This is a genomic window from Streptomyces sp. NPDC043876 (genome assembly GCF_056435825.1).
Window position 1 is genome coordinate 169745 of the sequence record NZ_JBWKDV010000004.1, and the last position, 52891, is coordinate 222635.

Sequence of the window (52891 nt, forward strand, 5' to 3'; positions counted from 1 at the left end):
CTGCGCACGGGCGACGGTCAGCCGCGCGCGGTCGAGCAGGCCGGCGGCGGCCGGACTCATCTCCCGGCTCCGCATGAGGGTCCATTCGGGTCCGGCCACCTCCCGCGTGTAGGCCTTGAGCTGCTCGCGGGCCGACCGGCGCACGGCCGGTGACAGTTCGCCGGCATGCGCGTAGGCGGCCTCCAGGCTCCGCGCCTCCTGGTAGGTGTGGTCGGTGGCGGCATTGCGCTGCTGCCAGGAACTGGCCACCAGGAAGGCGGCCGTCAGTACGAACAGCGCGAGCGTCGCACTGCCCACGAACCCCAGTGCGGGGGCCTCCAGGTGGGCCTTCTTGGATGCCTCGCTGCGGGACAGGGCCCAGGTCAGACCGCATGCCGCCGCGGCGCCCAGGAGCGCGTACAGGATTCCCGTGCCGAACATGCCCTCAGTCACCTTCCCCTTCGTCCTGCCGTTTCGATGTGCGGGAGGTGGAGCTCATCGCGGCGAGAAGGGCGGGGAACAGCACGATCAAGAGGGTGATGAACGCCCAGTCGAGGCTGTCCGCCAGCGGTTCGCGGCGCGGTGGGGGTCCTACGTCGGACAGGGCCGTGCCGGGGGGCCGACGGGCGGCCGGGGCGGAAGGGGGCGGCGCGGTCGGTGGGGTGGCGGGTGGGGTGACGGGCCCGGTGCCAGAGGGGGTGGTGGGGCCGGTGGGTGGTTCAGCGGCCGCCGGGGCGGCCGGTGGGAGAGCCGGGGGGGCGGCCCCGGCCGGTGTGCCCGGCCCCGCCGCCAGGAATTGCGTCCCGGGAGCCGCGGCGACGCCCGGTGCGAAGGGCACGCCCGCCGCAGCGGCTGCGGCGCCGGGGGCGACACCGGCCGCGGCACCCGCAGCCGCGCCGGGCGCGTTCCCCGGCGGCTGGGCGAGGGCGCCGCGCGGTGGGGCGCCGGGGGCGGGCACGCTGCCGGGGCCCGGGCGCGCTGCTCCCCGGGGAGGGGTGGTACGGCCGGACGGGCCGCGGGGCGGGCTGGTGCCCGGGGCGGTGCCGCGGGGCGGGGAACCACCGGGGGGCCGTGGACTCCCTGGCGGTGGAACGGGCGCGGCCGGACGGGGCGCCGCGGGCGGAGGGGGCGGAGGGGGCGGAGCGGGTACGGAGTACGCGGCGGACGCCTCGGCGGTGAGGGCGAGCGGGGGCAGCATCGACCCCGTCGGGGAGACGGCCCGGTCCGGGGTCGTCCCGGACGCGACCGCGACGGACTCGTACCGGCCGGGCCGGGCCGGCGCGGTGGCCCAGCACTCGACCCCCGCCCCGGCGGGCAGTCGGCGGGGCAGGCCCGGCCCCGTGGAACACGTCAGCGGCCCGGCGGTCAGCAGGAGCGGGTCCCGCAGGCGCACGTCTTCGAGGTCGGCGGGGCCCGCGTAGGCCAGACGGTAGGAGAGACGTTTCTGCGAGGCGGATCGCAGGAGGGTCAGCGTCGAGGCGTGGGCGTCGTACCCCGCGGGGGCGGAGGCCCGGGGAGAGTGGTACCCCTCCCAGGCCGGAACACCGGTCGCCGCGACCCGGACGGTATGACGCCCAGCCAGGGCGGGAAGCGTCGCACGGCAGGTCATCGTGCCCAGGGGCGCCAAGGAGGTGCTCGGGCACCGCGCGGTTCCACCGACGAGCTGCGGGTCCCGCACCTCTACGTTCTCCAGGCCGTATTCCGCGAGGTTCCGCAGGTGGTAGAGGCGGAGCAGTTGCTGTCCGGACCGGACCTGGACCCCGGGAGCCGGCACGCCGTTCGTCGAGACCGCCAGTCTGAGCGCGTCCCCGTCCCCGCCTCCGGCGGGCGCCGAACCGAGCAGGCACGCGCAGATGCCCAGCCACGCCGATACCCGCGCGGTGCCGGACAGCTTGTGAGGGAGTCCCATGGCGCCAGTATGTGATCCGAAGATCCATCCGGGGACGCGCCGCGCGGGTTCCGGGGGCCGGTCGGGGGACCGGCCGCCCCGGCCACGGGCCCCGACCGAGGCCCGCGGCCGTGGTGCGCCGCGGGTCCCCTTCCTCAGAATCCGGTGCGGGACTCGGTCTCGGAGTAGAGGTGGAAGACCTGGGCCAGGCCGACGACGCGCAGCACCCGGAGCGTGTCGGCGGGGACGCCTTCGAGCGTGATCCGGGCGTCCGCGGCGAGGGCGTGGTTGCGGGCGGCGATCAGGGCGCTGATGCCGCTGGAATCGCAGAATTCCATGCGGGTGAGGTCCAGTACGAGGCATTGCCCCGGCGTGAGGGGGAGCGCGGCGGTGAGCTCGCGCAGCTCGGCGGCGGTGTCGAAGTCGAGTTCGCCGATGACCCCTACGACCGGGCCGGCCGGTGTGTTCCGGACGGTGATGTCCAGTGGGCTCATGTCTGCTTCCCGGTCGTAGGGCTGGCGGTGGAGGCGCCCAGGGCGAGGAGGGCGGTGTCGTCGTCGAGGCCTTCGCCGAACTGGTCCAGCAAGCCGGTCAGTGCCTTCATCAGGGCGGCGGGCGACTCGCCGGCATGGTCGGCGGCGAACCGGCACAGGGCCTCGTCCCCGTAGAGAGCCGAACGGCTCCTGCCGGTGCGGGCTTCGGTGAGGCCGTCGGTGTACAGGAGGAGGGTGTCGCCCGGCTCCAGGGTGGTGGTGGCGGAGGTGAAGGGCGCGTCGGGCAGGATGCCCACGAGGAGTCCGCCGGGGGTGGGCAGGAAGTCGGCGCAGCCCTCGGCGCGGCGCAGGACCAGGGCCGGCGGGTGGCCGCCGGAGGCGAGGTGCACGCTGACGCGGCCGGTGGCGGGGTCGGGTTCGAGGATGCCGAGGATGGCGGTGCAGTAGCGGGGGTCGCCGCTGCTGTAGCGCTCGTGCAGGACCCGGTTGAGGGTGGACAGGGCGGAGACGGGATCCGGATCGTGCAGGGCGGCGGCCCGCAGGGTGTAGCGGGTCAGGGAGGTGACCGCCGCGGCCTGGGATCCCTTCCCGCACACGTCGCCCAGGAAGAAGGCGAAGCGCGTGCTGTCGATGCGGAAGACGTCGTAGAAGTCGCCGCCGAGCCGGTCGGGCGACGCCGTGCGGTAGTGGGCGGCCAGGTCCAGGCCGGGGACGTCCGGGAGGGAGTCGGGCAGCAGGGAGGACTGGAGCGCGGCGAGGGCGTCCTGGAGCCGGGCCCGGTCCTGCTCGGCGCGGTGGCGCGCCTCTTCTGCGGCTTGCCGGGCGCGCAGGAGTTCCTCTTCGTAGGCGCGGCGGTCGCGGGAGTCGAAGAGCGTGGTGCGGATCAGCAGCGGGTCGCCGGTGGTCCCGTACTTGACCTTGGAGGAGGCCAGCACCGGCATCCGGGCACCGTCGGCCTGCTTGACCTCCAGGGCGATGCCCCCTATCTCGCCCTGCATGCGCAGCAGCGGGGCGAGGTGCGTCTCGTAGTAGAGCTTGCCGCCCACGCTGAGCAGGTCGGTGAAGCGCAGGCGGCCCACCACCGCCTCGCGCTCCAGGCCGAGCCAGTCCAGCAGGGTGGCGTTGATCTTGGCGATGGTGCCGTCCATCAGGGTCGAAAGGTAGCCGCACGGGGCGCTCTCGTACAGCTCCTCGGCACTGTCCTCCAGGAGCGCGGCGAACACCGCCGCGTCCGTCGTCTTCCCGTCATCGGCTTCGTGGGGGTCGGGGAGCTGCCCGGTGCGGCACATCACCGCAGGCCCGCGAGGAAGCCGGTGACCGCCTGGTTCGTCGCTTCGGGCGCGGACAGGTGCGGGCAGTGGCCGGTCGCGTCGAGCGTGACCAGCGTCGAGCCGGGGATCGCCCGGTGGACGAAGGCGCCGACCTCGCGCGGGGCGATGGCGTCCTGGGTGCACTCCAGCACCAGCGTGGGCACGCTCACACTCTTCAAGTCGTCCCGGGAATCGGACAGGAACGTGGTCCGGGCGAAGACGCGGGCCATGTCCGGGTCGGTGGCGCAGAAGCTGTTCGTCAGCTCCTCGCCGAGCTCGGGGCGCTCCGGGTTCCCCATGATCACCGGCGCCATCGCCCCCGACCAGCCCAGGTAGTTCGACTCCAGCGAATCGAGCAGCTCGTCGATGTCCTCGGCACTGAACCCGCCCCGGTACCCCTCGTCGTCGATGTAGCGGGGAGAGGGGGCGAGCATCACCAGCGCGCCGATGCGCTCCGGGGCGATGCCGGCGGCCAGCACGCCGACCATCGCGGAGACGGAGTGGCCCACGAACACGGCGTCGCGCAGGTCGAGGGCTTCGCAGACCTCCACGACGTCCGAGGCGTAGCCGTCCAGTCTGGAGTAGCGCTCCGCGCTGAAGGCGGTCAGGTCCGAGCGGCCGGAGCCCACGTAGTCGAACAGCACCACCCGGTGGTCCGCGGCGAGTGCGGGCACGGTGAACCGCCACATGTTCTGGTCGCAGCCGAACCCGTGAGCCAGCACCACCGGCCGTCCCTGCGGGTTGCCGGTGACGGTGACGTTGTTCCTGCGCTCGATATCCATGTCCGTCAGTCTCTCAAGCCTCGTCCGCCTCCTCGACCCGGCATCGTCCCACTGCGCGCGGGCTGCCGCGCGCCGGACTGCTCAGCCGAGGAAGTCGACGCGGTCGATGAGGCCTTCGCGCACACGGTAGGCCACCAGGACGCGGACCGGCTCGGCGGCGAGGCCGTGGGCGACTTCGTGGTCGACCACCCAGTCGCCTTCGCCGAGCCGCCCCACGATCTCCGCCCGGCAGCGGCCTTCGGCGAACTGTCCGGCGTACCGCTCGCGCAGCGCCTGCCGGCCCCGCAGTCGGCTGCCGTCGGCCCGGCGGATCGTGACGTCCTCGGCATAGGTGGCGACGAACGCGTCGATGTCGTGGCTGTTGTAGGCGGCGAGCTGCTGCTCGACCACGTCGCGCGGTGCGGTCATGTGCTCGATCATGTCTTCCTTCGTGGAGGGGCGACCTGCCCGGGCTGGTGAAGGGGCAACTTGTCCCAAGCGATCTTGTTCCGCAATTCTGGGTCCAGCCGCGGGAACACCCTGCGATATCGCACGATCGCGCCACCAGGAGGCCCCTCGATGAACGAACCAACCGGCCGGTGAGCGTGACGGGCGCCGATGTGACCGTGGACGAGCTGGACCTCGCCCTGGTGAACGCGATGCAGCTGCGGCCCCGGGCCCCTTGGTCACTGCTCGGCCGGACCCTCGGCATCAGCCCGGTCACCGCCGCCCGCCGGTGGCGACGGCTCTCGGAGGCCGGGATCGCCTGGGTGACCGCCTACGGGCTGCCGCACCCGGAGGACCGCGGCTGCGTCGCCCACCTGGACCTCGACTGCGCTCCCGACCGGCTCCGGCGGATCGCCGCCGACCTGGCCGAAGACCCGCACGTGATGAGCATCGAACACGTCTCCCAGGGCTGCGACCTGGCCGTCACCGCGGCCTTCACCGACCTGTCGATGGTCTCGCGGTACACCGCCGAACGGCTGGGACGGCTCCCGGGGGTCACCGGCGTGCGCGTCCACCTGTCGACCGCCTTCTACGCCGAGGGCATCCGCTGGCGACTGGACTCGCTGGATCCCGCCCAGCGCGGGGGACTCCACGCCGATCACGCCAGGGGTCACGGGACGCCCTCCGCGGTACGGGCCGACATCCGGGAGGAGGACCGGGAGTTGCTCATCAGGCTGGGCGTCGACGGCCGCCTCGACCAAGCCGAGCTGGCCGCCGCCACCGGGCTGAGCCCTTCCACGCTGCGCCGGCGCCTCAACCGGCTGGGCGCCTGCGACGCGATCCGGTTCCGCTGCGAGATCGCGGCCCGCGACGCCGGGCGACCGGTCCTGGCCACCTTCCGGGCCGACCTTCCCCCGGACCGGCTCGACGAGGTCGGCCCCCAGCTCGCCCGGCTTCCCGAGGTCCGGTTGTGCGTTGCCGTCACCGGCCCGCACAACCTCGTCCTCTCCGTCTGGCAGCGCTCCCTCGCCGACGTGCAGCGACTGGAAGCCGCACTCGCCCGCAGGTTCCCCGACCTGCGGGTGGCGGAGCGCCGCGTGTCCCTGCGCACGGTGAAACGGATGGGCCGGATCCTCGACGCGGACGGGCGCGCGATCCGCGCCGTGCCGATGGACATCTGGCGGGACCCGGTGCCGGTTCCGTGACGGTCGAGCCGACCGCAGTATCGACCGCCCTTCGTCCCGGGCGCCCGTAGGCTCGGGCCGTGCACGAAAACGAGATCAAACTCAAAGCCATCGCAGCGCTCACCGCCCTGCGCGCGGACGTCGGCGAGGGTTTCGCCTCCGAACTCCTCGCCGAGGTCACCCCGAGCCACTTCCTGGTGCCGGCGGAAGGCGACCCGGAAGACATCGGCAGCGCCGTACTCACGCAGCTTTCCGCGCCCCTGAGCGCCCTGGTCAACGGCTTCATCGCCGCCTTTGCCGCGGTCGCCGCCGCGTACGACGAAACAGGCGCGGAACCGGGCACGGACGAGATCCTCCAGGAACTCGCGCTCCGTCTCGCCCGGGAGGACGGCGAGCAGTCGCTCTGACCACGAGCCGGCCGGCTCCCCCGGGCGCGGGCCCCGCGTGGTCACGTGCGGACGCGTGTGCTTCCCCGGTCAGCGGCGGCCGGCGGCCAGCATGACGAGGAACTGGCCGCCGCCCGGCTGGACCTCGGCGGTCACCGGCAGCCCGGGGACCAGCCGGGAGAAGCGGTCCACCAGCCAGTCCGCCGCCTCCTGGGCGTCCTTCTTGGTCGGGCACCGGCCCACCATCTCGCGGCCCCCCTTGCGCTCCAGCCGCTCGGCGACGGTGATCAGCGGCGCGGGTTCGACCACGTACAGGCGCTCGGGCCAGGCGATGACCACCTTGACCGCGCCCTTGCGGGTGTTGCAGCCGCGGTGCGCGAGCCGCTCGGGGACCTTCGCCTTCCGGTCGGCGGTCCGGCTGTCCACGCTGGGGCCCCGCGGGTCGTTCACCGACTCGTGGGGGTCGACCGGCTCGTCACAGACCCAGCACTGCCAGCCGTCGCGCTCGGCCACATCATCAAGGAGACTCATCCGAGAAAAGTAGCCTGCCCGGCCGCCACCCGCGTACGAGGGCCCCGGCACGCTCTCGCCGTCCGACGGCCCGGTCGTCCCGTGCGGACCGGGCTCGGCGGGGCGCGACGTCCTAGAGTGCATGTATGGACCGCGAAGACGAGGGCGATGGTGCGCTGTTCTCTCTGGAGGACCTGCCGGCGGGAGCCGACGGCTACGGCGCCCCGCGGTCCCGCCCGCTCATCGGCCCCTCGTTCCGCGACTCCCCCGCCGCACGCCGGATGCTCTCGGTACGCGAGATCCACGCCGAACCCGCGGCCGCGGCCTCGCCCCGCGGGCGGCAGGTCCTCGCGCGGTTCCCGGACGCCCGGGTGGTCGACGTGGACTCGCACTGGCGCATTCCGCAGCTGCACGGGAACGAGGGCAACCTCGACCGGTGGGTCCGCATCAAGAGCGAGGTCCTGGTCCTGGGCGAGAAGAAGACCCTCACCACGCGGCCGAACGGCAGATCGGCCGACTGGATCGCCCCGGGCTCCGCGAACGGCTGCGCGATGGCGTGCGCCTACTGCTACGTTCCCCGCCGCAAGGGGTACGCCAATCCGATCACGGTGTTCACCAACATCGAGCAGATCATCGCCCACCTCGGTCGGCACATCGCGCGGCAAGGACCCAAGCGCGAGGCCAACCAGTGCGACCCCACCGCCTGGGTCTACGACATCGGTGAGAACAACGACTGCTCGGTCGACGCCCTCATCTGCGAGAACACGGCCGACCTGGTGCACGCGTTCGCCCGTTGGCCCACGGCCAAGGCTTCCTTCGCCACCAAGTTCGTCAACCCCGATCTGCTCCTGCTCGACCCCCGCGCCCGCACCCGGGTGCGCTTCTCCGTGATGCCGCCGCAGGACTCCCGGGTGCTGGACATCCGTACCAGCCCCGTGGAGCAGCGCATCGCGGCGGCCGCCGACTTCCTGGAAGCGGGCTACGAGGTGCACTTCAACCTCTCGCCCGTCGTCATCCGGCCCGGGTGGGAGCACGACTGGGCGGAACTGCTGCGCCACATGGACGACGTGCTGCCCCGCGCCGTGAAGGAGCAGGCGGCGGCAGAGGTGATCATGCTGACGCACAACAAGGAGCTGCACGACCTGAACCTGGCCTGGCACCCGCGAGCCGAGGACATGCTGTGGCGCCCCGAGCTCCAGCAGGCCAAACGCTCCGAGAACGGCAGCTGGAACGTCCGCTACCGCAACGCCGACAAGGCCGCCGCCGTCGAGACCGTCGGCCGCCTTGTCGCCTCCCGCGCCCCGTGGCTGCGGATCCGCTACGCCTTCTGATCACTCGGGATGCCGGAGGGACGCAGGACCATGAGGGGGCCTTCCGCGGTCGCCACCAGCGCGAACGGGAACCGGTCGAGGTCGAGGCACAGTGCGGTGTCATCGGGATGGACTCCCTGGCGCCTCCCGTCCGCCAGTTCGGCCGCCGCGCGCGACTGGGCGGCTCGGCGGAGGAACTGCGCCGCGCCCGTCCCCGACTCGGTCGCCCCGGTCCCGGTCATCCCGGTCCCGGTCACCCTGCGGGCGATGTATTGCGCACACGCCAGATCCTCGTCGGCCCGCCCGTCCTCGCCGGTGATCACGAAGGTGACGTCGTCACCGCCGTGCGTCCGCAGAAGTTGAGCCGTGGCCTCGGCCACCACGAAGCTCGCGCACAGCACCAGTGACGCCTCCTTGACCGCGAGGGCGCCGACCGTCCCCGCAGTGGTCTTCTGCACGAGGGTCCGACCGCGGAGGTCAGCGGAGCGCAACATGCCCGGCGAGTTGACGAAGTCGAACCCGGGGGCGGGCGGCCCGTCTTTCAGCGCCACCCAATCCGGGTGCCGGGAGGTGAGTTCCAGGGCTTCGTCCAGCGACTCGGCAAGAACGATCTTCTCTGCACCCCGTGCGAAGGCCCAGGCGGCCACGGTGAAGCAGCGCATGACGTCCACCACGACCGCCACGGAAGGGACGTCGGCCAGATCGGGGATACCGAGGAAACGAGTCTTCATGCCGGTCATGATCGCGCACGGGATCTTGGGGCGGAACGGCTGTCTGACGATGCGCGGTGGACGTTGCACGAAGCGCTCGCGGACAAGTCAAGACATCGACCGCTCGCGTCAGCAGTGGCGGGGGGAACGGTCTTACGCGACGGTCGGGGCGGTCACCTGGTCCTCCGCTGGGAAGCCGAACTCTTGGCACGTTGATTGAAACTTCTTGCAGCACCTAAAGCGAGTCTGAGCAGGCACTTGGGCGCACGTATCGACAACGTCTGAAAAATCCTTCACCTACTTGCGCAAGGTGGGAGGCCTCATGAGGATGGGGTCGCGTCAGGGCCTGACACCCCTTTCCACTCTCACCGAAAGGACGTTCCCCATGGACCGCAATCACCCTCGAACCCGCCTGCGCCTGGGTTTCGCGGCCGTACTCGCCCTGCTCCTCGGGGCGCTCATGGCTCCGCCTGCGCTGGCCGCCCCGACCGCGGCCGCAGCCGTAGCCGTGCGGGAAAGTTCCGTCGTGGCCACGTTCAACGTCGCCACCTACACGCAGTGGGGCCAGCAGGTCTACCTGACGGGCAACAGTCCGGAACTCGGGTCGTGGAACCCGGACAAGGCGGTACCGCTGTCCTCGGCGACCTACCCGACCTGGTCGGCGACCGTGGTCCTGCCGGCCAATGCCCACGTGGAGTACAAGTACATCATCAAGGCCGTCAACGCTCCGGTCATATGGGAGAACGGCCCCAACCGCACCACGGTCACCCCGCCGACGGGGGCCTACGTCACCCATGAGGCCTTCCGGAACTGACCACCGCAGCGAGGGCCGGGCGGACGCCGCCCGGCCCTCCAGGCCCCCTGACAACGGAAACAGAACGCGATCTCTAAGGCTCTGATCGATCCCGCCTGTCGGACAGCCGTTGCGGGCGTTGACGACCCCACCCAGACTGGGCGGACCCCACCACCACAGATCAGCAGGTGCCGCCATGGGCCAACACGTACACGTCCGCCTCAGGGACGGCATGGACATATCAGCGACCGGCGAGCTGGTGGAGACCTACCACTGCCGGTGCGGGAGCACCTGGACCGAGACGTACCGGGTCGAGGGCCGGGAGCCGGACGCACTGCCGGGTACCTGAGGCGTCCGAAGCGCCCGACCCGATCGTCCGTGAGCATTCCCTCGTCCAGGTCCACGTCGCACTGCTCCGCGTTTGCCGCGCCCGGCAGGGTGGTGCGGTAGGAGAACTTGCCCGTCCTACGGGAAAGGACTGACACGCATCCGGCTCGTCCGGCAGGCGGGTCGCGTCCGAAGCCAGTACGAGCGGGCCGCGACGGTCAGGGCGATGCCATAAACGGCGAAGGCGGCCATCCCGATCCAGCCGACCAGCAGCGCGTCGCCCGCGGAGTGGAAGTCACCTCGCCGCATCGTCACGACGCCGGCCGCGACCAGTGCCAGATACCCGACGCCCACAACGCCGTACGGCGCGAGCGTGGCAGCGCCGAGCAGAGCCGGGGCGAGCGGGAGCCAGCGAGGCACCCGTCGGCCGCGCAGGAACAGAGTCCAGCGCGGGAAGACCTGACCCCACGGCCGGACCAGTCCCCAGAGCAGGAAGACGCCGAGCGCGGCCAGCAGCGCGGTGGGGTCCAGACCCCAGGACTCCAGGGTGAGGAAGATCCCCGAGGCGCCGTTCCGCTCCGAGACCGCGAGCATCTCCTCGCCGGTGATCCCCGCGAACGTGCCGCCGGACGCCCAGACCAGCTTCATCGCCGCGTACGGGACGAAGGCCAGGGTCCCCGCCCAGGGGGCACGTCGGACGAGCCGCGATGCAGCGGCCGACGCTCGTACGGCAGCGCCGGAGGACAGGCGGCCGGACCGGGCCGTGGCCGCGAGCAGGACCGCCCCGACCGCCGCCAGGGCCTTGTTCGCAGCGGACGCCCGGCTGTCCACGCCCTGACCGAGCATCAACGTGATCACATCCATCAGCAGGCCGAAGGCGGTGATTGCGGCAAGCCCGCAGCCCACCCAGAGCAGCACCCGTAACGCCGGCCGCAGCCCGTACCGCACCACCGCGGCGCCGACCAGCGTCACCAGCGCGCCCACCGCCATGACCACCCACCCCGTCCCGGAGGCCCTCGAACCGCCGCCGGGGTGGAGCAAGGAGGTCAGGGCGGTCCCCCTCAGCGCGCACGCCAGACCGAAACCGGCATACAGCACCCCCCACAGCGCCGTTGCCCGGGCCACCCAACACGGCCACCGCTGCCACCACGCGCTCCAGAGCGCCTGCACCGTCCGTTCACCACTGGTCATGCTCTGAACGTCGCACCGACCGCGGCGCGACGGCGTCAGCCACCGGAGTGATCCCCCTCCCCCGGCCGGGTGAGGGAGAAGCGCGTGCGATCGAGAGCTGCGGTTCGTTTCATAATCCGGCTGTGGACATATCCGATGAGGGACAGCCGCTCGATCCCGCCTGGCATGAGATCAACAACAACGTGTGCGGGGGCCTGGCAGGCGCCCCGAGTGCTTCGTTCGTGGCTGAGCGGTTCATCGGGGCAGGCTGGAGTTCCAGGTCGGCGTCGTGGGAGTCGTATGAGGTCGAGACCGGCTGGTGCCGCATCGAGGTGGAGCCGACCTCGGGCGACACGCTCCTGTACGGAGTCGTCGATCCCCAACGGTTCGAAGACCTGGCCGCACTGCTGACCCGGTTCGGCCTGCGGTTCAGTGTTGAGCTTTATGACCTGGAGGGGGAACTGCTGAGGGAGATCGAAGCTGAAACTCCGCCAGAACCTCAGGACGCAGCACCCGCTCGTCGGCCGTACAGCCGGCTACTGACTCCGCTGAGGCTGTGGTCGCGGCGAGGCGGTGGGCCTCGGTTCAGGGCCGAATGATGTGCTCATGTGGACCCGTGTCAGCGCGGCCGGTCACCGAACCGCGTACGGTCCTCCGGCTGGGCCTCACATCCGAGCCGACGGGCTGCGGGGCGCGCCCGGCGGAGGCCCTCCCGCAGGGAGGGCGGGAGGGACGCCCGGGCCGGCCGTGGCCGGTGCCCCACACCGTAGGGCCGGGGGCCGCCTCTGCGGAAGGCATATGCCAGGACTCTAAGCTAAGGGGACTGGCAGCCCGGAGGTCCGTGAGACGCCTCGGTCGGCTGCCCCGTCTTGCCCCCGGGCGGTGTGCCGCCGGGGCTCCCGGGCCGCCCGCGCCCGGACGGGTGCATGCGCCGCGCGGCGATGGGCCGGGCTCGCGGTGGGTAGGACCCTTGCATGGACACGCTTGCGGCCGGCGGCCGGCACCTGCGCGAGCGGCTCGGCTCCGCGCTGTTCAGCCGGGTCGCCGGACCGTCGGGCCCCGACAACCGCGCCCGGATCCACGGTGCGCCGGGGCCGCGCTGGTTCGGCCCCGACCGGCCCATCCGCCGGGTGCACGGCGATGCGTCGATGTTCATCGGGGGCCTGAGCGCGCTCCTGTTCCAGTCCTTGCACCCGCTCGCCATGGCCGCCGTCGCGGCGCACTCCGGATTCCGCGGGGACCCGTGGGGCCGGCTGCAACGCACCAGCACGTTCCTGGCCGTCACCACCTACGGCGCCGCGCAGGACGCACAGGACGCCGTCGACCGGGTCCGGGCGGTGCACGAACGGATACGGGGCGCCACCGCCGCGGGCGAGCCGTACCGGGCCGGCGATCCGCATTTGCTGGGCTGGGTGCACGCGGCCGAGGTCGACAGCTTCCTTCGGGCGCACCAGCGCTTCGGCGCGCGGCCCCTGGACGCGGCGGGCTGCGACGCCTACGTCGAGGACACCGCGCGGGTGGCGGCGGCGCTCGGCGTGGTGGACCCGCCCCGTGACCGGGAGGCGCTGGCGGCCGTGCTCGCCGGGTACCGGCCGGAGCTGCGGATCACGCCCGAGGCCCTCGACGCGGCCCGCTTCATCCTCCGCGAGCCGCCGCTCCCCCGGGCCGCCCGGGCCCCGTACGCCCTGCTCGCCGCGAACGCGGTGGCCCTGCTCCCGCCGTGGGCTCCCCCGCTCCTCGGCTTGCGCGCCGCGACGGGCCCGCGGGAGACCTGCGTACGCCTGTCGGGGCACGCCCTGACGCGGACGATCCGGTGGGCGATGACCCCGCCGCCCGCACCGGCCCACTAGCGGGTGTCTGTCGGGTCTGCATCGCGACGGCGCGGAGATGCACCAGACCCCCTGAGCCGGTCCCGCTTCGACGGCCGTCGGGAGGTCAGGCCAGGGACGCACCGAGGGCTGCGGCCCGGGCTCGTTCGCCGCGTTCTTCGATCAGGCGCCGGAAGCCGGTCACGGCGTAGCGGCCGCCGGTGGCGGGGCCCGGTCCGGGGATGCCGGCGGCGCCGGCCATGAGCTTGGCGGGCTGCGTCTGCCATCCGACGACCAGGACGCGCAGGCCCAGGCATTCCGCTCGCCGGTGCAGGTCCAGCAGCAGGAGCAGCCCGGATGTGTCCATGAACGGCACCCGGTGCAGGTCGACCATGAGCACGGTGACGGTGATGCCGTCGGCCGCGTCCGTGATGACGCCGCTGCCGCCGAGGTCGGTAGTGGCACCAGTGACCAGGCCCGCGATGGGGCCGGTGAGGGCGTCGCCCGGGCGGTCAGCCAGGGCCGCGTGCATGACAGGCGCGGCTGCCATGTCCAGGTCTCCGCTGAAGCTGACGAGCAGGGTGGTGCCGCGGCGCTCGGCCTCGGCGGTGAACGCGGGAATCAACAAGGGCCCTTTCCTCACGTGCCGACCGGGTTCCCGGCCGGAGCGTGCCCATCCTGGCGCGGCAGGGGGCCTCGGCCCGGTGCGGCACGCCATGCAGGCCGGAGGCACCCCGTGACGGGGCCGCCTGTGGCCCATCCACTCCCCCCGCCCCCGGCCGGCGCCGCTGTCGGGCATGATGCGGGACGGGCGCCGCGGGGGGCGCCCCGCGGAACACCGGCGCGGGGGGACGTACGTATGGAGTGGGGAACGCTGGTCGCCACACTGGGCGGTGGTGTGATCGCGATAGCGGGCACGGTGCTGGCGGACCGCTTGCGCACCCGCCAGGAGCACCGCCGCGCGCTTCAGGCGCGCCGTCGGGACGTCTACACGGAGTTCATCGCGGCGGCGGGAGCGGCCCACACCGAACTGCGCCACCTCGCGCAGAACGGCGCCGGGACGACCGGCTTGGAGGAAGCGAGCCGCCTGGCGCTGACGGACGCGCGCGTATACGAAGTGCGCGAACGCCTCTTCCTCGACGCCAGCGCCCGGGTCGCGGGCGCCGGCCAGACCATGTTCGAGCGCCTGCGCGCCCTCCGGAAGGCGGTCGCCGCGGGCGCCGGGATCTCGGCCCCCGCGTTCCACGACGTCTACCACCCCTACCTGGACGCCGTCTGGGCCTACCGCGAGGCGGTTCGCGCGGAGTTGGAGGGCCGCGCCCTGAGCCCGTCCGACTTCGGCTGGTCCGTGTGGGACGGCCGCGAGCGCTGCGCACACTGCGCGGGACGCGGGACGGAAACGGCGCCCGGGTCGCCGGGGACGCCCGGGACGCCCGGGGGGCACTGACCCGTCTCTGCTTCGGCCCTTCCCCCCTCCCGCCCGAGCCGGAAGCGGCCCGCCGGTCGGCCCGGGGGCTGAGGTCCGTACGTCGGTCAAGAAATCGCGGAGTCCGAGGGAACGTTTTGCCCGCGCCGCTCCTCCTCATGCCGACCGGAAATCCACCGCCGCACAGGAGGACCCATGCCGTACCGGCTCCCCACCCCCACCGCCGCGCCCACCGGGGCCGCCGCACTCGTCGCCTCGGTGCTCACCGCGGACGCCGCGCTGCACTTGTACTGGACAACGGGTGCCACCTGGCCCGCGGCCGACGACAGGAGCCTCTCCGCGGCGGTTCTGGGCACGGACGTGCCGTTCACACCACCGATCCTGCTTCCCCTCGTCGCCCTGCTCCTCACCGGCGCCGCCTTCGTCCTCGCCCACTCCCGCCGGCCCCGGCACCCGCTCCTGCGACTGGGCACGCTGGCCGTGGCCGCCGGTCTCGCGCTGCGCGCCCTGGCAGGCGTCTACTGGCTGTTCACGAAGGAGACCGGCACCGCCTTCCACTGGCTCAACCTCATCCTCTACACCCCCCTGTGCGCCGTCCTGGCCGTCGCCGCCCTGCGCGTCGCGCGCTGGAAGGACGCGGCCCGTGCCCGATGAACGATCCGACCAACGATCCGATGGCCGGACGGTCCGCCTCGTACGGGCCGCCCAGCGCGGCGACACCCTCGCCATGGCCGAACTCCTCGATGTCCTCGCCCCGTACGTGGGCCGCGTCTGCGCGCCCATCGCCCTGGGCCACGGCGCGGACGCCGCGCAGGAGACGCTCGTAGCGGTCTTCACGTCGCTGCGCACCCTCAAGGACCCGGCGGCACTGCACGGCTGGGTCCGCTCGATCGCCGTGCGGGAGGCGATCCGTACCGCGCACCGAGCCGCCCGCACCGTACCCGTCGATCTCAGCGCGCTGCCCGCCCGCGGAGATCCCCAGCTCTCCGCTGACATCACGGACGTACTGGAACGGCTCTCCCCCGAACACCGCGCGGTGCTGATGCTGCGTGACGTCGAGGGCCTGGACGAGCGCACCGCGGCCGCCCTGCTCGGCGTGCGCACGGGCACTGTCAAATCGCGGCTGCACCGGGCCCGCGACACCTTCCGGAAGGCGTGGACGTCATGAACGAGCTCTGGCCCAGCACCGATCCCGACCCCGTGCGCCGCCTGCGCGCCTTGGCGGCGGGGGTGCGCGGGGCGCATGTGACCGAGGCCTACGTCGACGCTCCCTTCGCGCGGGTCTGGGAGCTGCTGGGCGACCTGGAGGGCGGCTTCGGGCAGGTGGTGCCCGACATGGAGCGGTTGCGCGTCGTCGCTCGGCACGGCGAGCGCGTGGAGGCGGAGGTGCGCAGCAGGTACGGGATGAGGGCACGGCTGCGCGGGGTGCAGCGGCCCGGCTGGTGCTGGCTGCAGAGCCGGTTCCTGCTGGTCGGCGTGGCGGCGGCGCCGGAAGGTGGCGGCACGCGGGTGGCGTTCACGGGCGGGGTGCGGCTGCCGACCCGTGCCGCGCTGGTTCCCGTGGGCGTACGGCGTGAGGGGGGCCGGAGCGTGCGGCGTCTCGCGTCGTTGCTGTGACCGGGCGCGCCCGGCAGCCGGCGCTCACTCGTCGAGGGCGGCATCCGAGGGCTCGTACCAGAGGCTTGCCATCGGGGATCGCGTGGTCCAGCCCAGCGAGGAGTACAGCGCGCGGCCGTCGGGCGTCCCGACCAGGACGCCCGTGGTCGCGCCGGCCTCGTGAGCGGCGCTCTGCAGCGAACGCATCACCAGGCCGCCAAGACCCTTGCGCTGATGCTCGGGCGCGGTCTCGATCTGGTCGACCACCACGTGGCCGCCTGCCCGGGCGATCTGCCCTCGGGCGGCGAAGTGCCCTTCGCGCGTACGGACCAGTACCCGGGTGACGCCTCCCCGGCTCCAACGGGTGAGCGTGTAAGCGGCCGGCGCCTGCGCGCGTTCCGGCTTCAGTCGGCAGGTCATCAGAAAACCGGCACCGGCGTGCCGCCAGCCCGCCCCGAGCCAGGGCAGGACCACCTCGTCCTCGGCGAACAGCTTGAGCCACGTCCCGGGCGCGGTCGTCGCTGCGGCGATCTTGCGCACGTCGGCCTCGGTCGGCTCCGGCAGCACGTGCCGGGCGACGTGCGTGGGCTGCCCGACGTCGATCGTCCAGCCCCAGGGCTCGTCGATGGGGTCCGAGCTGCCGCGCGAGACGACCCAGCCGTCGATCCACATCCGCACGAGTTCCGTGAGCCCGGTGTCCGACATCGCTGCCCATCCCTCTGAACGGTAATAGCTACCAGTGATGAACGAACCTTACGGGAGAGGGGTGGTGGTTGACCACGGCGCTTCGGCTCACGCCACCGCCGTGCTCTTCACAGAACCCGCGGCGCGCCGGTGTTCGGCATTGATGCGCTGGGCTTCTTCGAGCTGGTCTTCGAGGATGACGATGCGGCAGGCGGCTTCGATGGGGGTGCCCTGGTCGACGAGTTCGCGGGCGCGGGCCGCGATGCGCAGCTGGTAGCGGGAATAGCGGCGGTGTCCGCCCGGGGAACGCAGCGGGGTGATCAGGCGGGCCTCGCCGATGGCGCGGAGGAAGGCTTGGGTGGTGCCGAGCAGTTCGGCGGCCCGGCCCATGGTGTAGGCGGGGAAATCGTCGTCGTCGAGTCGGCCGAGGCTGTCCTCTGCGGTCATCGCACCTCTCTGGGGAACACGTTGAGGGGCCCGGGTGCCTGTGGCACCCGGGCCCCGAAGGAACTGCTACACCATCTGCCGGCCTTGATACCGCGCCGGCCTTCTGACTCCGCAGGCCCGACCCGAAAGCTGTCGGCCGTACGGGGATCGCTGATGCGTGACCGGAGACCACCTCACTATCGATGTCCTGCGGCACCCGGACTCGCGTGGCGTCCGGGCGATCCTGATGGCGCTTCCGCTCCTCCGTTCATCCCTCTGGGATCACTGACTCGTCAAACCGGTACTGCAACTGCACTACTGAACTGCTGCATGTACTGCTGGGTACTGCGTACTGCTCGTGACCTCTGTCAGCGCCACGCTTCGACAGCCAGCCCCGTCGCCCATCCTGCGTCTGCTCTGGCTTAGAACCCCACTGCCGAACTTCCCGGTGCGCGCGCCCGCAGCCGACGCCTTCACCGAGGTACCACTCCACTGAACTCCGCTGCGGGATACCACTCACGGCGGCCCCTCATCACTGCGGGCCACCCGGTCCGGTCGTCAGCCCCGTCGCCGTCCTGCAACTGCCCTGGCTTCGACACTCCACCACCGCACCGCACTGCTGTACTGCAACTACCTGTACTGCAACTACCTGTACTGCAACTACTTGTACTGCTGGTACTGCTGGTACTTCTTGCCGGGCAGTTCGTGTCTGCCCGGCCCTGCGGTCTTTCTGGCTACGAGAGAAACCATAACCACAGGACTGGCAGATGTCTACCGCGACCACGACAGATTTCTGCGCAGCCGCCGAGTAGGTAATCGTTGCCGTCCATGGCCGGGCACACCTCGCATCGCGGGACGACACCTGCGGGCCCACTGTCCGCCACCCGGGACTTCGCGGTTCGGCCCCGCCCGGCCGGGGGCGGCCGGTACCGTCCCGGTCATGACGGTCACCGCGCGCAGGCCATCCCCCCGCCCGACGTCCAACCCCCCGGCCGGGCGCCCCACCACTCGCCCCGCGCCGGACAAGAACCCCCCGTTCCCGCCCGACCCGCCCCAGTCGGCACCCCGGAACTGAACGGCCGCGCGTCGCCCTGCACCGCTACGCGGAGCGCCCCGTCCGCGTGCGGCCAGCCGTCACCGACCGCTCGTCGCGATCCGGCGACGACCAGCCTCCTGCCCGCACCGACCCTGCGGCTTCCCCGGTCTGCGCTCCGCCGTCGTGGGCGCGCGGCAGCCGGAGGGGGATGCGCGTTGACGCGGAAGTAATTAGCTGCCATATTACTCGCATGCCTCAGAACGCCGCTCGCGACGACGCACAGCCGACACTGGATCAGGCCGCACGCCAGATCCGGAGCTACGGGCTGTCCGCCGATCCGCAGGCCGTGCTGGTCGCGGTCCGGCTGATGGCGACGGGCGCTCGGCTCGGGCAGGCGGCCGAGGTGCACTTCGGCAGGTTCGGCCTCTCAACCGGCCGCTACCGGCTACTGGCCGACCTGGAGGACAGCGGGGGTGAGAAGTCGCCCTCGCACCTGGCGGCCGGGCTCGGCGTATCGCGAGCCACGATCACCGGGCTGGTCGACGGCCTGGAGCGGGAGGGCCTGGTCGCCCGCCGCTCCTCCCGGGAGGACGGCCGGGGAAGCGTCGTCGTACTGACGGCGCGCGGCGCACAGCGGCTGCGCGAGATGGCTCCCGAGCACTTCCGGCGACTGGAAGCGATGGTCGGCGGCCTCACCGAGGCCGAACTCGGAACGTTCCTCGTGCTGCTGGGGCGGATCGCACAGGGCATCAACGCCCTGGTCGACGAGTAGGAGCAACAGAGCAGGCGGCGGCGCGAGTGGCGCCGCCGCCGAACCGTCGCCACGGGGCGGCGGCTTTTTTCGGACCCGATAGTTAGGCAGCTAATGACTAAGGCCGACTCTCTTCGGGAGGATGACATGTCCCGAGCAGCCCAACGGACCGGCGAGCCAACGCCGTTCAGACTCTGGCGCGAAGTGGCGACCGCGTACGCCGCGCCAGCGCTGACGGCGGGCGCGGGCGCGCTCGTCGGCGGGAACAGCGAGCTGCTGCGGGCCGCCGGCACCTCGATCGCCGGCACCTCGGCCGTGGTCGCCCTGCTGGTCGGCGGCTGGTTGCAGCTCTTCGGCCGCCGCCGCGCGACCGGGGCGGGACGCCGCGCCGTCCTGGCGCTCGCCGGCGCCGCCCTCGCGGCCGCTCTCGCCTTCATCTGCGCCCGCGCGGCCCAGTACGGCGAGCCGGCCTGGGCCGGCTGGCCGCACGGTCCGGCGCTCGACCGCCTCACCCTCGACCTGCCGCTTTCCGCGGCCCTCGCCGCCACGATCGTCGGCTGGCGCTGGCGCGGCCGCTTCACCACTCCGTCCTCGAAGGGAAACCGATGATCATCGTCATGGGAGCCACCGGAGCAACCGGTGCCGCGCTGGTGCGCACCCTGTCCGACAGCGAGGTGCCGTGCCGGGCGCTCAGCCGCGATCCGCAGCGGCTGCGCACCCGGCTCGGCGCGACGGCCGGCCCGCTGGTGGAAGGCCACTACGCCGACGCGGCCGACCCGGCCTCACTGCATGCCGCGTTCCGCGGCGGCAGCCAGCTCTTCCTCACGATGGAGAACGGCCCGCGCCAGGTGGAGTTCGAACTGCGCGCCATCGAGACGGCCGTGGCCGCCGGCGTCCGGCACATCGTCAAGATCTCCTCCCCCGCCTCCGAGCCGGACTCCCCCGTCGCCATAGCCCGCGGCCACCACACCGTGGAGACCCGGCTGCGCGCGGCCGGCATCACCGCGACGGTCCTGCGTCCGTACGCGTTCATGCAGAACCTGCTGATGCTCGGGCCCGGCGTGGCCCACGGGGACCTGCTGACAGGTGCGATGGGCCGGGCGGCGTGCAACTACGTCGACTGCCGGGACATCGCCGAGGTGGCGGCCGCCGCCCTCACCCGGCCGGGGCCGACCGGGGGCACGTACACCCTGACCGGCGCCGAGACCTGCTCCTTCGACCGGCTCGCCGAGCTGCTGGGCCGGCTGCGGGGGCGGCCCGTGCGCTACGTGGACCTGCCGCCGGAGCAGTTCCGTGCCCAGCTGAGCACGGCGCGCGGAATGCCGGACTGGCTCGCGGACCACGTGGTGGAGATCCAGCAGCTCGCCGTCGCGCGACCGGAACAGCCCACCGACACGGTCGCCCGGTTGCTGGGGCGCGTCCCGCGGGGGCTGAAGGACTTCCTGACGGAGCACATCGACGCGTTCCGCTGAGACCGGCGCTCCCGGCCGCTACGGTGCGCGACGCGGTGACGGGCGTACGGAGCCACCCGGGCGGTGAAGGTCCGCGAGGACTTCGCGGGCGGCCCTGGCGCCGGAGGCCATTGCGCCCTGGAGCGAGCCGGTCGCCCGGTGGTCACCGCAGACGTAGCGGAACGGGCCCACCCTGGTCGTCCGGATCAGCGGAAGGGGCGGGGGCATCGCGGGGAGCGCGTCGCGGGCCGTGTAGCGGTGCAAGGTCTCCCACCCGTCCGTGTCCGCTCCGTACGCCTCGGAGAGCGCGGCCCGGAGCACCGCCTCCTCCGCGGGCCCGGGCGCGCCGAGGACGGAGGCGGCGATCAGGGCCCGGCCGTCGGGCGCGTAGCCGGGGTGCACCTCGCTGAGCACGCAGGTGTTGAGGAACCGGCGTGCGGTGTCGACGAGCAGCGTCGGCTCGCGCAGCGGGGAGCGGTCGGCGGCGTAGTAGAGGGTGGTGACCGTACGGCCGGCGGGCACGTCCAGCGCCGGCAGGAGCCTGGCCGCCGCTGCCTGGTTCGTGGCGACGACGACCGCTCGCGCGCGGTGTTCACCGCCGTCCGTCAGGGCCGCGCCGTGGTCGGTGAGCCGGGCGGCCGGGGCGCCGGTGCGCAGCACGCCGGGCGGCAGTCCGTCGGCGAGCTGGGCGGGAACTGCTCCGATGCCGTCGGCGGGCAGGCACAGGGTGCCCCGCACCATGCTGCGCCAGACGAAGTGGAACATCCGCGAGGAGGTCTCCAGACCGTCTTCGAGGAACACTCCGGACAGGAAGGGCCGGAAGAACGTCTCGACCAGCTCGTCGGAGATCCCGGCCCCGGCCAGCGCCGCCCGGGTCGTCCGGTCGGCCCCCGCCCGCAACCACCGGGGCGGGAGCAGCCCGTCGCGTGCGGTCAGGAGGCCGAGCGCGGCGAGGTCGCGGGCCGAGGCCAGCCGGCCGGGGAGCAGGTCGCGGCTCTCGCGGGGGCGCCGGGTGGGGTCGGTGAACCGGAGCAGGCGCCCCTCCCCCGTGTGGACGAGCGCCCCGGGGGTGAAGGGCCGCAGGCGCAGCGGGCGCAGCGCGAGGCGGCGTTTGACTTGCGGGTACGCCGTGTTGAAGACCTGGAAACCGCGGTCGAGGGTGAACCCGGAGACCCGGTCGGTGCGCATGCGCCCGCCCACCCCGTCCGAGGCTTCCAGCAACGTGACGCGGAGCCCTCCCGCGACCAGGTCCGCGGCGCAGGCGAGGCCGGCGGCGCCCGCGCCGATCACGATCACGTCCGGGCCGTTCTTCTCGTCCCGTCCCATGCGCGGTCACCTTCGCTTCGGATGGTCCGGACTCCGGGCTACCGGCCCCGGACCACGCTACGCCGCGCGGGACGCGGTCCGTGAAGGCACGCCGGGCGGGGCCCTGCTGGCGTCCGCAGGGCCCCGGGTGATCACCCCGCTGCGACGGTCAGGCCGCCGGTACCGTCCACTTCTGCTGGGCGGCCCCCGTGCAGGTCCACAGTTGCAGCCGTGTCCCGTTGGCGGAGCCGCCGCCGGTGACGTCGAGACACTTGTCCGCCTGCGGGTTCACGATGTCTCGGGCCGGGGACACCGCCCAGCGCTGGGCCGCGGTCCCGTTGCAGTCGTAGAGCTGGACCGGTGTCCCGTCGGCGGTGCCGCCGCTCGCGACGTCGAGGCACTTGCCGAGCGCACGTACGGTGCCGTCGGAGCCGAAGGTCCAGTTCTGGGCGCCGGTGCCGTTGCAGTCGTAGAGCTGGACCGGTGTGCCGTTGGCCGGGTTCGCCCCGGCGACGTCGACGCACTTGCCGGCGAGCCCGCTGATCCGGCCGGTCCGGCCTCCGGTGCCGCCGTCGGACGTGGTGACGCGGACGTGGTCGACCACCAGTTGCTGGGGGAAGGCCGTGCTGCCGTCCGGGTCGCCCGGCCAGTAGCCGCCGACCGCGAGGTTGAGGATGAGGAAGAACGGCTTGTTGAAGGCCCAGCTCCGTCCGCCCAGGTCGGCAGGGGTGCGTCGCTGGTAGACGACCCCGTCGACGGACCAGGAGACGGAATCGGGGGCCCAGTCGACGGCGAAGGTGTGGAAGGCGTCGGCGAAGGCCTGGCCGGCGGGCAGGGAGTACGCCGCCCCGATGCCGCCGGATCCGGAGTAGCCCGGGCCGTGGAGCGTGCCGTGGACGGTCGACGGTTCGAAGCCGACGTTCTCCATCACGTCGATCTCACCGGAGTTGGGCCAGCCGACCTGGCCGATGTCGTTGCCGAGCATCCAGAAGGCCGGCCACATGCCCTGGCCGCGCGGCACCTTGAGCCGCGCCTCGACGTGTCCGTAGGTCTGCGTGAAGCGGCCGGAGGTGTTCAGGCGGGCCGAGGTGTACTCGCAGCGCCCGTACCAGCAGGCGTAGTTGCCCGGGTTCTCGCGGCGGGCGGTGATGACCAGGTGGCCCTGCCCGTCGAGCGCAGCATTGCGGTTGCCCGCCGTGTAGTACTGCCGCTCGTGGTTGTTGACGTTGTCACCGGTCTCGACCTGCCATTTGCCCGGGTCGACGGCGGCTCCGGCAGGTCCGTCGAAGTCATCGGTGAAGGTCGCGGCCGCGCCGGCCGAGGGGACGGCGGCGGGGGCTGCGGGGGCCGGCGCGCCGGTGGCCGGGGCGGCCAGGCCGGTCCAGCAGACCAGGGCGAGCGCACACAAGAGTGCGCGTCGGTGCCAGGTGGGGTGCACGGTCATCACATCGCTTCCGTGTGTGGGGGGGGACGTACGGAGGCAGGGACAGGCGGGGGGATTCGACATGCCCATGACAGATCACAAGGCAGCCGCCGCCAAGGTGTGAACGCGGAACCCGCTCGTCCGGGCCCCTTTGTTCACGACTTGATTCAAGGCGCACGGTACGGCCGCGTCAAGATGCCTGCACGGTGCGGCCGTTGGGCGCCGCCCTCAGGACGGGCCCGGCCGTTCGGCGGTCGCCCTCAGGGAGTGTCGCCGTCCCAGACGAAGGATCCCTCGGCGTCCGTCTCGGAGGGGCTGTAGAGCGCGCATCCGCCGGGGCCGAAGAGGCCTCGGTCGGTGGCCAGCAACACGCCGTCGACCCGCTCCTGTGCGGGCAGGTTGGTGACGTCGAGGAGCTGCCCGTCGAGGGGTCCGCCCACCAGCCTGACGTACAACCGCCCGGGGGTCGGCCGCACGCGGTGCCCCTCGTCGCCGCAGTACACCCGTTCATCCATCATGTTCACTCCGCCTGGCCGCCCTCCCCGGGGCCGCGCCCCGCGAACGCGTGAAGGCCGCCCGTCCGGCTCCGGGCGGGCCCGGCCGGTGGGGACGGCGCCCTCACTGCGGGGTCCATCCTCCCCCACTCGTCCCGCCGCGCGAGCATCGGCGCAGCCGGTCCGCCCACCCGGTCGCCGGTTCGGCGCGGCGCCGACCTGGCGGAACGCCGTGCGGGCCGGGCGGGAGGCCGCCCCGCACGGGCCCCCTCAGGCTCCGGCCTGCCCCACCGACGGACGGCCCGCCGGGCGGGCGGCATCCGTACCCCTCGCGGACGCGGCCGCCGGGCCGGGGCCGAACCCTCTGACGATCAGCCACCCCGCGAGCCCCAGTTCCCAGGCGAACACCGGGAGCGCGGCGACCGACCCCGCCACGGAGAGCTGCGCGTAGGCGCCGAACATCACCGCGACGGCCGAGGCGCAGATCAGCGGGCCGCCGACCAGTCCGAGGACGGCGAGGAAACGCGGCACGAGCCGGGCGCGGAACGCCAGGTGCGCGAGCAGGACGGTGTTCAGGCCGAGGGCGATGTTGGGCCCGAGCAGGAACGTCCACGCGTGGACGGCCACCAGCGCGCCATCGGCGCCGGCCGCCGGGTCCGGGTCCCGGCGCAGGGTGACGAGCGCCAGTACGGAGACGATCCCGATGGCGATGACGGCCGCCTCCAGCAGCCGCCCGAAGGCGTACCCGAGCGCGAGCCCCTCGCCGTGGCGCCGCAGCACGGGGAACAGCGCCGCGCCGGTGCTGGCCACCGCCACCACCAGCACCACCTCGCACAGCACTCCGAGCAGCGCCCGCGTCTCGGCGACCTGCGCGAGCCGGCCGTCCGCCGCGCCCAGCAGGGGGCGGTACAGCACCGCCCCCGCGATCGCCGCGACCTCCCGGGACGGCGGCCTCTCCGCCGACCTCACGCACCACGTCATGCACGCGATGGGCAGCCGGCTGCTCGGCTTCAGCCAGGAACTGTTCGACACCTCGGGCCCCTCCGGCCCGCCGGACCCCGCCCTGGCGGCGCACTACCCGCACATCGCGGAACTGGCCGCGACGGCCGCACACGAGGGGGGCTCGGCGGTCGGGGGCGGTTGCGACGACCAGTTCGAGTTCGAGTTCACCCTGGACCTCCTGCTGGAGGGCTTCGAAGGCCTTCGGCGCCAGGGCTGGACGTCCGCGCGCCGGGCGTAGCGGCGCGGCGCGCGAGGGCCGCGGTTATCCCGTCATCCGGCTGTCCGGCCTGCCCGGCGGGGTGAAGATGCGGTCCAAGTGGTGGTGGATCACGGCCACGGCGGACTCGGGGGTGCGCTGGTCCACCAGGATGCTGGTGCCCATGGTCGCCGTCATGGCGAGCAGGCTGATCGCCTCCGTCCGCGCGTCGGCCCCGGGATCGGCCGCGCCGGCGTCCTGCGCCTGCCGGAGCAGGCCGGTCAGGGCGTCCTCGGCGGCGTCGGGCTTGTCGATGAAGGGCTGCGCGGCGAGCGCCGCGTCAGTGACGGCCAGGAGCGCGTAGGAGCTGTAGAGGAGGTGGAAGGTGCGGCTCTCCTCGTCCGTGGGCAGCGAGGCGAGCAGGAGCGCCTCGATCGTGGTGCGCGGCCCGGGGTGCGGCCCGGCGGCGGCCAGCCGGGCGCCCACGCGTGCGGTGAAGCGTTCGGTCAGGTGCTGGAGCCCGTAGAAGAGCAGCTTCTCCTTGGTTTCGAAGTAATACTGCACGAGGCGCAGCGACACGCCGGCCTCCGCCGCCACGTCGCGCATGCCGACGGCGTGCAGCCCCCGGCGCCCCGCGACCCGGATGAGCGCCTCGGCGATCTGGGCCCGCCGTTCCTCGTGATCCACGCGCTTCGGCATCTGCCGGTGTCTCCCTTCGCCGGACGGTCGTCGCGGTCCGGTCTCCCCGGGCGCCCGCCCCTCGGCCACTTCATGGTACCGCCGTACCATCAACGTGATACGTTCGTACCATCAAACGCCGAAACCCCCGGAGGTGCCCCGTGCCCGGAACCACCCCCCGCGTGCGACGCGACGTCGGCCGCTACGTCAACGACGCGCTCCGCGACCGCTACTTCGCCGCCGCCGACGTGCTCTTCGCAATGGGAGCGCCGCTGCGCGCCGAGACCGACGTCGAGACGAGCTTCGGCACCACGCACGTCTACCGGTACGGACCCCAGGACCCGGCGGCCGAGGGCCGTACCCCGATCGTCCTGATCCACGGCGCGGGCTACTCCTCCGCCATGTGGTACCCGAACACCCCCGGGCTGAGCGTGGACCGGCCCGTCTACGCCCTCGACACCCCGGGCGACGCCAACCGCAGCGTCCACCGCGAGCCCATGTGGCAGCCCGAGCGCGCCGCCCAGTGGATGGACGAGGCGCTCGACGCGCTCGGCCTCGACCGGGTCCACCTCGTCGGCTCCTCCTACGGGGGCTGGCTGGTGCTCAACCAGGCCCACCTGCGGCCCGGACGGCTCGCCTCGGTCACCGCCCTCGACCCGGGCGGCCTGGAGAAGGTCGGCCTGCGCTTCTTCGCCTGGGTCTTCGTCAGCCTCTTCGCCACCTTCGCCCCCGCGGCGCTGCGACCGCGCCTCGCCGCCTGGCTGGACCAGCCGGTGCTGGCCGTCCCGGAGATGCGTCCGTGGATCCAGCTCGGCGCCCGCGCCTACCGGATCCGGCGGCCCGCGCCGCTGCCGCTGTCCGAGGACGAGCTGCGCTCCATCCGGACCCCGCTCTCCGTCATCATGGGCAAGCACAGCCTCCTGGTGCACCCGAAACGGCAGGTGGAACGCATCCCACGGCTGATTCCCGGCGCCCGCGTCGAGATCCTCGCCTCGACGGGCCACGGACCGCAGATCGACCATCCCGACCTCGTCAACGCGCGGATGCTCGGCTTCATGGAGGACATCGACTCCCTCGACCCCGCCGCCGCCGACGCCTGACCGGGGGCACGCCCGGCGGCACGCCCGTTGCCCCGGTGGGCCTACTCCTTGACCGGGTCGGCGCCGGGCCGCTTGACGAGGCGGTCGCCGATCGCGAGGGACTTCCAGAGCCGTCGGCCGATCCGGACCTTGGCGGTCGGTCCGTCGGCACGGCGTACCTCGGCGAAGTGGTACATGTTCGACCCGTCGAGCATGCCGCGGGACAGGTGGGTGACGACGCCCTCCCAGGCGTCGTCACGTCCGGCTTCGTGTGTTTTCGACATGCGAGGACTCTACGGAGCCCACCGGCCGCCCCGGCAGGGCCGCCGATCCCCTCCCGGGCCGTACGAATGTCACGGTCAGCCCGGCGCCACGGGCCGCCCAGCCCTGCCGCAACCCGCTACCGGGGCACGTCCATGTGCAGGCGGATGGTGGTGCCGCGGTCGGGGGTGGAGCGGATCTCGACCAGGTCGCACAGCTGGTGCGCGAGCCACAGGCCGCGGCCGCCGATCTGTTCCGCGGAGGGGCGGACGCGGCCGGCCATCACGTCGGGGATGTAGCCCGCGTCGCGGAACTCGCACAGGAACGTCGCGTCCTGGGCCCACGTGCGCAGGGTGCCCTTGCCGCCGCCGTGCCGGATGCTGTTCGTGGCGATCTCCGTGACGGCCACGGCCAGTTTCGGGAGCTGTTCCTCCGGCACGCCCGCGTCGGACGCGCACTGGGCGACCTTCGACCGGATCGCGGCCAGGTCGCCGTGCGAATAGCTCAGCTCCTGGTACGGATCGCACGGGTCGGCCAGCACTTCGAAGGGGTACGTCTCCGCGGAGAGGTAGCCGTCGTTGCGCGTGTAGTGCCCGTCCCGGCGGATCAGGGGATGACAGCGTGAGAGTGACTGCAAAACGGCCTCGTCCTCGTCGGCGGCGTCGTAGGGGCAGAGCATCGAGCGGGCCCGGCTCTGCGCGAAGGCCCGGTTCATGAGCCACTCGTGGTAGCGCAGCTCCGAGAGGTGCGCGGCGCTGCGCGCCGTGCGCCAGGAGGTTTCGCCGATGCCCCGGACGGGCCGGTCCCCCTCGCCGCGCTCGGCCAGCCAGGCCACCCAGGCGGCGATCAGGCGGCCCGGATTGGGTCCGGCCGTCGTCGTGTCGACGAACGTGACGGCGCTCTCGCCGCCCAGTTCGTCCTGCAGGAGCGCCGTCTTCTCGGGGGGAACGGCGACGACCACGGCTTCGTCCTCCTCCAGGGCCTCGTGGATGAAGCCGAGGGTTCCGCTCACGAACTCCGCTTCGCCGCGGTAGGGGTACAGCTCGTGCCGGAATCCGTTTTCCGCCCGGCCGGGGGGCCCGGCGGTGCCGGACCGCTCGGGGGGCACGATCGCGTTCATGCGGCCATCACCACCGGCAGGTCGGCGGCCGTGTAGCCGGCCAGCTCCCAGCACAGCCGGACGGTCTCGTTGGCGCCCCGCACGACGACCCGGCGGCCGGGCAGGTGGCGGGCCGCGTCGACGAGGGCGTGCATGCCCGCGGCGTCGATCATCTGGAGGTGGTCGAAGCGCAATGTCACCGTGGAAGCGCCCCGCACCACCGCACGGGCGGCCGCGTTGAACGTGAGCGCGCACTCAGAGTCGATCACTCCATCCACGCTCCACATGTCGGCACCCGTGCAGTACATCCGGAAAGCCGGACGCTGTGCACGTGTGCCCATCTCGTGCGGATGCACACTTGCCACGTTGTCCAGCGTAGCCACATCCCACTGGGACGGCTGGAAGGCGCACACCACCATCGCGCCGCTCTCCGAGGCGAACGCGTCGAGCCCCAGCTCCTGGGCCAGCAGCTCGGCGGCCGCGCCGGGCGCCGTGAGGGGGGTCCGCTCGGCGAGGACGCGGACCGACCGGAAGCCTTCGCGGGCGGCGGTGCGGGCCTCCTGGCGGACGGCGGCCAGGACCACGTCCGTGTCCATCGGCTGCGGGATGTCGAGGACCACCGCGGCCGGGCGCAGCGAGCCGCCGCGGCCGGTGACCCCGTAGGCGGCGCCGGAGGATCCCACGACCACGATCTTGTCCCCGTACAGGGCTCCGTCGGCGACGTATGCCCTCGCGTCGTCGGAGAAACCGGCAGATCCCGTGAACCAGCACACGTGGTCACCGAGCTCGACCTCGTCCAGTGTCGCCAACGCCCGCGCCGCTCTCACCTCGCCCCCTTCCGGCCAACCGGCCCGTTCTGCGGATGCACAAGAGTACTGGGCCGCCACCGCGCGCGGCGGCGCGAGGGTGCGCGCACGGGGTTGCCGCCGCGCCGCGGACGCGGTTGCCGCCGCGCCGCCCTCAGCGTCGTTCGCGGCTCAGTTGCCCGTTCATCTCCGCGAGGAACCGCACCACGACGAGCAGCTCGTCGGGGCTGAAGCGGGCGCGGGCCGCGTCGGTGGACCGGGCCAGGGGGCGGAAGTACTCCCGGGCGGCTTCCCGGCCCGCCTGTGCGTAGTACACGTGCACCACGCGCCGGTCGTCGGCCGCCCGGACCCGGCGGATGTGGCCGGCCTTCTCCAGCCGGTCCAGGCACGCCGTCACCGCTCCCGACGTCAGGTTCATGTGCGCGCCCAGACGTCCGGGGGTCATCGGGCCGGCGTCCTCGTCGCGTTCCGCGTCCAGGACCGCGATGAGCGCCTGCACGTCCGTCAGGTGCAGGCCCTGGGACTGGGCGAACTCCTGGGCGATCCGGTTGAACTCGGCGTTCATCGCGCGCAGCAACACGGCGAACGACTGCAACCCGATCGGGTCCTCGGGCGGAAGAGTGGGCGGGGGGCTGTCGGCGTGGTCGGCGCTGCGCATGCCCTCAGCATAAGATCTCTTGATGATTGAGATACTTCATCGTTGAGAGTGTTGAGAATGTCGAGATGGGAGGGGTTCGCCATGAAGCGCACACCGCGCTGGGCCCGCTGGCTGGTGCCCGTGGTGCTGCTGGTGGTCTGGCTGGGGATCGGCGGGACGCTCGGGCCGTACGCGGGGAAGCTGGGCGAGGTCGCCACCAATGACCAGGCGGCGTTCCTGCCCCGCAGCGCCGAGTCCACGAAGGTCCTCGATGCCCGCAAGGCCTTCGAGCCCTCCGCGTCGGTGCCCGCGATCGTCGTCTGGGAGGCCCGCGGAGGCGCTCGTGTCAGCGACGCGCAACAGCAGGACGCCACCCGGGCCGTGGCCGCCCTCGCCGGGCGCGAGGGCGTCACCGCGGCGCCGTCGCCGGCCCTGCGGTCCGACGACGGCCGGGCCCTGCAGGCCGTCGTACCGCTGGCTCCCGACCTCGGGAAGGAACTCCCCGGCGTACTGGACGAGGTGCGCTCGGCGGTCACGGCCGTGCCGGGCCTGACCGCGCAGATCGCCGGACCGGCGGCCACCCAGGCGGACCTTTCCGACGCCTTCGCAGGCATCGACGGGATCCTGCTCGCCGTCGCGCTCGGCGCGGTCCTGCTGATCCTCCTGCTGGTCTACCGCAGTGTGCTGCTGCCGCTGGTGATCATCATCAGCGCCGTCTTCGCCCTGGGCCTGGCCTGCGCCGTCGTCTACGCCCTGGCCGACCGGGGCGTGGTGCGGGTCGACGGGCAGGTCCAGGGGATCCTGTCCATCCTGGTCATCGGGGCGGCGACCGACTACGCGCTGCTGCTGGCCGCCCGGTTCAGGGAGGAACTGGCCGCCCACGAGGACCGTACGGCCGCCGCGGTGGCCGCCGTGCGGCGCTCGGCCGGTGCGATCACCGCCAGCGCCGCGACCGTGGCCCTCGGCCTGCTCGCCCTGCTGGCGAGCGACCTGACCAACAACAGGGCGCTGGGCCCGGTCGGGGCGATCGGCATCCTGTGCTCGCTCCTGGCCACCTTGACCTTCCTGCCCGCCGTACTGGTCCTGCTGGGCCGCGGCGCGTTCTGGCCCGCCTCCCCCAAACCGTCCGACGCCACCGCCGACGGGCACCCGGTTTGGCGCCGCGTCGCCGGGGTCATCGACCGGGCGCCGCGCCGCGTGTGGGTGTCCACGACCCTCCTGCTGCTGGTGCTGGCGGCCTTCGCGCCGACGCTGGCCGCCCGGGGCGTTCCACTGGACGAGATCTTCGTCAAGGACGCGCCCTCCGTCGCCGCGCAGGAGAACCTCGGCCGGCACTTCCCCGGGGGCTCGGGCCAGCCCGCGCTGATCATCGCCGATGCCTCCGCCGCCGCGGAGGTACGGGCTGCCGCGGAGGGAACCCCGGGAGTCGCTTCCGCGGCGGCCGTCACGGCCGCGGGACGCCCCGGCGGGGGCGAGCCCCGGGTCGTCGACGGCCGGATCCGCGTCGATGCCGTCCTCGGCGCGGCCGCCGACAGCGACGCCGCCAAGAACACCGTCCGCATGCTGCGGGAACGCGTCCACGCCGTGCCGGGCGCGAACGCCCTCGTCGGCGGCTACACCGCCCAGCAGTACGACACCGAACGGACCGCGGCCCGGGACCGGACCGTGATCGTCCCCGTCGTCCTCGGCATCATCCTGCTCATCCTGGTCATGCTGCTGCGCTCGCTCCTGGTGCCGGTCCTGCTCGTGGCCACCGTCGCGCTGAACTTCCTGGCCACCCTCGGGGTCTCCGCGCTGGTCTTCCAGCACCTGCTCGGCTTCAGCGGTACGGACGCCTCCGTTCCCCTGTACGGATTCGTGTTCCTGGTCGCCCTCGGCGTCGACTACAACATCTTCCTGATGTCGCGCGTCCGGGAGGAGACCCGCGACCACGGCGTCCGCCAGGGAGTCCTGCGGGGCCTGACCACCACCGGTGGCGTGATCACCTCGGCGGGCGTCGTCCTCGCCGCCACCTTCGCGGCCCTCACGGTCATCCCGCTCGCCTTCCTCGTCCAGATCGCCTTCATCGTCGCCTTCGGCGTCCTGCTGGACACCCTCGTGGTCCGTTCCCTGCTCGTCCCCGCCCTGGTGATCGACATCGGTCCGCGCAGCTGGTGGCCGGGCTCCCCCTCCCGCCGCGACCCGGCGTCCAGTGCTACGGATGAGGTGTCGGGGACGTTGCACCCTTAGCGCTGGCGGCGGCCCCAGCGGCGGAGCATCAGCGCCGCGAGCACCAGCGTGGCCGGCCAGACGACCGCGAAGGCCGTGACCCAGGCGGCCGACGCGGTGGCCACCGCCACCGCCAGCAGGGCCACGCTGGCGACGAGCGCGGCCGTGAGCGCGAGGCGGGCCAGGAGCGTGGAGCCGGGCGGTCTGCGGCGCATGGTGCGCAGGCGGCGGTCCATGCGCCGGTCGCCGCGCAGCTCGGCTTCTATGGCGGCCAGTTGGCGGCGTTCACGCGGGGTCAGCGGGGTCGGGTCCACGACGTCCCCCGGTGTCATAGGACGTGCTGGTCGCCCTGTGCCGCAGCCGCAGGGGAAGGACGTACCAGCACAGGACGAACCACGCCATCACCGTGGAGACGATCACGGGGGCGAGGGGGCTGGGCAGGACGACGTCGAGGATCAGCAGCAGGGTGCACGCGATGGTCAGGGCCAGCAGCACGATGCCGCACGCCATCATCCGCCCGGCCGCTTCGACCACTTCGTGCTTCAGGCGCATGCCGCGCAGGCAGCGGTGGATGGACACGGGGGCGATGAGCGCCGCCGTCGAGGACGCGCCCAGGACGAGCGTGACGACGTACAGGGCCCGTTCGAAGCCGGTCAGGGTCTCGAACCGGGCGGTGAAGGCGATGCTCAGCAGCAGTCCGAAGAGGATCTGCACTCCGGTCTGGGCGACCCTGGTCTCCTGGAGGATCTCGTTCCAGCGCCGGTTGACCCGCTCCCTGGGCCCTTCCGGTGACAGCGTGCCCTCGGTCGGCTGCCTGGTCGGGGTGGCCTCCCGGCGGGCGCCGGGGGGACCGGGCGAACGGCGCCGTCGTCCCGTTCCTTGGATCGGTTGACTGGTCATGGGGCCACCTCCGGATGGAAGCGCCTACCCGCCGGGGCCCCGCACAATCCCGCGGGCCGTCAGCCGGCCGCGCGGAACGCCGTGTCCGCCCGGCCCCCGGCGCCCAGCGGGCCCGTTTCCTCGAAGGCCGCCGCGCGCTCCAGGCGCGGCAGTTCGAAGCCGGCGACGCGTGTGACGAGGGGCGGCAGGAAGGACCGGACCGGCTGGACGGCGCGCAGCCAGGCGGGCACGTAGACGGACGGTCTGCGCCGTTCCACGGCATCGGCCAGGTGCTCCGCGACCTGTGCGGCCGGGTAGACCTTGCGGGCGGGCGGCGGCATGTGGGCGCGCAGCTCGCGCAGGACGGTGTGCCGGTCGGCGTCCCGGATCATGTCGGTGTCGGTCCAGTTGAGGTAGGCGATGCCGACGGCCACGCCCCGGTGGGCGAGTTCCGCGCGCAGCGCGTGCGCGAAGGACTCGACGCCGGCCTTGGAGGCGCAGTAGGCGCTCATGAAGGGCGAGGCCCCCATGGCGGCCAGGGAGGCGACCTGGAGGTAGTAGCCGCGGGTGCGCAGGAGGTCGGGCAGGAAGCAGCGGGCCGTCGTGGCGCTGCCGATGAGGTTGACCTCCACGACGCGGCGCCACAGCGCCGGATCGGAGTCGGCGAAGGGGCCGCCTTCCGCGATGCCCGCGTTGGCGACCACCGCGGACACCGGGCCGAGCCGGGCCCGTACCTCGCGCGCGGTCTCGGCCATGGCTTCGTCGTCGGTCACGTCGACCTCCCAGCAGGCGGCCTTCCCGCGCAGTGAGCCGGTGACCGTGCGCAGCCGCGGCCCCTCCAGGCCCAGCAGGGCGAGGTGTGCGCCGCGGGCATCGAGGGCCCGGGCGACGGCCTCCCCCACCCCCCTGGCCGCGCCGGTCACCACGACGGTGCGGCCGCTGAGCGGGTGGGCGGGTCTCGGCGTCCTCACGGGTGCCTCCCGTACGTGCGTACGTGGGTGCGTGCTGCGTGCCGGTGCGGGTGCGACCGGGACCGGCGGGCGGGTGACGGGTCCGCCGGGGGCGGCGGTCCCTTCGCTTCGTGTGCTCCGCCCGGTGCGCCTGCCCGGTCGGGCGCCGGACAATCCCCGGCCTCCGGACGGGGGCGTCAGAGCGAGCCGAGGTACGCCTTGGTGGGCCGCGCCTCGGCCAGCGCCATCGCGGCAGCCGCCAGCACGAAGGCCGTGATGAAGCCCGCCAGCTGGTGCTGCGCCTCGCTGCGCGCCAAGTCCGCTTGGACCACCATGTTCCCGATCGCGATGAAGGACAGGCTCGCCGGGATCCCGAGCAGCTGATTCAGCCGGGAACCCGCCTCGGAGTCACCGGAGAGCAGCCGGGCCCCGTTGCGCAGGAGCGCGACGCCGAGCGGCAGGACGAACGCGCAGAGGAAGACGAGCCACCCCACCTCGCCGAACGCGACGATCCCCCAGACCATCCCGGCCGCTCCGGCGCCCGCCACCACCAGGCCGTACGCGATGGCGAGCACGCCGGCTGCGGTGGCGGTGGCGGGGCGCCGCCGGGCGGTGGGGCCGGACGGGCCGTCGGGGCGGGACGGGGCGGGCGGGTACGACATGGAGCAGCCTCCTGGGCATGGACGGTGTGGTGGTCGCGCCGTGGTTCTCGCACGGCGTTGCGCGAGGTGAGGAAGGGGCGGGAGCCGGGCGTTCAGCGGGGCCACGCGGCCACCACGGCGGCCACGACGAGGACCCCGCCCGCCAGGAGCAGGCCCGCTGTCCGCGGGCCCGGGCGGCCGCCCCTGCGGGTCTCGACCTGGCCGCCCGGGGTCGTCCCGGGGTGTTTGCGGGCGTAGTGCTCGATCTGCCGGCGCAGCCCTTCGGGCTCGTCGACCCAGGGCGTCTTGAAGGTGCATTCGCCGCACCAGAAGCGGTTGGCCACGTCGGCTCCTTCCTCTCGGTCCGTAGCGGGGACCCACCCGACGATGTGCTCGGCGGTCGTCGTCGTACAGGTCAGGAGCCCGGCCATTGGTGACCGGCGGCCACGGGTAGGCTCACCGCCGTTCACACGGATGGATCAAGGGAGGGGCGGGATGGCCGAGGAGCTCGGTGCGTTACTCCGCACGCTGCGCGACGCCGCGCACCTGACGCAGGAGCAGGTGGCCGAGCGCTCCGGGGTCAGCGAGCGGACCATTCGCCGGCTGGAGAGCGGCGGATCGACGAACCACCGGATGGGCACGATCAATCTGCTCGCGGACGCGCTGGACCTGGGCGAAGCCGACCGTCTGCGGCTCGCGGCGGCTCTCGCCGGCTCCGGCCCGGGCGGCGGCGATGGCGGCGACGGGGGTGCTGGTGGCGGCGATGGCAGTGACGGTGGCGACGCCCACGAATCCGTGCGGTCGGTGTCCGGGCCCGCCCCGGCGCAGACCGCTGCCGGGCCGCCGGCCCGGCAGCCCGTCCACGCGGCGCCCGTCCAGGCCGCGCTCGCCGACGCCGCGCGCGAGCTGGCGATGGAGGTCCGGCGCCGCTGGCGCCACGAGGAGACGCAGCGCCGCGTCCACGACCCGTTCCCGCTGCCCGTCCGGTGGACGCCCGCGCCCGCCGACCTGACGGACAGCGCGGAGAACATCCAGCGCCTCGGGCCGGGCGGGACTCCGCGAGAGGTGGACCTGGGCGGCGATCTGCGCGAGACGGCCGAGGTCTACCTGAGGATCCCCTCCGGACGGCTGGTGGTCCTCGGCCGGGCCGGATCGGGGAAGTCCGTCCTCACGATCAGGCTCGTCCTTGACCTGCTGGACCTGCTGGAAACCCCCGCCCCGCCCCGCCGCGTGCCGGTCATCTTCAGCATCGGCTCCTGGGACCCCTCGACCACCGCCCTGCGGGACTGGCTGATCGGCCGACTGCTGCGCGACCACCCGCACCTGGCGCGCCGCAGCGCGGGCGGCGCGGCCCTGGCGTCCGCGCTGATCGACGCCGATCTGATCCTGCCGGTCCTCGACGGGTTCGACGAGATGGCGGAAGGCTTGCGGCGCGAGGCCCTGGAGGCGCTCAACGCGACCGCCAGCCCGCTCGTCCTCACCAGTCGGCGCGACGAGTACGCCGAAGCCGTCCGGGCGGCCAACGCCCCGCTCGTCTGGGCCGGGGGGATCGAGCTGGCCGACCTCACCCCCGACGACCTCGCCGACTACCTGCCCCGCACCACCCGTACCGTGCCCGCCGACCCGGGCGGGGCCCCCGGCAACGCCGGGCGCGGCTCGGCCTGGGACCCGGTCCTCACCGCACTGCGCACGTGCCCGGGCCCGGCCGAGCGGAACCTCGCGGCGGTGCTGACCACCCCGCTCATGATCATCCTCGCCCGCACCCTGTACAGCGAGTCGCCGGAGCGGGACCCCGCCGAGCTGTTGGACGCCACCCGGTTCCCCACGGTGAAGAGCCTGGACGAGCACCTGCTGGCCGGATTCGTGCCCGCCGTCTACCGGCGGCGGCCGCCCGAGCGGGACGCGGCCGGCCGGCGGCCCGGGGCCCCCTACGCGGACCCGGACCGGGCCGAACGCCTGCTCGGCTACCTCGCCCACCACCTGGTCCGCCTCGACCGCGAGCGCCAGGACCTCGCGTGGTGGCAGCTCGGCGACTCGCTACCGCGTGCGACGCGCACCGTGGCCATCATCCTGGCCACCGTCGTGAGCATCACCCTGAGCGACTGGCTGGTCGGCCTGGTGCTCACCCCGCTCCCTTTCGGTGAGCTGCTGCTCCAGGGCGGCCTCATGGGGCTTGCCGCGGGCCTCGCCTTCGGAGCCGTCTACGCGCTGGCGGACAGATCCGGCGGCGGGGCGGCCTTCGAACCGGCCCCCATCCGGCTGACGCTGTTCGCCGCGCACCGCGGTATCGGCCGCCGCCCCTTGCGCACCTTCGCCGTCCGCTTCGGGCACGGGCTGACCGGGGGCACCGTCATGGGCATCGGCTGCGCCTGCGCCCTCACCCTCGGACGCTCGCTGGCGGCCGGGACGTCCGTCATCGACCCGAACGTGGTCGAGGGCACCCTGATCAACATGCTGATCTTCGGGCTGATCTTCGGCGCGGCCGGGGGGCTCGTGTTCGGGCTCATGGCCACGCTCGAAGTGCCCGTGGACGTCACCGCGGCTGCCACTCCGTTCAGCCTCCTGTCCTCGAACCGTGCGACCGCCGGGCGGCAGTTCCTCATCCTGGCTCCGGCGCTCACCCTGGCCATCGCGCTGGGCGGCTCCCTGATCGTCGACCTGCTCCGGGGCACGATGGGCCCCCTGAACTGGGGAGTGAGGGACGGGCTCTTCATCGGCGCGGTCGGCGGCCTGGGGGGCGCGGCGTCGTACGTGCTCGCCTTCACGGCGTGGGGGCAGTGGATCGTGCTGGCGCGCGTCTGGCTACCGCTGACCGGGCGGCTCCCGTGGAACCCCGCGGCGTTCCTCGACGACGCCTACCGGCGGGGGGTGCTGCGCCAGACCGGAGCGGTGTACCAGTTCCGCCACGTCCGCTTGCAGCACCACCTCGGGCGCGCGTTCCGCGGCCGCCACCGGGACTTCGCACCGGCCACCTTCACACCGCCCGCGCACGGCTCTTCCTGACGGACGTCGGGGAACGGCCCCGTATCCAGCGGCCCCCACCCACCGGTCACGCATGGCCGGTGGCGTGGCCTGTCCGCCGCCCGGTCCGGGCGCCAGCATCGGGACGTCCGGGCCGCCGCCCTTCCGGCCTCCCGGACGCGCCGCTCCGACGACGCGTCGGCGGGCAAGGGTCTGGAGAAGACATGAAAGAGACGGACACCCGCGAGCAACCGACCGACGAGGCCGCCGCGCTGGCGGCCGAGCACGGCCTCGGGCCGTGGTCGCAGACGTTCCGGATGAACCAGAGCCGGCTGTTCACGAAGCACAACGCCTCGCGGCTCCACCTGTACGCGAACGGCGTGGTCGTGACGGGCCCCCAGGGCTTCCGGGCCGCCTACGACTAGGAGACGGTACGCGTCCTGCGGTACCTGAGCACCCGCACGGGCGTCCCCTGGGACGCCCGGTACACCCTCATCGACCCGCACGGCGCGGCGGTGAACATCGGCCCGGGCACCCGGGTGTTCCTCAAGGAGGAGAAGCGGTTCCTGGGCATCACCTCGGTGGTCCAGGGCGCCCTCTTCCTGTGGCCCGACGTGTGGGGGGAGCACATCGTGCAGGCCGTCACCCGGGCGCAGCTGCCGAAGGTCCTCGGCGCCGTCGAACGCGGCGAGACGGTGGACTTCGGCGCCTACACGCTCGACCGGCACGTCCTCACGGGCCGCAAGCACTCCGCCCCGTGGTCGGACATCACCGAGATCTCCTCCTTCAGCGGCACGCTGATCTTCAACGGATCACAGAAGCGCACGACCGTGGACAGCTCGTCCATGGACAACATCGTCAACCTGGACCTGTTCATGCGGCTGTGCCGGCACTACAAGGCCTGACGGGACGCGTCGGGTTGTGTCGGATCGTGGGCGGGGCGGGGGCGCACGACGGCACGGCGGGCGCCGAGGTCACAGGGCGCGGGCCGCCTCGACGCTGTCGGCGGTCGTGAACAGGGGACGGGACTGCGTGATCTCCAGTAGCCGGTCCAGCTGCCCCGGAACCGGTCCGGCCAGCACCAGGCGACCGGAGCGCAGCAGCATGAGCATCGCGTTGAGCAGGGAGGAGTCCCCGAAGGCGATCTTGCTGACGTCCAGGACGATCCGGCGCAGCCCCGGATCTGCGGCCGCCTCCGCGCCGGCGGCTTTGAGGGGGCGCAGGGTGTCCTGGTCGAACTCCCCCTCGCACACGATGACGCGTACGCCGCCCTCGTCCGGCAGCACGGTCACCTGCTGTTCCATCGACGCTCCTTCCTCCGTTGAGCTCCCGCGTGGAGGGGCCCTGGCGCCGTACGGCTCCAGGGCCCCGAAGGAACTGCTACACCGTCTGTCCATGCGTCGGTGCCGGTGCGGCGCCGACCTTGCGTCACCACTCCTGCCGAATCCGTCCGACGGGAGAAACCCTAACCAGGTCACGAATCAATGTCTACTCCACCCACAACAGATTTTTGCGTGTTGAAGCACGAGGTAATCGGCGGAACCGGCCCCGTGGACGGGGTCCGGCCGCAACAGGCTCCGGGTAGGGCGGCGCGGACCGGGTACAAGAGCTGCGCAGAGAAGGCCGGACACGGAGGATCGACGGACGAGGTGACCTGCATGGAGACGATGAGTTTGGATGTCGCGACGGACCGTTCGAGGATCTCGGTCGCCGGCGCCCGCGAGCGCGCCCTGAGGTTTCTCGAACGCCTCCTGCCGCCGGTTCCGCAGCTGGTCGCCGAGAGCGTGGTGCTGGTGGTGTCGGAACTCGTCACCAACGCCCTGCGCCACGGGGAGGGCGCCTGCACCCTCAACCTCACCGCCCACCCGGACACCATCGAAGTCGCCGTGCACGACGGCAGCCACCGCCCCCCGCGCATGCGCACCCCCGACCTGAACGGCGGCACGGGCGGCTTCGGGTGGCCCATGGTCAACCGCCTCGCCCGGACCACGCGCGTCACTCGGGGGCCCGGCGGCGGCAAGACGGTGAGCGCCGTCTTCGGCCGGCTCGTAGCGGACGGCCCCGCGTGACCGCGGGGATCCATCAGACGCCCCTCTAGCCCCCGTGAGCGGTGAGGGCGTACCCCTCGGGGCCGAGGAAGGTGAACATCGTGCCGAACGGGCCCTTCTCCGGGGCCTTCACGATGGCCGTCCCGGCGGCCCGCAGCCGGTCGTGCAGGGCCTCGGCGTCGCTGGTCTTGAACCACAGGGCGACGCCGAGGCCGGGCCGCTGCACGCTGTCGAGGTCCACGCCCGGCAGGGGTTCGCGGACGGCGAACGCGATCGGCTCGGTCGTGAAGACGACGGCGCCGGGGGGTGAGGCGGGGGCCCGGCGCAGCCCGAGCAGCGTCTCGAAGAAGGCGGCGGCCGCCTCGACGTCACGCACCTGCAGGGCGATGAAATCGGGTCCGGAGACGGAAACGGCGGCGGGCGTGGTGGAGGTCATGGCGTGCTCCCCAGGTGGGTTTCGATGTCAGGACTTTGACATCGGCGACGGTAGGCGTCGGCGCTGAGCTATGTCAAACTCCTGACATGAGTGATGGGACTACGACCGACCCGACCCCGCCCGCCGACGTGACCGAGCGGCTCGGCTACCGCCTCAAGCGCGCGGCGGCCGCACTGCGCGGGGCGATGGACAGGGCGCTGCGCGCGTACGGGCTGACCGTGCCGCAGTACGCCTGTCTGGAACTGCTCGACCAGCAGCCCGGGCTCTCCAACGCCGAACTGGCCCGCGGCACCTTCGTCACCCGGCAGTCCATGAACGTCGTCCTGCGCGGCCTCCAGGAGGACGGCCTGATCGTGCGCGCGACCACCGCGGGCCACGGCCGCGCCCTGCCCGCCCACCTGACCGAGGAGGGCCACCGCCGTCTCGCCGCGGCGCGCGCCGCCGTCTACGCCATCGACGGGCAGCTGACGGATGCCGTGCCGCCGAAACGGCTCGCCACCCTGCTCGCCGACCTGGACCGCATGGCGGAGACGCTCGGAGGGTGATCTCCGCCGCGCCCTCGACGCGCTCGGAGCGGCAGGCAGTTTCGCGGCAGGCAGTTTCGCGGCGGGCGGTTCGCGGCGGGCACCGGGCCGCGCGGCCCCCTACCGTGGCCCCATGGAACAGCGCATCGCCATGGAACAGCGCATCAGTCTCGTCACGCTGGGCGTCCGCGACCTCGCCCGCGCCCGGCGCTTCTACGAGGCGCTGGGCTGGCGGGGGCAGGAAGTGGAGCGGACCGTCTTCTTCCAGGCCGGCGGGCTGGCCGTGGTGCTGTGGGACCGGGACCTCCTGGCGGCGGACTGCGGCCTGCCGCCCGGAGCAGCGGCGGAGCCCGGACCGCCGGGGCAGGTCGGGGCGCACGGCGGCGGGTTCGGCGGCATCGTCCTGGCCCACAACGTGCGCTCGCGGGCCGAGGTGGACGGGCTGCTCGCCGCTGTCGGGGCGGCGGGCGGCGCCGTCACCAAGCCGGCCGCCGTCAACGCCATCGGCTTCTACTCCGGCGCCTTCACCGACCCCGACGGGCACCCCTGGGAGGTCGCCCACAACCCGGGCTTCACGCTGGCCGAGGACGGATCCCTGGTCCTCCCCGATTTCGGCGCCGCGCCGGACCGGCCCGGGGACGTGGGTGAGGGCCGGTGAACGCGGGCCTTCACGGGCGGCTCGGCGCGCGGTGAAGGAACTCCAGCCGCTGCTGGGCCAGGGTGATGTGCCGGGAGTCGAGCGACGGCAGCGCGCGCAGCAGGCGGATCAGTTCCGGCGCGGTGCCGATGGCCGTTGCCGGATCCCTCAGCTGGGTCCAGCAGTAGAGGGCGCCGGCCGCCGCCGCGTGCACTTCGGGGGCGTCGGAGGACTGACTGGCCAGCCGGATCAGGCCTGCTCTCGTCCACAGCTGGGTCGCCGGCCCGAACGTGCCCGCCATTCTGGCGAGGTCGGCCCGGATCTCCAGCCAGGCGGTCGCCTCCGGGGAGCCGTACCCCGCGTGCTGGAGGACGTACTGTTCCCACGCCTCCGCGAGCGCCGCGGCCTCGGTGTGCCGGCCGGCGGTGGCCAGGGCGTGGATGTGCGGCCGCGGATCCCGCGCGGCCCCGCTCTCGGGCTCGGACCCCGCCGGGATGACTGCTGCCCGACCGGGCGCGGCCGGAGCCGTCGGCTCGGACACGGGCTCGGACTCGGGCTCGGGCTCGGCCGGAACGGCGGCGGACCGGCCCGGGCCGGGGTCCGGGCGCGAGCCCTCGGAACCGGCGAGGGGGCCGAGGGGGCCGACGGCCGTGGGCGACGGGCCCGGCGGTGCGGCGAGTTCTCGGGCGGTGGGCAGGACCAGGGTGCCGGGAGGCAGCGCCGCCGCGCCCACGGCGAGAGCGTGCAGCTGCAGGTTGCCCGGGCGGCCCGGGCTGCCGGCGAGCTGGTCGATCCAGCACCGGGTGTAGCTGCTGACGGTGTTCCCGCCACCGGTGAAGCCGGGCGGGGACACGACGCCGTACACCTCGGCCGAGGGAGAGGCGGGCAGGCTGCCGTACTCCTGGAGCACCGGCCACGCCGCTTTGTCGGCGACCAGGTCGAGGAGCACCGTCGTCAGCCCGGCCGGGCGCTCCCGCAGTTCGGTGCCCAGCCACTCCCAGGGCAACGCCGTGTAGCGCACGGACCCGGACGTCGTGCCGGCCAGGGCCAGGTGCAGCCGGCGGCCCCGGCGGTCGAGGGTGAGCCGCCCCGACAGGTAGACCAGCAGCGGCCCCGGCGTGGCGGCGGCCGTGCGCAGCCGCGTCAGCACCAGATTCGGATCCCGGGCCCCGTCGAGGTAGGTCGTGTCGCAGGACAGGCCGCTGTTCAGGAGCGCCGCGGCCGGAACCACTCCCAGCGCGGCCAGATTGGCACTCGGCGCCACCTGCACCGCCCGCCGGCGCACGGCCGTACCCCCCGCTATGAGGAGGACGTGCCCCCGCTGCTCCAGTCCCAAGTTCTGCATGAACAGACCGTACTCACTTCCCGAGAAGCCGACGCCACGGGCCGTCCCCTCCGACGTGCTCCGCGCATCAAAACACCGCTCCCTCCCGGGCGGCCACCCTCCCTGCCGCAACCCGGACGGACCACCCGGCCCGGCGATCCTCATGGCCGATCACGGAATTGAGCAAGGATGAGCGTCATGACCAACCAGGCGGTAGAGATAACGGTCGACCAGCTCCGGGACGCCCTGGACGTGGCGCTACGGCGCCTCGAAGCGTTGACCGGGCCCACCGTGACACTCAAGGACGACCTCTTCTGGTCCGTCCCGGCCGACGAGCTCTATGACGTCCACACCGAACCGCGGTCCCTCACGATCGGTCAGCTCGGGGAATCCTGGACGCACATCGAGGATCTCCTCGCGGCACCGGACGGAGCCGTGGGTTACCACTTGGTGTGGCTTGCCGACGTGATCCGGGCGATCGGACATGACGTCCCCTGACCGGCCCGTGCGCAGCGATGAGTTTTCGCCGTGCGGTGAGTCTCTTTCCCGTTGTCGCCCATCGCTGGAGGAACACGTGGTTCAGCTGCTGAGAGTTCAGAACTTCAACGTCTCGCGGGACGGGATCGGGGCCGGGCACGATCAGACCCTTGAACGGCCGTTCGGGCACGTCGATCCCGGGCGGCTGTTCGCCTGGGCCGGGGCCACGGCGAGCTGGCCCATGCGGACCGCTCCGGGCGGGAGCCGGGGCATTGACGACTACCTCACGCGGGACTTCGCGCACAACATCGGCGCCGAGATCATGGGGCGCAACAAGTTCGGGCCGCAGCGCGGGCCCTGGCAGGATCTCGAATGGCAGGGCTGGTGGGGGGACGAACCGCCGTTCCACACGCCGGTCTTCGTCCTGACCCACCACGTGCGTCCCTCGTTCACCCTGTCGGACACCACGTTCCACTTCGTCGACGCCGACCCCGCGACGGTCCTGGAGCAGGCCCGGGAGGCGGCGGGGGGCAAGGACGTCCGCCTGGGCGGCGGGGCGAGCACGATCCGGGAGTTCCTCGACGCCGACCTCGTCGACACCCTGCACGTGGCGGTCTCGCCGGTGGAGTTCGGGACCGGTGTACGGCTCTGGGAGTCGCCCGAGGAGCTGCTCGACCGGTTCCACCTGGAGGTCGTGCCCAGCCCGAGCGGTGTCGCGCACCACCTGTTCTGGCGCAAGGAGCGGTAGCGACCGCGCGGGGCCGCCCGGCGTCCGGGCGGCCCAGCGGGGCGTGCGCCCCTGCTTACGGGGCCATCTCGTACGCCCCGGCCAGCGCCTCCACGCGCTCCCACACCCGCGCCGAGCGCGCCGCGTCGGTCACCGGGCGCCGGACCGCTCCCAGGGCCCAGGCCTGCTGTGCGGGGGTGGCGGAGTCCTTGCCGTGCAGCTCGACGGCGTGCGCCGAGAAGTCCCGTACGAGGACCGCGAACAGCTCGTCCAGCACGTCCCCGTCCAGATCCGTCAGGCGGGCCTGCTCCAGGATCAGCTGGCCGTGGACGACGAGCGCGAAGAGCTGGCCGACGGCGAGCAGCAGGTCGAGGTCGCGGCTCTGCTCCTCGTCCGGGGCGGCGGTGGTGACGAACTCGCAGAGGGCGTCGGCCTGTTCGCGGAAGCGCGCGACGTTCGCCACCTCGGCGTAGGCGTCGAAGGCGGGCCGCCAGTCGTGGAAGCGGACGGATCCCAGGCCGCGGGCGGGCCCCTGCCGGAAGAGGAACGCGTCGTCGGCCGCGTCGCGCCGGGTCCCGACGGGCTCGTAGGCGGCCGGGGTCAGCAGGTGGTTGCGCATGAACTTGAGGATCAGCGCGAGGTTGACGTGGACCGTGCCCTCCAGCTTGGGCAGGCTCCGGATCTCGACGGCCGCCTCGGCGAAGTAGGTGTCCTTCTCGAAGCCCTTGGCGGCGATGACGTCCCACATCAGGTCGATGACCTTCTCGCCCTCCGTGGTCACCTTCATCTTCGTCATCGGGTTGAAGAGGAGGTAGCGGCGGTCGTCCGGACCGGCCGACCGGAAGTAGTCGACGGCGCGGTCGCTGAACAGCTTCATGCCGACGAGGCGGACGTAGGCGTCGGACAGCTCGCGGCGCACGTGCGGGAAGGCGGTGACCGGGCGCCCGTAGAGGATCCGGTTCTGCGCGTGGGTGACGGCCTCGTACATGGCGTGTTCGCAGATGCCGATCGAGGCGGTGCAGAGGTTGAACTTGCCGACGTTGACGGTGTTGAGGGCGGCGTCGAACGCGGCGCGGCCGGTGTGCAGGACGTCCGCGGCGCTCACCGGGTAGTCCGCGAGCCGGAACTCGCTGACGTACTTCGAGGAGTCGACGACGTTCTGCACCAGGTGGTAGGCCGGGTGGCGGCTGTCTGCGGCGAAGAAGACGTACCCGTCCGGGCCCTCGACGTCGGTGCGACGCCCGAAGACGGAGACGAGTCCGGCGGCGTTGCCGTTGCCGATGTAGTACTTGGACCCGCTCGCCCGGAAGCCGCCGTCGCCGTCGGGCTCCAGCAGCATGTCGGTGGAGTAGATGTCCGCGCCGTGCGTCTTCTCGGACAGGCCGAACGCGAACACCTCGCCCTGGGCCAGGAGTTCCGCCGCCCGGTCGCGGGCGGCGGCGTTCTCGCTCTGCCAGACCGGGCCGAGGCCGAGGATGGTGACCTGCCAGGCGTACCAGTAGTCGAGCCCGTAGAACCCGAGGATCTCGTTCAGGGCGGCGATCCGGGCGGTGTCCCAGCGCTGGTCCGCGTTGCCGTCGGCGGCGGAGGCCGCGGGCGTGAGGAAGGTGGCGAACAGGCCTTCCTTCGCGGAGAAGGCGAGGAAGTCCGCCAGCCACGCACGGGAGCGGTAGTCCTCGATGAGCCTGCGCTTGCCGCGCTCCTCGAACCAGTCGACGGTGGCGCGCAGCAGCCTGCGGGTCTCGGGGTCGAAGTGCGCCGGGTCGTAGGTGCGCGGATTGAAGAGGAGCGGGTCGGACATGGAGGTTCACCTTCCGTGAAGGGGTGGAGGGGCGGGGGCGTCGGCGAGCGGTCCCGGCACCGGGGGCCGGGGGGTTACGCGCCGAGGCGGTGGAGGGTGGCGAGCACGTCGTCGAGCCAGGCGATCGTCATCCGTTCGAACGCGATGCCGCCGCGCAGGACGACGTGCTGGAGTTCCTGGCCGGTGTCGAGGGGCGCCGGGGCCTCGGGCCCGGTGAAGTCGCGCAGCTCGCCGGCGAGGTAGTGGGCGAGCCGGGCGCCGTGCACCTCGCGGTGCCGCTCGACCTCGCGGACGAGGGCGGCCGGGTCGTCGAAGGCCGCACCGCGGATCTTCACGGCCAGGTCGTGCCGGAGGCTCTCGGGTTCGATCGGTTCGTGCAGCCACGCGGAGAGAGCGGTCCGGCCGGGACCGGTGACCGCGTACTCCTTCTTGTCGGGACGGCCCTGCTGCGGCACGACGCGCACGACGAGGAGGCCGGCGCTCTCCATGCGCCCCAGCACCCGGTAGATCTGCTGGTGGGTGGCGGTCCAGAAGTAGCCGATGGACCGCTCGAAGCGGCGGGCCAGCTCGTAGCCGGAGCCGGGCTTCTCCAGCAGGGAGACGAGGATCGCGTGTTCGAGCGCCATGCCGCGATCTTTGTATGCAACTCGTTTCATAGACAAGTGGAATCGCCCGGGTGAGACGCGGCTCACCCGGCCCGGCCGGTCCGGGGGTCCGCGACGCCGCGGCCGCACTGCCGGAGCGGGGCTGATCGTCATTTATGCTTCATGGCGGCTTCGGGGCGGTGACTCGTCACCGTGCACGGCACTCACGGAACGGTCGGTGGCCCGACCGTCCAGGGGGACGGCCGCTCCGGACCCCGGTCCGCGCGGACCACATGACGCCGATCGTGAACGTTTCGAGAATTCGACTGACCACCGACACGCGTCTCCGTGGTGCGGGGCGCCCTGCCGCCCGCCCCGCGAGCAGCGGACGCCCAGGGAGAAGTGAGGTATGCCAGTGATCTGCGTCGGAGGCATGATCGGCATCGGCAAGACGACCGTGGCCGAACTGCTCGCCAAGGAGCTGGGCAGCGAGGTCTTCTACGAGAGCGTGGAAGACAACCCGATCCTTCCGCTCTTCTACACGTCGAGCCCCGAGGAGATCCAGGCCAAGCGCTACCCCTTCCTGCTCCAGCTGTACTTCCTGCAGACGCGCTTTGCCTCGATCAAGGAGGCGTACAAGCAGGGCCACAACGTCCTCGACCGGTCCATCTACGAGGACTGGTACTTCGCCAAGGTCAACCACGATCTCGGTCGGATCAGCTCGCTCGAAATGCGGGTGTACGAGGGGCTGCTCGACGAGATGATGCGGGAGATCGACGGCCTGCCCTACCGCAAGGCGCCCGACCTCATGGTGTACCTCAAGGCGGACTTCGAGACGGTGCTGCACCGCATCGGGCTGCGGGGCCGCGCGTTCGAGCAGGACGAGGGCCTCATCGAGTACTACCGGACGCTGTGGTCCGGCTACGACGCATGGGTGCACGAGCACTACTCGGCCAGCGAGGTCCTGGTCGTCGACATGAACCACACGGACGTGGTGAACGACCCCGAGGACGCGGCGCGCGTGGCGCGGGCGGTCCGGGAGGCCCTCGCGGCGGGCGGGCGCCCCGCCTGACGCCGTGCCGGGGCGCCGGGCGCGAGCCGGGGCCCCGGGCGAAGGGCGGGAAGCTTGCAATACGGACTGACGGTCCGCATACTCGAAGTATGCGGACCGACAGTCCGTTTTTCTGTGCCGGGTGACCGCCCCCGTCCTGACGAACGGAATCGACTGATCATGGCGACCCCCGTGACCCCACCGGCCCCACCGGCCCCCCTGACCTCCCTGACACCGGCGGAGCTGTACCGTCACGGCCTGCGGCTCCTGCTGGCCAAGGACATCTCCGGCTGGGTCGGCCTCTGGGCCGAGGACGGGGTGCTGACGTTCCCCTTCGCGCCTCCCGGGTGGCCCCAACGGCTGGAGGGCCGGGCAGCCGTCGCGGACTACATGCGCCACTACCCCGACCACGTCGACCTGCACGACTTCACCGACGTGACGGTCCACGAGACCGCCGCCCCCGGGACCATCGTGGTGGAGATGCGCGGGGTGGGCCGTCTCATGCAGACCGGCAGCCCCTTCGACATGAGCTACATCGCCGTCGTCACGTACGAGGACGGACTCATCACGTCCTACCGCGACTACTGGAACCCCCTCGCCGCGGCCCAGCCGGGCGCCGACTTCGCGGGAGCCGGCCGGTGAACCGGCCGACGAGCCGGCCGACCGACGAGGCGTCGCGCGAAGCCGTCATCGACCGCACCCCCTCCTCCCCCTCCTCCCCCGCCACTCTCGTCATCGGCGCCACCGGCACCACGGGCCGCCGCGTCACCGCCGGGCTCGTCGCCCGGGGGCGCCGGGTCAAGGCCGCCGGACGCGGCGCCACGGCCGTCGAGGGCGCCGACGCCGTCCGTTTCGACTGGTACGAACCCGCCGCCTGGGGCGACGCCGTCGACGGCGCCGACCGCGTCTACCTCGTCCCGCCGATCGGCTCCGCCGACCCGGCCGCCGTCATGCTGCCCTTCCTGCGCGAAGCCCGCGCCGCCGGCGTCAACCGAGCGGTGCTCCTCAGCTCCTCGGCGATCCCCGCAGGCGGCCCGGCGGTGGGCCGGGTCCACGCGGAACTGCCCGGCCTGTTCGAGGAGTGGGCGGTGCTGCGACCGTCCTGGTTCATGCAGAACTTCGCGGGGAACGGCCCGCACGCCCTCAGCATCCGGGACGGCGGAGCCATCTGGACCGCCTCGGGGGAAGGCCGCGTCGGGTTCATCGACGCGGCCGACATCGCCGCCGTCGCCGTCCGCGCCCTGACCGACGAGCGGGCCCCGAACACCGACCTGGTCCTCACCGGCCCCGAGGCGCTGAGCTACGACGACGTCGCCGCCCTCCTCGGCGAGGTCACCGGTCGTCCCGTGGCGCACCGGCACCTGACCTTCGAGCAGCTGCGCGACCGCTGGGCGGAGCAGATCCCGCTGGAATTCGCCACGATGCTGGCGGAGATGGACCGCTCCATCGCGGGCGGCGCCGAGGACCGCGTCACGGACACCGTCGAACGCCTGACCGGCCGCCCCCCGGGTACGCTCCGCGCCTTCGCGGAGCGCGAGATGGCGGGCAGCGGCTGACCGGTGCCCCGAGGCGCCCGACGCCGGGCGCCTTCGGGCAGCGGTATCGTCGACGGGCCCGACGAGACGCGCCGTACCCTCGGACCACTCCGTGGACAGCCGGCGAACGACTCCGCCCACCCGAGGAGGACCCCGTGGCCCAGCGCCCGGAGCGCGCCGACGCGCTGCGCAACCGAGAAGCCGTGCTGGCTGCCGCCGACGCCCTCTTCGCCGCCGGCGATTCCCCCCACGCCGTGTCGATGGACGACATCGCGGCGGCCGCGGGCGTGGGCAAGGGCACGCTCTTCCGGCGCTTCGGTGACCGCGCCGGGCTGATCGGCGCCGTGATCGCCTCCCGCCTCGAACCCCTGCGGGAGGCCGTGCGCGAAGCGCAGGAGAGCGCCGGGGCCTCACCGCGCCGGCGCGTGGGGGACCTCCTCGACGCATTGCTGCGCTTCAAGATCGAGCACCGGAACCTGATGTCGGCCGCCGAGGACGCCGGACTCAGCAGCCCCTACCGGGCCGCGCACTACGACGGATGGCACGACGCGCTGCGGACGGAACTGCTCCGGGTGCCCGGTGTCCACGACCCCGATTTCACCGCCCACGCGCTGCTCGCGGCCCTGCGCGCCGACCTCGTGGCGCACCTGATCGACGACCGGAAGATGACACCGGCGGCGCTGCGTTCCTCGCTCGCCGCCCACGTCGACGCCGTCCTCGGCAGCGACACTCCTCCCGCTGCCGACCGCTAGGCGACCGCTGATCCGGGTACGGCCTCCGTCGCCTGGGCGATGAGGATCGCCACGTCGTCGTGGTCGTCCGGGTGGCGCAGGGTCCGCAGTAGGTGCCGGCAGGTCTCCCGCAGGGAGCGGTGCGGCGGGTCGAGGGCGCGGAGCAGGGCGCCGAGTCGCTCGTCGATGGGGTGGTAACGGGTTTCGACGAGGCCGTCGGTGTAGAGGATCAGCCGGTCGCCCGGGTTCAGGTCGAAGGCCGTGGTGTGGAACGGGAGGCCGCCGACGCCGAGGGGAACGCCGGTGGGCAGGTCGAGCAGGCGGGGGCGGCGGCCGGCCGGGGCGAGGACGGGCGGCAGGTGGCCGGCGTTGGCGACGCGGCACCGGTGGCTGCGGGCGTCGTACTCGACGTAGACGCAGGTGGCGATGTAGTGCTCCAGCCCCCGGGTGATCCGGTCGAGGTGCTGGAGCACCTGGTCCGGGGCCAGGTCGAGGTCCGCGAGGGTGCAGGTCGCGGTGCGCAGGCGTCCCATGGTGGCCGCGGCGTCGATGCCGTTGCCCATGACGTCGCCGACCACGAGGGCGGTGCGGTGGCCCGCGGGCCCGTCGAGGGGGATGACGTCGTACCAGTCGCCCCCGACTTCCGTGGAGGCCTGGGCGGGCTGGTAGAGGGAGGCGACTTCCAGGCCGGTGAGCGGGGGCGGCCGACCGGGCAGGAGGCTGCGCTGGAGGGTTTCCGCGGTGTTGCGCAGGCTTTGGTGCCAGCGGGCGTTGTCGATCGCCACGGCCGCGCGCGAGGCCAGCTCTCCGGCGAGGAGGATGTCGTCCTCGTCGAAGGGGCGGGGGTTGCGGGCCCGCAGCAGGTCGAGGGCGCCGAGGATCTCGTTGTGGGCCACCAGCGGCACGGCGAGGTAGGAGTGCACGCCCGCCCGGGCCAGGGCGGCGGCGGAATCGGCGTCCCGGGCGATGCGCTCCAGGTCGCCGTTGGTGACCCGGGCGATGACGATGGGCTGCCCGGTGTGCACGCAGCGGGTGATGAGGCGGTCTGCGCCGTACGCGGCGAGGTCGCCGACCTTCACGGCGGCCGTGGCGGGCGTGGGGTAGGCGGCGGCGACGGCGAGCGCGCGGAAGAGTTCCGGGCGGGGTTCGTCGGCGGGCGTGGTCCGGCGGAAGGCCAGGGCGTCGTCGAGGACGTCGACGGCGGCGATGTCGGCCAGCTCGGGCACGGAGACCTCGACGAGTTCCCGGGCGGTGTGTTCGACCTCCAGCGTGGTGCCGACGCGGGCGGAGGCTTCCGCGATCAGGGCGAGACGGCGCCGGGCCCGGTCGGCCTCGGTGGTGGCCCGGTGCCGTTCGGTGACGTCGATCACCGAGTTCGCCACCCCGATGACCCGGCCGCTGGAGCTCTCCAGCCGGTAGTACGACACCGACCAGGCGTGATCGTGGGCCGGGTCGTCGTGCGTGCGGCCGACGGTGTACTGGTCGAGCAGCGGGACTCCGGTGAGCAGGACCTGGCGCAGCGCGGACTCCATGGTCTCCACGTCGCCGAAGGTCAGGATCTCGTGAGGGCGACGGCCGATGTGGGCTGCGGCCGGGGCCCCGTTGATGCGTTCCAGGGCTGGGTTGACCAGCAGGTAGCGCAGGTCGGTGTCCAGCAGGGCGATGCCGATGGGCGACTGGGAGACGATGCGCTGGGACAGGGCCAGGTCGGTCTCCACGCGCTGGAGCATGCTCTGGTCCGCGGCGATCCCCAGGGCGTAGACGTCACCGAGGTCGTCGAGCAGGCGCATGTTGCGGAATTCCACCAGACGCGTACTGCCGTCCTTGTGGCGGATCGGGAACGCGCCCGCCCAGCTCGCGCCGGTGCTCATCACCTCGGCGAACAGCGAGCCCACCAGTTCCTTGTACCCGTCGTGGACGAGCATGGCGGCGTACTGGCCCAGGGCCTCCTCGGCGCTGTAGCCGAAGACGCTGTCGGCCTGGGGGCTCCAGAACACGATGCGCCCGCGGGTGTCCAGCACGACGGCCGCGACGCTCAGGAGGTCGAGCAGACCTCCCGGCGGCAACGGCGTGCCGCCCTCCCGGTCCTCCTCACCCAGCGCCTCGCGGGCATCCATCCTGGCAGACTCCCTCCTCGGCGGACCCGCTCGGAGCGCCGCACCGGTCATGGGCCCACCTCCATGCTGCGCCCCCGCGCGGCGGTGCACGATCTGGCGCCCTCGCACCCCCGCACCGGGGTCCGTGCCGCGGTGCGCGGCCCCGCGCGCGGTGGGGACCGGTACGGGCCGCGTCACCGGCCGCGGCGGCGTCCGGGCGCCCGCGGGAGTCGCCCGGACGCCCTCGGCCGCCCGGGTCGCGGCCTTCCCCGCTACGGTCTCCAGGTGACCGAACCCGACACCCTGCACGCCACCCGCGCGGCCTACGACGCCGTCGCCCCCACCTACGCGCGGCTGTTCCACGACACGCTGGGTGAACGCCCCGTGGAACGGGCCCTGTTGAGCGCTTTCGCGGAGCTGGTGCGGACGAACGGCGACGGCGCCGTCGCGGACCTCGGCTGCGGACCGGGCCACATCACGGCCCACCTGGACACGCTGGGGCTGCGGGTGTTCGGCGTCGACGCCTCCCCGGTGATGATCGAGCTCGCCCGGGCCGCCCACCCCGGGCTGCGGTTCGACGTCGGCTCGATGGCCGCGCTGGACATCGAGGACGCCGCGCTCGGCGGGGTCCTCGCGCGGTGGTCCGTCATCCACACCCCGCCGCGGGAGATGCCCGCCGTGTTCGCGGAGATCGCGCGGATCCTGGCTCCCGGCGGCCACCTGCTGATCGAGTTCCCTCCCACCGACGGCCCCCACGCCGAGACGCAGGCCTACGACCACACGGTGACGACGGCCTACCGGTGGTCCCCCGACCACCTGTCCGACCTGCTGTGCGAGCACGGACTGACGGAGTCGACCCGCCTGGTGACCGAGCCGAAACCCACGGACAAGCGGCAGTTCCAGGAAGTCCTGATCCTCGCGCAGAAGACGTCCGCCGCGCCCGTCCGCGTCCGGCGGCGCGACGACGCCGATCTCGACGGGTGCGTCCGCGTGCTGGCCGAGGTCCACGGCCACGACGGCTACCCGGTGGACTGGCCGGAGGACCCCCGGGCGTGGCTGGCGCGGCCTTCGCTGCTCGCGGCGTGGGTGGCGGAGGTGGACGGACGGGTGGTGGCCCACATCGCTCTGTCCCGCGGCGGGGAGGGCGACGCGGCGCCGGCGCTGTGGAGCCGCCGCGCGGGCGTGCCCGTCGACGGCGCCGCCGTGGTCGGCCGCTTGTTCGTCTCGCCCGAAGCACGCGGCCTCGGGATCGGTGCGCGGCTGATGGAGCGGGCCGTCCGGGAGGCACGGCGGCGCGCCCTGCACCCGGTCCTCGACGTCGTGGTCTCCGACACGGCGGCGGCGGCCCTGTACGAACGGCTGGGCTGGACGCTGCTGGCCACCGTGGACCAGCGGTGGAGCGCCACCCGCACGGTGAGCGTGCACTGCTACGCCGCGCCCGCGTGAGGTGGCGGCGACCACCTCGCCCGGGGCGGCCCTCGACGCTGCGGACCGTGGTGAGCGCGTGACGTGAAGCGGGCCCCCGCGCTCAGGCCGCGGCGGCGGCGCGGGTGGCGTCGTACACCGCCCGGGCCAGCCGGGCGCCCCACACCGAACGCGGCCCCGCGAAGGCGTGCGGCGCCTCGCCGGGCCCGGGGACGCGCGCGGCGACACAGACGGCGTCCGTGGGCGTGCCCGAGCAGTCGTAACCCGCGTCGAGCAGCGCCTGCACCTTGGCTTCCGTGGCCGTCGCGACGGCGTTGACCAGGGCGGCGTCCGAGAGGGCCGCGGGTACGGCGACGAGGGTGTTGACCGTGCCCGGTGCGGCCGGCAGCTCGCGCCCCGGCGCCGGGGAGGCCGCCCAGCCGTGCACCC

At 73.1% G+C, this 52891-nt stretch carries 63 protein-coding genes and 1 pseudogene (2 of these 64 cut by a window edge); 31 read left to right on the top strand and 33 right to left on the bottom strand.

Going from position 1 to position 52891, the window contains the following annotated elements:
- From AC0693_RS14530 to AC0693_RS14555, 6 genes are all read right to left on the bottom strand, one after another.
- A protein-coding gene (locus AC0693_RS14530; RefSeq protein ID WP_469317133.1) for a bestrophin-like domain crosses the window boundary here: on the bottom strand, positions 1 to 420 show its 5' portion. 402 nt of this gene lie to the left of the window's left edge; only the first 420 of its 822 coding nucleotides appear in the window; its start codon is at positions 418 to 420; the stop codon falls past the left edge of the window.
- A gap of 4 nt (positions 421 to 424) precedes the next feature.
- Positions 425 to 1888: a hypothetical protein gene (locus tag AC0693_RS14535; protein ID WP_478801968.1), complete on the bottom strand. Its 1464-nt coding sequence runs from the start codon at positions 1886 to 1888 to the stop codon at positions 425 to 427.
- 134 nt (positions 1889 to 2022) lie between these two features.
- Complete coding sequence (locus AC0693_RS14540; RefSeq protein WP_469333485.1) at positions 2023 to 2361, bottom strand: STAS domain-containing protein; 339 nt, start codon at positions 2359 to 2361, stop codon at positions 2023 to 2025.
- Positions 2358 to 3650: a PP2C family protein-serine/threonine phosphatase gene (locus AC0693_RS14545; RefSeq protein WP_478801969.1), complete on the bottom strand. Its 1293-nt coding sequence runs from the start codon at positions 3648 to 3650 to the stop codon at positions 2358 to 2360. Before AC0693_RS14545 ends, AC0693_RS14540 begins: the two co-directional genes overlap by 4 nt.
- Complete coding sequence (locus AC0693_RS14550; RefSeq protein ID WP_478801970.1) at positions 3650 to 4453, bottom strand: alpha/beta fold hydrolase; 804 nt, start codon at positions 4451 to 4453, stop codon at positions 3650 to 3652. The genes AC0693_RS14545 and AC0693_RS14550 overlap by 1 nt, the downstream gene beginning before the upstream one ends.
- An 81-nt stretch (positions 4454 to 4534) precedes the next feature.
- Positions 4535 to 4873 (bottom strand): nuclear transport factor 2 family protein, encoded by a 339-nt coding sequence (locus AC0693_RS14555; protein WP_356416747.1) that lies wholly within the window; start codon positions 4871 to 4873, stop codon positions 4535 to 4537.
- A 158-nt stretch (positions 4874 to 5031) separates the two neighbouring features.
- Between AC0693_RS14555 and AC0693_RS14560 the strand changes: the two genes are divergently transcribed.
- Positions 5032 to 6084 carry an Lrp/AsnC family transcriptional regulator gene (locus AC0693_RS14560; RefSeq protein WP_478801971.1) on the top strand — a complete coding sequence of 351 codons (1053 nt, stop codon included), beginning with the start codon at positions 5032 to 5034 and terminating at the stop codon, positions 6082 to 6084.
- Between the two features lie 59 nt (positions 6085 to 6143).
- Positions 6144 to 6470, top strand: coding sequence for a hypothetical protein (locus AC0693_RS14565; protein WP_356416751.1), 327 nt, complete (start codon positions 6144 to 6146; stop codon positions 6468 to 6470).
- Between the two features lie 69 nt (positions 6471 to 6539).
- Here the strand turns inward: AC0693_RS14565 and AC0693_RS14570 are convergent, their stop codons facing one another.
- Positions 6540 to 6980 carry a hypothetical protein gene (locus AC0693_RS14570; protein ID WP_468465354.1) on the bottom strand — a complete coding sequence of 147 codons (441 nt, stop codon included), beginning with the start codon at positions 6978 to 6980 and terminating at the stop codon, positions 6540 to 6542.
- A gap of 125 nt (positions 6981 to 7105) precedes the next feature.
- Between AC0693_RS14570 and AC0693_RS14575 the strand changes: the two genes are divergently transcribed.
- Positions 7106 to 8290, top strand: coding sequence for a spore photoproduct lyase family protein (locus AC0693_RS14575; protein ID WP_478801972.1), 1185 nt, complete (start codon positions 7106 to 7108; stop codon positions 8288 to 8290).
- On the opposite strand, the gene AC0693_RS14580 is transcribed toward AC0693_RS14575, so the two are convergent.
- Positions 8278 to 9000 carry a 2-phosphosulfolactate phosphatase gene (locus AC0693_RS14580; RefSeq protein ID WP_478801973.1) on the bottom strand — a complete coding sequence of 241 codons (723 nt, stop codon included), beginning with the start codon at positions 8998 to 9000 and terminating at the stop codon, positions 8278 to 8280. The genes AC0693_RS14575 and AC0693_RS14580 overlap by 13 nt on opposite strands.
- Positions 9001 to 9364: 364 nt before the next feature.
- On the opposite strand from AC0693_RS14580, the gene AC0693_RS14585 reads away from it, so the two are divergent.
- Complete coding sequence (locus tag AC0693_RS14585; protein WP_469317142.1) at positions 9365 to 9793, top strand: carbohydrate-binding module family 20 domain-containing protein; 429 nt, start codon at positions 9365 to 9367, stop codon at positions 9791 to 9793.
- 175 nt (positions 9794 to 9968) lie between these two features.
- On the top strand, positions 9969 to 10121 hold the full coding sequence (locus AC0693_RS14590; RefSeq protein WP_469317143.1) for a hypothetical protein: 153 nt from the start codon (positions 9969 to 9971) through the stop codon (positions 10119 to 10121).
- A 116-nt stretch (positions 10122 to 10237) separates the two neighbouring features.
- Here AC0693_RS14590 and AC0693_RS14595 read toward each other — a convergent pair whose 3' ends face one another.
- Positions 10238 to 11290: a hypothetical protein gene (locus AC0693_RS14595; RefSeq protein ID WP_478801974.1), complete on the bottom strand. Its 1053-nt coding sequence runs from the start codon at positions 11288 to 11290 to the stop codon at positions 10238 to 10240.
- A 122-nt stretch (positions 11291 to 11412) separates the two neighbouring features.
- Here AC0693_RS14595 and AC0693_RS14600 point away from each other — a divergent pair, with 122 nt between their 5' ends.
- Both AC0693_RS14600 and AC0693_RS14605 read left to right on the top strand, forming a co-directional pair.
- Positions 11413 to 11868: a hypothetical protein gene (locus tag AC0693_RS14600; RefSeq protein WP_478801975.1), complete on the top strand. Its 456-nt coding sequence runs from the start codon at positions 11413 to 11415 to the stop codon at positions 11866 to 11868.
- A 375-nt stretch (positions 11869 to 12243) separates the two neighbouring features.
- Positions 12244 to 13119 (top strand): oxygenase MpaB family protein, encoded by an 876-nt coding sequence (locus AC0693_RS14605; protein WP_478801976.1) that lies wholly within the window; start codon positions 12244 to 12246, stop codon positions 13117 to 13119.
- An 85-nt stretch (positions 13120 to 13204) separates the two neighbouring features.
- Here the strand turns inward: AC0693_RS14605 and AC0693_RS14610 are convergent, their stop codons facing one another.
- Complete coding sequence (locus tag AC0693_RS14610; protein ID WP_478801977.1) at positions 13205 to 13705, bottom strand: STAS domain-containing protein; 501 nt, start codon at positions 13703 to 13705, stop codon at positions 13205 to 13207.
- 231 nt (positions 13706 to 13936) lie between these two features.
- On the opposite strand from AC0693_RS14610, the gene AC0693_RS14615 reads away from it, so the two are divergent.
- The 4 genes from AC0693_RS14615 to AC0693_RS14630 all read left to right on the top strand — a co-directional run bounded on the left by AC0693_RS14615 (position 13937) and on the right by AC0693_RS14630 (position 16120).
- Positions 13937 to 14524 (top strand): CchlQ, encoded by a 588-nt coding sequence (locus tag AC0693_RS14615; RefSeq protein WP_478801978.1) that lies wholly within the window; start codon positions 13937 to 13939, stop codon positions 14522 to 14524.
- 174 nt (positions 14525 to 14698) lie between these two features.
- On the top strand, positions 14699 to 15157 hold the full coding sequence (locus AC0693_RS14620; RefSeq protein ID WP_478801979.1) for a DUF3995 domain-containing protein: 459 nt from the start codon (positions 14699 to 14701) through the stop codon (positions 15155 to 15157).
- Positions 15147 to 15671, top strand: a complete 525-nt coding sequence (locus tag AC0693_RS14625; protein ID WP_469317152.1) for an RNA polymerase sigma factor — start codon at positions 15147 to 15149, stop codon at positions 15669 to 15671. Before AC0693_RS14620 ends, AC0693_RS14625 begins: the two co-directional genes overlap by 11 nt.
- A complete protein-coding gene (locus AC0693_RS14630) occupies positions 15668 to 16120 on the top strand; it encodes a hypothetical protein (protein WP_469317153.1) in 453 nt (150 codons plus the stop codon). The genes AC0693_RS14625 and AC0693_RS14630 overlap by 4 nt, the downstream gene beginning before the upstream one ends.
- A 24-nt stretch (positions 16121 to 16144) precedes the next feature.
- Here the strand turns inward: AC0693_RS14630 and AC0693_RS14635 are convergent, their stop codons facing one another.
- The gene (locus tag AC0693_RS14635) at positions 16145 to 16804 is read right to left on the bottom strand and encodes a GNAT family N-acetyltransferase (protein ID WP_478801980.1); all 660 of its coding nucleotides are present in this window, start codon (positions 16802 to 16804) and stop codon (positions 16145 to 16147) included.
- An 87-nt stretch (positions 16805 to 16891) separates the two neighbouring features.
- Positions 16892 to 17230, bottom strand: coding sequence for a helix-turn-helix domain-containing protein (locus AC0693_RS14640; RefSeq protein ID WP_469317155.1), 339 nt, complete (start codon positions 17228 to 17230; stop codon positions 16892 to 16894).
- 1265 nt (positions 17231 to 18495) lie between these two features.
- On the opposite strand from AC0693_RS14640, the gene AC0693_RS14645 reads away from it, so the two are divergent.
- The 3 genes from AC0693_RS14645 to AC0693_RS14655 all read left to right on the top strand — a co-directional run bounded on the left by AC0693_RS14645 (position 18496) and on the right by AC0693_RS14655 (position 20468).
- Complete coding sequence (locus AC0693_RS14645) at positions 18496 to 19017, top strand: MarR family winged helix-turn-helix transcriptional regulator (RefSeq protein ID WP_478801981.1); 522 nt, start codon at positions 18496 to 18498, stop codon at positions 19015 to 19017.
- 126 nt (positions 19018 to 19143) lie between these two features.
- Positions 19144 to 19605, top strand: coding sequence for a hypothetical protein (locus tag AC0693_RS14650; protein WP_478801982.1), 462 nt, complete (start codon positions 19144 to 19146; stop codon positions 19603 to 19605).
- Positions 19602 to 20468 carry an NmrA family NAD(P)-binding protein gene (locus AC0693_RS14655; protein ID WP_478801983.1) on the top strand — a complete coding sequence of 289 codons (867 nt, stop codon included), beginning with the start codon at positions 19602 to 19604 and terminating at the stop codon, positions 20466 to 20468. Before AC0693_RS14650 ends, AC0693_RS14655 begins: the two co-directional genes overlap by 4 nt.
- A gap of 18 nt (positions 20469 to 20486) precedes the next feature.
- Here the strand turns inward: AC0693_RS14655 and AC0693_RS14660 are convergent, their stop codons facing one another.
- From AC0693_RS14660 to AC0693_RS14675, 4 genes are all read right to left on the bottom strand, one after another.
- Positions 20487 to 21773, bottom strand: coding sequence for an NAD(P)/FAD-dependent oxidoreductase (locus AC0693_RS14660; protein ID WP_478801984.1), 1287 nt, complete (start codon positions 21771 to 21773; stop codon positions 20487 to 20489).
- Positions 21774 to 21921: 148 nt separating this feature from the next.
- Complete coding sequence (locus AC0693_RS14665; RefSeq protein ID WP_478801985.1) at positions 21922 to 23196, bottom strand: ricin-type beta-trefoil lectin domain protein; 1275 nt, start codon at positions 23194 to 23196, stop codon at positions 21922 to 21924.
- A 239-nt stretch (positions 23197 to 23435) separates the two neighbouring features.
- The gene (locus AC0693_RS14670; RefSeq protein WP_356416057.1) at positions 23436 to 23693 is read right to left on the bottom strand and encodes a hypothetical protein; all 258 of its coding nucleotides are present in this window, start codon (positions 23691 to 23693) and stop codon (positions 23436 to 23438) included.
- A 246-nt stretch (positions 23694 to 23939) separates the two neighbouring features.
- A complete protein-coding gene (locus tag AC0693_RS14675; RefSeq protein ID WP_478801986.1) occupies positions 23940 to 24638 on the bottom strand; it encodes a DUF4386 domain-containing protein in 699 nt (232 codons plus the stop codon).
- 10 nt (positions 24639 to 24648) lie between these two features.
- Here AC0693_RS14675 and AC0693_RS14680 point away from each other — a divergent pair, with 10 nt between their 5' ends.
- On the top strand, positions 24649 to 24909 hold the full coding sequence (locus AC0693_RS14680) for a hypothetical protein (RefSeq protein WP_478801987.1): 261 nt from the start codon (positions 24649 to 24651) through the stop codon (positions 24907 to 24909).
- Positions 24910 to 24933: 24 nt separating this feature from the next.
- Here AC0693_RS14680 and AC0693_RS14685 read toward each other — a convergent pair whose 3' ends face one another.
- Entirely contained in the window at positions 24934 to 25566 is a 633-nt protein-coding gene (locus AC0693_RS14685; protein WP_478801988.1) for a TetR/AcrR family transcriptional regulator, read from the bottom strand.
- 140 nt (positions 25567 to 25706) lie between these two features.
- Here AC0693_RS14685 and AC0693_RS14690 point away from each other — a divergent pair, with 140 nt between their 5' ends.
- Positions 25707 to 26645, top strand: a complete 939-nt coding sequence (locus tag AC0693_RS14690; RefSeq protein WP_478801989.1) for an alpha/beta fold hydrolase — start codon at positions 25707 to 25709, stop codon at positions 26643 to 26645.
- 41 nt (positions 26646 to 26686) lie between these two features.
- On the opposite strand, the gene AC0693_RS14695 is transcribed toward AC0693_RS14690, so the two are convergent.
- The 4 genes from AC0693_RS14695 to AC0693_RS14710 all read right to left on the bottom strand — a co-directional run bounded on the left by AC0693_RS14695 (position 26687) and on the right by AC0693_RS14710 (position 29448).
- Positions 26687 to 26908, bottom strand: a complete 222-nt coding sequence (locus tag AC0693_RS14695; protein ID WP_469317165.1) for a DUF7489 domain-containing protein — start codon at positions 26906 to 26908, stop codon at positions 26687 to 26689.
- A 116-nt stretch (positions 26909 to 27024) separates the two neighbouring features.
- Complete coding sequence (locus AC0693_RS14700) at positions 27025 to 28005, bottom strand: anti-sigma factor RsbA family regulatory protein (RefSeq protein ID WP_469317166.1); 981 nt, start codon at positions 28003 to 28005, stop codon at positions 27025 to 27027.
- Entirely contained in the window at positions 28002 to 28811 is an 810-nt protein-coding gene (locus AC0693_RS14705; protein WP_469317167.1) for an MEDS domain-containing protein, read from the bottom strand. The genes AC0693_RS14700 and AC0693_RS14705 overlap by 4 nt, the downstream gene beginning before the upstream one ends.
- Positions 28812 to 28944: 133 nt before the next feature.
- Positions 28945 to 29448 (bottom strand): MarR family winged helix-turn-helix transcriptional regulator, encoded by a 504-nt coding sequence (locus AC0693_RS14710; protein ID WP_356416033.1) that lies wholly within the window; start codon positions 29446 to 29448, stop codon positions 28945 to 28947.
- Positions 29449 to 29529: 81 nt separating this feature from the next.
- Here AC0693_RS14710 and AC0693_RS14715 point away from each other — a divergent pair, with 81 nt between their 5' ends.
- Positions 29530 to 31656 carry an MMPL family transporter gene (locus tag AC0693_RS14715; RefSeq protein WP_478801990.1) on the top strand — a complete coding sequence of 709 codons (2127 nt, stop codon included), beginning with the start codon at positions 29530 to 29532 and terminating at the stop codon, positions 31654 to 31656.
- Here the strand turns inward: AC0693_RS14715 and AC0693_RS14720 are convergent.
- From AC0693_RS14720 to AC0693_RS14740, 5 genes are all read right to left on the bottom strand, one after another.
- A complete protein-coding gene (locus AC0693_RS14720; RefSeq protein WP_478801991.1) occupies positions 31653 to 31949 on the bottom strand; it encodes a DUF3040 domain-containing protein in 297 nt (98 codons plus the stop codon). The two genes, AC0693_RS14715 and AC0693_RS14720, sit on opposite strands and share 4 nt — an antisense overlap.
- Entirely contained in the window at positions 31921 to 32535 is a 615-nt protein-coding gene (locus AC0693_RS14725) for a DUF6328 family protein (RefSeq protein ID WP_478801992.1), read from the bottom strand. Before AC0693_RS14725 ends, AC0693_RS14720 begins: the two co-directional genes overlap by 29 nt.
- Before the next feature lie 59 nt (positions 32536 to 32594).
- The gene (locus AC0693_RS14730) at positions 32595 to 33485 is read right to left on the bottom strand and encodes an SDR family oxidoreductase (protein WP_478801993.1); all 891 of its coding nucleotides are present in this window, start codon (positions 33483 to 33485) and stop codon (positions 32595 to 32597) included.
- 176 nt (positions 33486 to 33661) lie between these two features.
- On the bottom strand, positions 33662 to 34126 hold the full coding sequence (locus tag AC0693_RS14735; RefSeq protein ID WP_478742560.1) for a hypothetical protein: 465 nt from the start codon (positions 34124 to 34126) through the stop codon (positions 33662 to 33664).
- Between the two features lie 92 nt (positions 34127 to 34218).
- Positions 34219 to 34449, bottom strand: coding sequence for a hypothetical protein (locus tag AC0693_RS14740; protein WP_469317172.1), 231 nt, complete (start codon positions 34447 to 34449; stop codon positions 34219 to 34221).
- A 151-nt stretch (positions 34450 to 34600) separates the two neighbouring features.
- On the opposite strand from AC0693_RS14740, the gene AC0693_RS14745 reads away from it, so the two are divergent.
- The 3 genes from AC0693_RS14745 (at position 34601) to AC0693_RS14755 (ending at position 37971) form a co-directional block, all read left to right on the top strand.
- The gene (locus tag AC0693_RS14745; protein ID WP_478801994.1) at positions 34601 to 37108 is read left to right on the top strand and encodes a helix-turn-helix transcriptional regulator; all 2508 of its coding nucleotides are present in this window, start codon (positions 34601 to 34603) and stop codon (positions 37106 to 37108) included.
- A gap of 182 nt (positions 37109 to 37290) precedes the next feature.
- Positions 37291 to 37491 carry a hypothetical protein gene (locus tag AC0693_RS14750; RefSeq protein WP_478801995.1) on the top strand — a complete coding sequence of 67 codons (201 nt, stop codon included), beginning with the start codon at positions 37291 to 37293 and terminating at the stop codon, positions 37489 to 37491.
- Positions 37492 to 37581: 90 nt separating this feature from the next.
- A complete protein-coding gene (locus tag AC0693_RS14755) occupies positions 37582 to 37971 on the top strand; it encodes a DUF6585 family protein (RefSeq protein ID WP_478801996.1) in 390 nt (129 codons plus the stop codon).
- Positions 37972 to 38040: 69 nt separating this feature from the next.
- Here AC0693_RS14755 and AC0693_RS14760 read toward each other — a convergent pair whose 3' ends face one another.
- Positions 38041 to 38370, bottom strand: coding sequence for an STAS domain-containing protein (locus AC0693_RS14760; RefSeq protein WP_469317175.1), 330 nt, complete (start codon positions 38368 to 38370; stop codon positions 38041 to 38043).
- Between the two features lie 354 nt (positions 38371 to 38724).
- Here AC0693_RS14760 and AC0693_RS14765 point away from each other — a divergent pair, with 354 nt between their 5' ends.
- Positions 38725 to 39135, top strand: coding sequence for an ATP-binding protein (locus AC0693_RS14765; protein WP_478801997.1), 411 nt, complete (start codon positions 38725 to 38727; stop codon positions 39133 to 39135).
- 25 nt (positions 39136 to 39160) lie between these two features.
- Here AC0693_RS14765 and AC0693_RS14770 read toward each other — a convergent pair whose 3' ends face one another.
- Positions 39161 to 39550: a VOC family protein gene (locus AC0693_RS14770; RefSeq protein ID WP_478801998.1), complete on the bottom strand. Its 390-nt coding sequence runs from the start codon at positions 39548 to 39550 to the stop codon at positions 39161 to 39163.
- Between the two features lie 86 nt (positions 39551 to 39636).
- Between AC0693_RS14770 and AC0693_RS14775 the strand changes: the two genes are divergently transcribed.
- Together AC0693_RS14775 and AC0693_RS14780 are read left to right on the top strand one after the other, a co-directional pair.
- On the top strand, positions 39637 to 40095 hold the full coding sequence (locus tag AC0693_RS14775) for a MarR family winged helix-turn-helix transcriptional regulator (protein WP_469333516.1): 459 nt from the start codon (positions 39637 to 39639) through the stop codon (positions 40093 to 40095).
- 130 nt (positions 40096 to 40225) lie between these two features.
- Complete coding sequence (locus tag AC0693_RS14780; protein ID WP_478802237.1) at positions 40226 to 40732, top strand: VOC family protein; 507 nt, start codon at positions 40226 to 40228, stop codon at positions 40730 to 40732.
- Positions 40733 to 40742: 10 nt separating this feature from the next.
- On the opposite strand, the gene AC0693_RS14785 is transcribed toward AC0693_RS14780, so the two are convergent.
- Complete coding sequence (locus tag AC0693_RS14785) at positions 40743 to 42056, bottom strand: hypothetical protein (protein WP_478801999.1); 1314 nt, start codon at positions 42054 to 42056, stop codon at positions 40743 to 40745.
- 177 nt (positions 42057 to 42233) lie between these two features.
- On the opposite strand from AC0693_RS14785, the gene AC0693_RS14790 reads away from it, so the two are divergent.
- Together AC0693_RS14790 and AC0693_RS14795 are read left to right on the top strand one after the other, a co-directional pair.
- The gene (locus AC0693_RS14790) at positions 42234 to 42533 is read left to right on the top strand and encodes a hypothetical protein (RefSeq protein WP_478802000.1); all 300 of its coding nucleotides are present in this window, start codon (positions 42234 to 42236) and stop codon (positions 42531 to 42533) included.
- Positions 42534 to 42609: 76 nt separating this feature from the next.
- A complete protein-coding gene (locus AC0693_RS14795) occupies positions 42610 to 43260 on the top strand; it encodes a dihydrofolate reductase family protein (RefSeq protein ID WP_356415992.1) in 651 nt (216 codons plus the stop codon).
- A 55-nt stretch (positions 43261 to 43315) separates the two neighbouring features.
- Here the strand turns inward: AC0693_RS14795 and AC0693_RS14800 are convergent, their stop codons facing one another.
- Together AC0693_RS14800 and AC0693_RS14805 are read right to left on the bottom strand one after the other, a co-directional pair.
- On the bottom strand, positions 43316 to 45040 hold the full coding sequence (locus tag AC0693_RS14800) for an acyl-CoA dehydrogenase family protein (RefSeq protein WP_468465429.1): 1725 nt from the start codon (positions 45038 to 45040) through the stop codon (positions 43316 to 43318).
- A 74-nt stretch (positions 45041 to 45114) separates the two neighbouring features.
- On the bottom strand, positions 45115 to 45666 hold the full coding sequence (locus AC0693_RS14805; protein WP_356415986.1) for a PadR family transcriptional regulator: 552 nt from the start codon (positions 45664 to 45666) through the stop codon (positions 45115 to 45117).
- Positions 45667 to 46033: 367 nt separating this feature from the next.
- On the opposite strand from AC0693_RS14805, the gene AC0693_RS14810 reads away from it, so the two are divergent.
- From AC0693_RS14810 to AC0693_RS14825, 4 genes are all read left to right on the top strand, one after another.
- Entirely contained in the window at positions 46034 to 46696 is a 663-nt protein-coding gene (locus AC0693_RS14810) for a deoxynucleoside kinase (protein WP_468465432.1), read from the top strand.
- A gap of 159 nt (positions 46697 to 46855) precedes the next feature.
- Positions 46856 to 47317, top strand: coding sequence for a nuclear transport factor 2 family protein (locus AC0693_RS14815; protein WP_478802001.1), 462 nt, complete (start codon positions 46856 to 46858; stop codon positions 47315 to 47317).
- A gap of 47 nt (positions 47318 to 47364) precedes the next feature.
- Positions 47365 to 48231 (top strand): NmrA family NAD(P)-binding protein, encoded by an 867-nt coding sequence (locus tag AC0693_RS14820; protein ID WP_478742585.1) that lies wholly within the window; start codon positions 47365 to 47367, stop codon positions 48229 to 48231.
- Between the two features lie 134 nt (positions 48232 to 48365).
- The gene (locus tag AC0693_RS14825; RefSeq protein WP_478802002.1) at positions 48366 to 48962 is read left to right on the top strand and encodes a TetR/AcrR family transcriptional regulator; all 597 of its coding nucleotides are present in this window, start codon (positions 48366 to 48368) and stop codon (positions 48960 to 48962) included.
- Here the strand turns inward: AC0693_RS14825 and AC0693_RS14830 are convergent.
- Positions 48959 to 51058, bottom strand: coding sequence for a SpoIIE family protein phosphatase (locus AC0693_RS14830; RefSeq protein WP_478802003.1), 2100 nt, complete (start codon positions 51056 to 51058; stop codon positions 48959 to 48961). The two genes, AC0693_RS14825 and AC0693_RS14830, sit on opposite strands and share 4 nt — an antisense overlap.
- 264 nt (positions 51059 to 51322) lie before the next feature.
- Here AC0693_RS14830 and AC0693_RS14835 point away from each other — a divergent pair.
- Positions 51323 to 51964, top strand: a pseudogene (locus AC0693_RS14835) (class I SAM-dependent DNA methyltransferase); the annotation flags it as partial.
- Positions 51950 to 52483, top strand: a complete 534-nt coding sequence (locus tag AC0693_RS14840; RefSeq protein WP_478802238.1) for a GNAT family N-acetyltransferase — start codon at positions 51950 to 51952, stop codon at positions 52481 to 52483. The pseudogene AC0693_RS14835 and the gene AC0693_RS14840, both read left to right, overlap by 15 nt.
- An 82-nt stretch (positions 52484 to 52565) precedes the next feature.
- Here AC0693_RS14840 and AC0693_RS14845 read toward each other — a convergent pair whose 3' ends face one another.
- Positions 52566 to 52891, bottom strand: the end of a protein-coding gene (locus AC0693_RS14845; RefSeq protein ID WP_478802004.1) for an adenosylcobinamide amidohydrolase. Its footprint extends 349 nt past the window's final position; 326 of the gene's 675 nt are visible here — the last part of the coding sequence; its start codon lies off the right edge, out of view — the gene reads right to left on this strand; its stop codon occupies positions 52566 to 52568.

Excerpts from the sequence above, each read along its gene's own strand:
- AC0693_RS14635 (WP_478801980.1), bottom strand. The coding sequence starts at position 16,804 with ATGTCGGACACCGGGCTCACGGAACTCGTGCGGATGTGGATCGACGGC.
- AC0693_RS14745 (WP_478801994.1), top strand. The coding sequence starts at position 34,601 with ATGGCCGAGGAGCTCGGTGCGTTACTCCGCACGCTGCGCGACGCCGCG.
- AC0693_RS14580 (WP_478801973.1), bottom strand. The coding sequence starts at position 9,000 with ATGAAGACTCGTTTCCTCGGTATCCCCGATCTGGCCGACGTCCCTTCC.
- AC0693_RS14695 (WP_469317165.1), bottom strand. The coding sequence starts at position 26,908 with ATGTCGAAAACACACGAAGCCGGACGTGACGACGCCTGGGAGGGCGTC.
- AC0693_RS14615 (WP_478801978.1), top strand. The coding sequence starts at position 13,937 with ATGGAGTGGGGAACGCTGGTCGCCACACTGGGCGGTGGTGTGATCGCG.
- AC0693_RS14715 (WP_478801990.1), top strand. The coding sequence starts at position 29,530 with ATGAAGCGCACACCGCGCTGGGCCCGCTGGCTGGTGCCCGTGGTGCTG.
- AC0693_RS14770 (WP_478801998.1), bottom strand. The coding sequence starts at position 39,550 with ATGACCTCCACCACGCCCGCCGCCGTTTCCGTCTCCGGACCCGATTTC.
- AC0693_RS14590 (WP_469317143.1), top strand. The coding sequence starts at position 9,969 with ATGGGCCAACACGTACACGTCCGCCTCAGGGACGGCATGGACATATCA.
- AC0693_RS14555 (WP_356416747.1), bottom strand. The coding sequence starts at position 4,873 with ATGATCGAGCACATGACCGCACCGCGCGACGTGGTCGAGCAGCAGCTC.
- AC0693_RS14570 (WP_468465354.1), bottom strand. The coding sequence starts at position 6,980 with ATGAGTCTCCTTGATGATGTGGCCGAGCGCGACGGCTGGCAGTGCTGG.
- AC0693_RS14585 (WP_469317142.1), top strand. The coding sequence starts at position 9,365 with ATGGACCGCAATCACCCTCGAACCCGCCTGCGCCTGGGTTTCGCGGCC.
- AC0693_RS14775 (WP_469333516.1), top strand. The coding sequence starts at position 39,637 with ATGAGTGATGGGACTACGACCGACCCGACCCCGCCCGCCGACGTGACC.
- AC0693_RS14550 (WP_478801970.1), bottom strand. The coding sequence starts at position 4,453 with ATGGATATCGAGCGCAGGAACAACGTCACCGTCACCGGCAACCCGCAG.
- AC0693_RS14685 (WP_478801988.1), bottom strand. The coding sequence starts at position 25,566 with ATGCCGAAGCGCGTGGATCACGAGGAACGGCGGGCCCAGATCGCCGAG.
- AC0693_RS14680 (WP_478801987.1), top strand. The coding sequence starts at position 24,649 with ATGCACGCGATGGGCAGCCGGCTGCTCGGCTTCAGCCAGGAACTGTTC.
- AC0693_RS14665 (WP_478801985.1), bottom strand. The coding sequence starts at position 23,196 with ATGACCGTGCACCCCACCTGGCACCGACGCGCACTCTTGTGTGCGCTC.
- AC0693_RS14780 (WP_478802237.1), top strand. The coding sequence starts at position 40,226 with ATGGAACAGCGCATCAGTCTCGTCACGCTGGGCGTCCGCGACCTCGCC.
- AC0693_RS14620 (WP_478801979.1), top strand. The coding sequence starts at position 14,699 with ATGCCGTACCGGCTCCCCACCCCCACCGCCGCGCCCACCGGGGCCGCC.
- AC0693_RS14660 (WP_478801984.1), bottom strand. The coding sequence starts at position 21,773 with ATGGGACGGGACGAGAAGAACGGCCCGGACGTGATCGTGATCGGCGCG.
- AC0693_RS14535 (WP_478801968.1), bottom strand. The coding sequence starts at position 1,888 with ATGGGACTCCCTCACAAGCTGTCCGGCACCGCGCGGGTATCGGCGTGG.
- AC0693_RS14640 (WP_469317155.1), bottom strand. The coding sequence starts at position 17,230 with ATGACCGCAGAGGACAGCCTCGGCCGACTCGACGACGACGATTTCCCC.
- AC0693_RS14785 (WP_478801999.1), bottom strand. The coding sequence starts at position 42,056 with ATGCAGAACTTGGGACTGGAGCAGCGGGGGCACGTCCTCCTCATAGCG.
- AC0693_RS14800 (WP_468465429.1), bottom strand. The coding sequence starts at position 45,040 with ATGTCCGACCCGCTCCTCTTCAATCCGCGCACCTACGACCCGGCGCAC.
- AC0693_RS14650 (WP_478801982.1), top strand. The coding sequence starts at position 19,144 with ATGTCCCGAGCAGCCCAACGGACCGGCGAGCCAACGCCGTTCAGACTC.
- AC0693_RS14810 (WP_468465432.1), top strand. The coding sequence starts at position 46,034 with ATGCCAGTGATCTGCGTCGGAGGCATGATCGGCATCGGCAAGACGACC.
- AC0693_RS14805 (WP_356415986.1), bottom strand. The coding sequence starts at position 45,666 with ATGGCGCTCGAACACGCGATCCTCGTCTCCCTGCTGGAGAAGCCCGGC.
- AC0693_RS14760 (WP_469317175.1), bottom strand. The coding sequence starts at position 38,370 with ATGGAACAGCAGGTGACCGTGCTGCCGGACGAGGGCGGCGTACGCGTC.
- AC0693_RS14670 (WP_356416057.1), bottom strand. The coding sequence starts at position 23,693 with ATGATGGATGAACGGGTGTACTGCGGCGACGAGGGGCACCGCGTGCGG.
- AC0693_RS14630 (WP_469317153.1), top strand. The coding sequence starts at position 15,668 with ATGAACGAGCTCTGGCCCAGCACCGATCCCGACCCCGTGCGCCGCCTG.
- AC0693_RS14710 (WP_356416033.1), bottom strand. The coding sequence starts at position 29,448 with ATGCGCAGCGCCGACCACGCCGACAGCCCCCCGCCCACTCTTCCGCCC.
- AC0693_RS14735 (WP_478742560.1), bottom strand. The coding sequence starts at position 34,126 with ATGTCGTACCCGCCCGCCCCGTCCCGCCCCGACGGCCCGTCCGGCCCC.
- AC0693_RS14575 (WP_478801972.1), top strand. The coding sequence starts at position 7,106 with ATGGACCGCGAAGACGAGGGCGATGGTGCGCTGTTCTCTCTGGAGGAC.
- AC0693_RS14540 (WP_469333485.1), bottom strand. The coding sequence starts at position 2,361 with ATGAGCCCACTGGACATCACCGTCCGGAACACACCGGCCGGCCCGGTC.
- AC0693_RS14830 (WP_478802003.1), bottom strand. The coding sequence starts at position 51,058 with ATGGATGCCCGCGAGGCGCTGGGTGAGGAGGACCGGGAGGGCGGCACG.
- AC0693_RS14605 (WP_478801976.1), top strand. The coding sequence starts at position 12,244 with ATGGACACGCTTGCGGCCGGCGGCCGGCACCTGCGCGAGCGGCTCGGC.
- AC0693_RS14815 (WP_478802001.1), top strand. The coding sequence starts at position 46,856 with ATGGCGACCCCCGTGACCCCACCGGCCCCACCGGCCCCCCTGACCTCC.
- AC0693_RS14725 (WP_478801992.1), bottom strand. The coding sequence starts at position 32,535 with ATGACCAGTCAACCGATCCAAGGAACGGGACGACGGCGCCGTTCGCCC.
- AC0693_RS14545 (WP_478801969.1), bottom strand. The coding sequence starts at position 3,650 with ATGTGCCGCACCGGGCAGCTCCCCGACCCCCACGAAGCCGATGACGGG.
- AC0693_RS14700 (WP_469317166.1), bottom strand. The coding sequence starts at position 28,005 with ATGAACGCGATCGTGCCCCCCGAGCGGTCCGGCACCGCCGGGCCCCCC.
- AC0693_RS14790 (WP_478802000.1), top strand. The coding sequence starts at position 42,234 with ATGACCAACCAGGCGGTAGAGATAACGGTCGACCAGCTCCGGGACGCC.
- AC0693_RS14750 (WP_478801995.1), top strand. The coding sequence starts at position 37,291 with ATGAAAGAGACGGACACCCGCGAGCAACCGACCGACGAGGCCGCCGCG.
- AC0693_RS14765 (WP_478801997.1), top strand. The coding sequence starts at position 38,725 with ATGGAGACGATGAGTTTGGATGTCGCGACGGACCGTTCGAGGATCTCG.
- AC0693_RS14655 (WP_478801983.1), top strand. The coding sequence starts at position 19,602 with ATGATCATCGTCATGGGAGCCACCGGAGCAACCGGTGCCGCGCTGGTG.
- AC0693_RS14595 (WP_478801974.1), bottom strand. The coding sequence starts at position 11,290 with ATGACCAGTGGTGAACGGACGGTGCAGGCGCTCTGGAGCGCGTGGTGG.
- AC0693_RS14645 (WP_478801981.1), top strand. The coding sequence starts at position 18,496 with ATGCCTCAGAACGCCGCTCGCGACGACGCACAGCCGACACTGGATCAG.